The 56,344-nt window shown below is 74.2% G+C and carries 49 protein-coding genes, 1 tRNA gene and 1 pseudogene; 20 read left to right on the top strand and 31 right to left on the bottom strand.

The window, feature by feature from the left end; translation table 11 throughout:
- Positions 1-166: 166 nt before the first annotated feature.
- The 4 genes from OG946_RS34595 to OG946_RS34580 all read right to left on the bottom strand — a co-directional run bounded on the left by OG946_RS34595 (position 167) and on the right by OG946_RS34580 (position 2,975).
- Positions 167-240, bottom strand: a tRNA-Pro gene (locus OG946_RS34595).
- A 95-nt stretch (positions 241-335) separates the two neighbouring features.
- Positions 336-1,121 carry a CPBP family intramembrane glutamic endopeptidase gene (locus OG946_RS34590; RefSeq protein WP_326799879.1) on the bottom strand — a complete coding sequence of 262 codons (786 nt, stop codon included), beginning with the start codon at positions 1,119-1,121 and terminating at the stop codon, positions 336-338.
- A gap of 103 nt (positions 1,122-1,224) precedes the next feature.
- Entirely contained in the window at positions 1,225-2,334 is a 1,110-nt protein-coding gene (locus tag OG946_RS34585) for a WD40/YVTN/BNR-like repeat-containing protein (RefSeq protein WP_326799878.1), read from the bottom strand.
- A gap of 134 nt (positions 2,335-2,468) precedes the next feature.
- Positions 2,469-2,975 carry a MarR family winged helix-turn-helix transcriptional regulator gene (locus tag OG946_RS34580; RefSeq protein WP_326799877.1) on the bottom strand — a complete coding sequence of 169 codons (507 nt, stop codon included), beginning with the start codon at positions 2,973-2,975 and terminating at the stop codon, positions 2,469-2,471.
- Positions 2,976-3,072: 97 nt separating this feature from the next.
- Between OG946_RS34580 and OG946_RS34575 the strand changes: the two genes are divergently transcribed.
- The 3 genes from OG946_RS34575 to OG946_RS34565 all read left to right on the top strand — a co-directional run bounded on the left by OG946_RS34575 (position 3,073) and on the right by OG946_RS34565 (position 6,216).
- Positions 3,073-3,933, top strand: coding sequence for an LLM class flavin-dependent oxidoreductase (locus OG946_RS34575; RefSeq protein WP_326799876.1), 861 nt, complete (start codon positions 3,073-3,075; stop codon positions 3,931-3,933).
- A 103-nt stretch (positions 3,934-4,036) separates the two neighbouring features.
- Positions 4,037-4,579, top strand: coding sequence for a hemerythrin domain-containing protein (locus tag OG946_RS34570; protein ID WP_326799875.1), 543 nt, complete (start codon positions 4,037-4,039; stop codon positions 4,577-4,579).
- A 101-nt stretch (positions 4,580-4,680) separates the two neighbouring features.
- Positions 4,681-6,216, top strand: coding sequence for an ATP-dependent DNA ligase (locus OG946_RS34565; protein WP_326799874.1), 1,536 nt, complete (start codon positions 4,681-4,683; stop codon positions 6,214-6,216).
- A gap of 207 nt (positions 6,217-6,423) precedes the next feature.
- On the opposite strand, the gene OG946_RS34560 is transcribed toward OG946_RS34565, so the two are convergent.
- Entirely contained in the window at positions 6,424-7,515 is a 1,092-nt protein-coding gene (locus tag OG946_RS34560) for a hypothetical protein (RefSeq protein ID WP_326799873.1), read from the bottom strand.
- 41 nt (positions 7,516-7,556) lie between these two features.
- Here OG946_RS34560 and OG946_RS34555 point away from each other — a divergent pair.
- From OG946_RS34555 to OG946_RS34540, 4 genes and pseudogenes are all read left to right on the top strand, one after another.
- Positions 7,557-8,173: pseudogene (locus tag OG946_RS34555) on the top strand (glycosyltransferase); the annotation flags it as partial.
- Between the two features lie 37 nt (positions 8,174-8,210).
- Positions 8,211-9,044, top strand: a complete 834-nt coding sequence (locus OG946_RS34550) for a glycosyltransferase family 4 protein (RefSeq protein WP_326800464.1) — start codon at positions 8,211-8,213, stop codon at positions 9,042-9,044.
- A gap of 71 nt (positions 9,045-9,115) precedes the next feature.
- Positions 9,116-10,939 (top strand): serine/threonine-protein kinase, encoded by a 1,824-nt coding sequence (locus tag OG946_RS34545; protein ID WP_326799872.1) that lies wholly within the window; start codon positions 9,116-9,118, stop codon positions 10,937-10,939.
- Positions 10,940-10,951: 12 nt separating this feature from the next.
- Positions 10,952-12,013 (top strand): acyltransferase domain-containing protein, encoded by a 1,062-nt coding sequence (locus OG946_RS34540; protein ID WP_326799871.1) that lies wholly within the window; start codon positions 10,952-10,954, stop codon positions 12,011-12,013.
- A 15-nt stretch (positions 12,014-12,028) separates the two neighbouring features.
- Here OG946_RS34540 and OG946_RS34535 read toward each other — a convergent pair whose 3' ends face one another.
- From OG946_RS34535 to OG946_RS34515, 5 genes are all read right to left on the bottom strand, one after another.
- Entirely contained in the window at positions 12,029-12,790 is a 762-nt protein-coding gene (locus tag OG946_RS34535) for a crotonase/enoyl-CoA hydratase family protein (RefSeq protein WP_326799870.1), read from the bottom strand.
- Between the two features lie 91 nt (positions 12,791-12,881).
- Positions 12,882-13,946, bottom strand: coding sequence for an NUDIX hydrolase (locus OG946_RS34530; protein ID WP_326799869.1), 1,065 nt, complete (start codon positions 13,944-13,946; stop codon positions 12,882-12,884).
- 54 nt (positions 13,947-14,000) lie between these two features.
- Positions 14,001-15,203 (bottom strand): alginate lyase family protein, encoded by a 1,203-nt coding sequence (locus OG946_RS34525; protein WP_326799868.1) that lies wholly within the window; start codon positions 15,201-15,203, stop codon positions 14,001-14,003.
- 109 nt (positions 15,204-15,312) lie between these two features.
- Positions 15,313-15,936 (bottom strand): helix-turn-helix transcriptional regulator, encoded by a 624-nt coding sequence (locus OG946_RS34520; RefSeq protein WP_326799867.1) that lies wholly within the window; start codon positions 15,934-15,936, stop codon positions 15,313-15,315.
- Entirely contained in the window at positions 15,933-17,051 is a 1,119-nt protein-coding gene (locus OG946_RS34515; protein WP_326799866.1) for a threonine synthase, read from the bottom strand. The genes OG946_RS34520 and OG946_RS34515 overlap by 4 nt, the downstream gene beginning before the upstream one ends.
- A gap of 148 nt (positions 17,052-17,199) precedes the next feature.
- Here OG946_RS34515 and ggt point away from each other — a divergent pair, with 148 nt between their 5' ends.
- Together ggt and OG946_RS34505 are read left to right on the top strand one after the other, a co-directional pair.
- Positions 17,200-19,008, top strand: coding sequence for a gamma-glutamyltransferase (gene ggt, locus OG946_RS34510; protein WP_326799865.1), 1,809 nt, complete (start codon positions 17,200-17,202; stop codon positions 19,006-19,008).
- A 163-nt stretch (positions 19,009-19,171) separates the two neighbouring features.
- The gene (locus OG946_RS34505) at positions 19,172-20,410 is read left to right on the top strand and encodes an alginate lyase family protein (RefSeq protein WP_442814571.1); all 1,239 of its coding nucleotides are present in this window, start codon (positions 19,172-19,174) and stop codon (positions 20,408-20,410) included.
- 166 nt (positions 20,411-20,576) lie between these two features.
- Here OG946_RS34505 and OG946_RS34500 read toward each other — a convergent pair whose 3' ends face one another.
- Positions 20,577-21,041: a Dps family protein gene (locus OG946_RS34500; protein ID WP_326799864.1), complete on the bottom strand. Its 465-nt coding sequence runs from the start codon at positions 21,039-21,041 to the stop codon at positions 20,577-20,579.
- Between the two features lie 280 nt (positions 21,042-21,321).
- On the opposite strand from OG946_RS34500, the gene OG946_RS34495 reads away from it, so the two are divergent.
- The 9 genes from OG946_RS34495 (at position 21,322) to OG946_RS34455 (ending at position 30,688) form a co-directional block, all read left to right on the top strand.
- Entirely contained in the window at positions 21,322-22,413 is a 1,092-nt protein-coding gene (locus OG946_RS34495) for a peptidoglycan DD-metalloendopeptidase family protein (RefSeq protein ID WP_326800462.1), read from the top strand.
- Positions 22,414-22,515: 102 nt separating this feature from the next.
- On the top strand, positions 22,516-23,526 hold the full coding sequence (locus OG946_RS34490) for a LacI family DNA-binding transcriptional regulator (RefSeq protein ID WP_326799863.1): 1,011 nt from the start codon (positions 22,516-22,518) through the stop codon (positions 23,524-23,526).
- A 59-nt stretch (positions 23,527-23,585) separates the two neighbouring features.
- On the top strand, positions 23,586-24,887 hold the full coding sequence (locus tag OG946_RS34485) for an ABC transporter substrate-binding protein (protein ID WP_326799862.1): 1,302 nt from the start codon (positions 23,586-23,588) through the stop codon (positions 24,885-24,887).
- Between the two features lie 6 nt (positions 24,888-24,893).
- A complete protein-coding gene (locus OG946_RS34480) occupies positions 24,894-25,832 on the top strand; it encodes a carbohydrate ABC transporter permease (RefSeq protein ID WP_326799861.1) in 939 nt (312 codons plus the stop codon).
- Positions 25,832-26,650: a carbohydrate ABC transporter permease gene (locus tag OG946_RS34475; RefSeq protein WP_047019362.1), complete on the top strand. Its 819-nt coding sequence runs from the start codon at positions 25,832-25,834 to the stop codon at positions 26,648-26,650. Before OG946_RS34480 ends, OG946_RS34475 begins: the two co-directional genes overlap by 1 nt.
- A 31-nt stretch (positions 26,651-26,681) precedes the next feature.
- On the top strand, positions 26,682-28,079 hold the full coding sequence (locus OG946_RS34470) for a sulfatase-like hydrolase/transferase (RefSeq protein WP_326799860.1): 1,398 nt from the start codon (positions 26,682-26,684) through the stop codon (positions 28,077-28,079).
- A 206-nt stretch (positions 28,080-28,285) separates the two neighbouring features.
- Positions 28,286-28,906, top strand: coding sequence for a class I SAM-dependent methyltransferase (locus tag OG946_RS34465; protein WP_326799859.1), 621 nt, complete (start codon positions 28,286-28,288; stop codon positions 28,904-28,906).
- 80 nt (positions 28,907-28,986) lie between these two features.
- On the top strand, positions 28,987-29,715 hold the full coding sequence (locus OG946_RS34460) for a transketolase (RefSeq protein WP_326799858.1): 729 nt from the start codon (positions 28,987-28,989) through the stop codon (positions 29,713-29,715).
- A 49-nt stretch (positions 29,716-29,764) separates the two neighbouring features.
- Entirely contained in the window at positions 29,765-30,688 is a 924-nt protein-coding gene (locus tag OG946_RS34455) for a transketolase family protein (protein WP_326799857.1), read from the top strand.
- 19 nt (positions 30,689-30,707) lie between these two features.
- Here OG946_RS34455 and OG946_RS34450 read toward each other — a convergent pair whose 3' ends face one another.
- The 4 genes from OG946_RS34450 to OG946_RS34435 form a co-directional block, all read right to left on the bottom strand.
- Entirely contained in the window at positions 30,708-31,064 is a 357-nt protein-coding gene (locus OG946_RS34450) for an MmcQ/YjbR family DNA-binding protein (RefSeq protein WP_326799856.1), read from the bottom strand.
- Positions 31,065-31,081: 17 nt separating this feature from the next.
- Entirely contained in the window at positions 31,082-32,005 is a 924-nt protein-coding gene (locus OG946_RS34445; protein ID WP_326799855.1) for an alpha/beta hydrolase, read from the bottom strand.
- A gap of 84 nt (positions 32,006-32,089) precedes the next feature.
- On the bottom strand, positions 32,090-32,938 hold the full coding sequence (locus tag OG946_RS34440) for a GNAT family N-acetyltransferase (RefSeq protein WP_326799854.1): 849 nt from the start codon (positions 32,936-32,938) through the stop codon (positions 32,090-32,092).
- Positions 32,939-33,044: 106 nt separating this feature from the next.
- Positions 33,045-34,649, bottom strand: a complete 1,605-nt coding sequence (locus OG946_RS34435) for an alkaline phosphatase D family protein (protein WP_326799853.1) — start codon at positions 34,647-34,649, stop codon at positions 33,045-33,047.
- Positions 34,650-34,960: 311 nt separating this feature from the next.
- Here OG946_RS34435 and OG946_RS34430 point away from each other — a divergent pair, with 311 nt between their 5' ends.
- Entirely contained in the window at positions 34,961-35,968 is a 1,008-nt protein-coding gene (locus tag OG946_RS34430; RefSeq protein WP_326799852.1) for a terpene synthase family protein, read from the top strand.
- A gap of 10 nt (positions 35,969-35,978) precedes the next feature.
- Here OG946_RS34430 and OG946_RS34425 read toward each other — a convergent pair whose 3' ends face one another.
- From OG946_RS34425 to OG946_RS34395, 7 genes are all read right to left on the bottom strand, one after another.
- Positions 35,979-37,427: a cytochrome P450 gene (locus tag OG946_RS34425; protein WP_326800461.1), complete on the bottom strand. Its 1,449-nt coding sequence runs from the start codon at positions 37,425-37,427 to the stop codon at positions 35,979-35,981.
- Positions 37,428-37,543: 116 nt separating this feature from the next.
- A complete protein-coding gene (locus OG946_RS34420; protein ID WP_326799851.1) occupies positions 37,544-38,164 on the bottom strand; it encodes a GTP-binding protein in 621 nt (206 codons plus the stop codon).
- On the bottom strand, positions 38,145-38,498 hold the full coding sequence (locus tag OG946_RS34415; RefSeq protein ID WP_326799850.1) for a DUF742 domain-containing protein: 354 nt from the start codon (positions 38,496-38,498) through the stop codon (positions 38,145-38,147). The genes OG946_RS34420 and OG946_RS34415 overlap by 20 nt, the downstream gene beginning before the upstream one ends.
- Complete coding sequence (locus OG946_RS34410; protein WP_047020624.1) at positions 38,495-38,881, bottom strand: roadblock/LC7 domain-containing protein; 387 nt, start codon at positions 38,879-38,881, stop codon at positions 38,495-38,497. The genes OG946_RS34415 and OG946_RS34410 overlap by 4 nt, the downstream gene beginning before the upstream one ends.
- Positions 38,882-38,900: 19 nt before the next feature.
- Entirely contained in the window at positions 38,901-40,589 is a 1,689-nt protein-coding gene (locus OG946_RS34405) for an ATP-binding protein (protein ID WP_326799849.1), read from the bottom strand.
- Positions 40,590-40,755: 166 nt separating this feature from the next.
- Positions 40,756-41,418 carry a phosphoribosyltransferase gene (locus OG946_RS34400; RefSeq protein ID WP_326799848.1) on the bottom strand — a complete coding sequence of 221 codons (663 nt, stop codon included), beginning with the start codon at positions 41,416-41,418 and terminating at the stop codon, positions 40,756-40,758.
- A 103-nt stretch (positions 41,419-41,521) separates the two neighbouring features.
- Complete coding sequence (locus OG946_RS34395; RefSeq protein WP_326799847.1) at positions 41,522-43,639, bottom strand: alpha-galactosidase; 2,118 nt, start codon at positions 43,637-43,639, stop codon at positions 41,522-41,524.
- Positions 43,640-43,754: 115 nt separating this feature from the next.
- Between OG946_RS34395 and OG946_RS34390 the strand changes: the two genes are divergently transcribed.
- A complete protein-coding gene (locus OG946_RS34390; RefSeq protein WP_326799846.1) occupies positions 43,755-44,546 on the top strand; it encodes a tyrosine-protein phosphatase in 792 nt (263 codons plus the stop codon).
- A 5-nt stretch (positions 44,547-44,551) separates the two neighbouring features.
- On the opposite strand, the gene OG946_RS34385 is transcribed toward OG946_RS34390, so the two are convergent.
- The 9 genes from OG946_RS34385 to hpnC all read right to left on the bottom strand — a co-directional run bounded on the left by OG946_RS34385 (position 44,552) and on the right by hpnC (position 56,313).
- Positions 44,552-45,931, bottom strand: a complete 1,380-nt coding sequence (locus tag OG946_RS34385; RefSeq protein ID WP_326799845.1) for an aspartate aminotransferase family protein — start codon at positions 45,929-45,931, stop codon at positions 44,552-44,554.
- The gene (dxs, locus tag OG946_RS34380; protein WP_326799844.1) at positions 45,928-47,841 is read right to left on the bottom strand and encodes a 1-deoxy-D-xylulose-5-phosphate synthase; all 1,914 of its coding nucleotides are present in this window, start codon (positions 47,839-47,841) and stop codon (positions 45,928-45,930) included. The genes OG946_RS34385 and dxs overlap by 4 nt, the downstream gene beginning before the upstream one ends.
- Position 47,842: 1 nt before the next feature.
- Positions 47,843-48,895, bottom strand: a complete 1,053-nt coding sequence (gene hpnH, locus OG946_RS34375; protein WP_326799843.1) for an adenosyl-hopene transferase HpnH — start codon at positions 48,893-48,895, stop codon at positions 47,843-47,845.
- Positions 48,895-49,560: a phosphorylase family protein gene (locus OG946_RS34370; protein ID WP_326799842.1), complete on the bottom strand. Its 666-nt coding sequence runs from the start codon at positions 49,558-49,560 to the stop codon at positions 48,895-48,897. The genes hpnH and OG946_RS34370 overlap by 1 nt, the downstream gene beginning before the upstream one ends.
- On the bottom strand, positions 49,560-51,593 hold the full coding sequence (gene shc / locus OG946_RS34365; protein ID WP_326799841.1) for a squalene--hopene cyclase: 2,034 nt from the start codon (positions 51,591-51,593) through the stop codon (positions 49,560-49,562). Before shc ends, OG946_RS34370 begins: the two co-directional genes overlap by 1 nt.
- A 48-nt stretch (positions 51,594-51,641) precedes the next feature.
- Positions 51,642-52,736 (bottom strand): polyprenyl synthetase family protein, encoded by a 1,095-nt coding sequence (locus OG946_RS34360; protein ID WP_326799840.1) that lies wholly within the window; start codon positions 52,734-52,736, stop codon positions 51,642-51,644.
- A gap of 23 nt (positions 52,737-52,759) precedes the next feature.
- Positions 52,760-54,205 carry a hydroxysqualene dehydroxylase HpnE gene (hpnE, locus tag OG946_RS34355; RefSeq protein ID WP_326799839.1) on the bottom strand — a complete coding sequence of 482 codons (1,446 nt, stop codon included), beginning with the start codon at positions 54,203-54,205 and terminating at the stop codon, positions 52,760-52,762.
- 217 nt (positions 54,206-54,422) lie between these two features.
- Complete coding sequence (gene hpnD, locus OG946_RS34350; RefSeq protein ID WP_326799838.1) at positions 54,423-55,358, bottom strand: presqualene diphosphate synthase HpnD; 936 nt, start codon at positions 55,356-55,358, stop codon at positions 54,423-54,425.
- 7 nt (positions 55,359-55,365) lie between these two features.
- Entirely contained in the window at positions 55,366-56,313 is a 948-nt protein-coding gene (hpnC, locus tag OG946_RS34345; protein ID WP_442814569.1) for a squalene synthase HpnC, read from the bottom strand.
- Between the last annotated feature and the right edge of the window lie 31 nt (positions 56,314-56,344).

The following is a 56,344-nucleotide window of genomic DNA, read 5'->3' as shown; positions in this document are numbered from 1 at the left end:
GATCTTGATTCCCAAGAAAACGCTCTGCCCAGGGGTTTTTCCCGATTCGTGGTCCCCAAGCGGTCCCCGCGAGCCTGTCACGACGTCAGACTGACGGCGTGTCAGCGCATCGCAAAAGGCCCTCTGATCTGGGATTTCTCCCATCCAAAGGGCCTCTTCAGCACCGTCGGGACGGCGGGATTTGAACCCACGACCCCTTGACCCCCAGTCAAGTGCGCTACCAAACTGCGCCACGTCCCGGTGCCCGGACGACCTGGGGTTTCGCCCCGGCCGATCGCGCACGAGAACCATACCGCATCCACCCCGGGGTCCCGCAAAGCCGATTGTCCCGGGGGTCAGAAGAGCCAGAGGGCCGTGATCGCGGTGTTGTGGACGGTGTGGGCGACGATGCAGGGGACGAGTGAGCGGCGCCACAGGAGCAGGGCCGTGGTGACCGCTGCCAGGAAGGCGGCGAAGATCAGGTTGACGGGGCCGCCCAGTTCGTGGCCCGCGGTGAAGACGAGGGCGGAGAGGGCCGCGGCGGCGGTGAAGGTGGTGCGGCGGAGGAAGGGGGTCGGGATCGTCTCGCGGGCTCCCGGGGTGGCGAGGAAGGTCAGGAGGAGCAGGAGGGGCGCACGGAAGAGGAGCTCCTCGTGGACGGGGGCTGAGAGGGCGCCGTCGAGCAGGTGGACGGTGGTGGAGGTGCCGGCCACGGCGGCGTTGCGGGGGTCTTCCGACGCGGGGGTGGCGGACAGGGCGGGGATGCGGACGAGGAGTTCGGCGGCCGCCAGGCACAGGGCGCCCGCGCCGAGTCCTGCGGCCAGGCTGACCGTCGCCGTGCGGCGGGTGCCGGGGCGCAGGCCCAGGGACGTGACGAGGCGGGCAGCGGCTGCTTTCAGGGACGTACAGGAGCCGGCGAGGAGCGCCGCGGCGAGGGTGAAGCCGGCGGCGAGGCCGAGGGCCGGGGCGATGTCGCGGGTGGTGAACTTCCACGCCTCGTAGCCCGGGAGCAGCGTGAGGCTGATCGGGATCAGCAGCGCAGTGCACGTCAGCGCCACCCACAGGAACGTCACCGACAGCACCCGCAGCACCCCGGGGTCGAGGTCGAGGCGGCGTATCAGCGCTGCTGTGCGGGTGGTCACGCGGGCGGGCTCCAGCGGTTCTGCACCGTGCGGGGGACGGCTCAACCGTAGGGACGGGACCCGCGCGACGACCACGGTCTTAGGTCCCGAAGTGTCCCGCCAGCTACTCCAGGCGCGCCACCCTGCCCTGCTCTCCCGCCGCCCAGCAGCCCAGGTCCTCAGAGCAGTCCACGGTGTCGTACGAACCGGAGTCGAAGCCGTGCCACGTGCGCCCGGCGTCGAAGGTGACGTCCGAGCCCGTCGGGCCCACGGCCAGGGCGGCGCTGCGGCTGTGCGGCAACCAGGTCACGCCCGAGCGGTACTCGGGCGGCGGCTTGCGGGCGTCCGTCCAGCTCGCGCCGCCGTCGCCGGTACGGGCCGCCGCGTCCGGCGACGGGTTGCCGGGCTGGAAGTCGCCGCCGACCGCGAGGCCGTGGCGGGCGTCGCGGAAGGCGAGAGCGAAGACGCCGCGCGCCGGGTCGCCGGCCGGGATGCCGGACTCGGCCTCCGTCCACGTACGGCCGCGGTCGGCGGAGTGCAGGACGCGCGCCGTCGCGCCACCGCCGGTGGCGAACCAGGCGTCCGAGCGGCCCGCGCTCACCAGGCACTGCCCGCTGGCCGCGAACGCCGCGTCGCCCGGCTGTGCCGGCGGCATGCCGTCGTCGGGGAGCACCTTCCAGGACCTGCCGCCGTCGGACGTCGACAGGATGCGGAACCGGCCGTCTACCGGGTCGCTGAGCGCGAGCCCGTCGCGGCCGCCGGCGAAGAACGTGACGCAGTCGTAGAAGGCGCCGGGGTGGTCGTTGCGGAACGTCTCGGTCCAGGTCGCACCGGCATCGTCGGTGCGGTAGATGCGGGAGTCCTCGCCCGGCCCGATGGACAGGGCGATCGCACTGCGCCGGCCCAGCGCCTCGATGTCGCGGAACTCCAGCGCCTCGGTGCCCGGCGGCGACACGTCCTGCCAGCTCCGCCCGCCGTCCGCCGTACGCAGCACCGTGCCGCCGGAGCCGGACGCCCACGCGGTGTCGCGGCTGACCGCCGACAGCCCGCGCAGCCGCGCCTTGCTGCCGGTGTCCTTCAGCTCCCAGCCGGGCAGGTGCCGGGCGACCGGTTCGCGGTCGGTGCCGGTATCCGCGCCGGCAGCGGTATCGGCGGCGTAGACCGGTCCGGCGGCGAGTGCCGCCACGCCCAGGCAGGCGGCGGTCTTGTGCCTCAGAGTTCCCCGCAGCGTCATGGCGGAGGAACGTAGCAGCCGCCGCACCGCCTGACGAGGGTGCCGCCGCGGCCGCGCGGGCGGGTCGCCGGGGACCTCGCCGTTCCCCTACGGAGCGCGTACGGACCTCGTGCCGCGCTCGTACGGGGCCGGGCTCACGCCTGCTCCGGCCACGCCTCCGGTGACGGGGACTGGCACGGGGCGGCGTCGAGGAGACGGGTCACCGCGTCCGTCAGCGCGGCGCGCTCGCCTGCGGCCAGCCCCGCGGCCATCGCCGCGACCCGGGTCGTCACCTCGGCGTGGGCGCGGCCCGCCAGTTGCTCCCCCGCCGCGGTCAGCGCGATCCGGCAGGCGCGGCCGTCGTCGGCATCCGGGGTACGGGCCACCAGGCCCCGCCGCTCGACCCGGTCCACCAGGCCGGTCAGCCCCGACTTGCCCAGCCGCAGCCAGCGGCTCAGCTCGCTCATCCCCACCGGACCGCTGCTGAGCGCGCACAGCAACTGGACCTGCTGCGGGGTGAGGCCGTGGCCGCGCCCGGCCTCGGCGAGGACGTGCTGCAGCGTGTGCGTCAGCCGTACCAGCGCGCTCGCCAGCGCGGCCGCGCCGGCGTCGACGGACTGCGCCGCCGGCTCCGCCGTCCGTCCCATCTGTTCGGTCGTCATGTCACCTCCCGGGGACACGCCCAGTTTGACACTAGTTCGTGGTGCGAAATAATCTGGTTCGCAGCACGAACCAAATTCCCTCCGCTGAGGAAGCGCCATGCCCGACTACGGCCACGATCTCCGCTTCGGCATCAACCTCATCCCCTCCAGCCGGGACCCGGAGGCGACTGTCGCGCTCGCGCAGCTCTCCGAGCGCGCGGGTGCCGACCTGATCACCTTCCAGGACCACCCGTACCAGCCGGCGTTCCTCGACACCTGGACGCTGCTCTCCTACGTCGCCGCCCGCACGGACTCGGCCACCCTGTCCGGCAACGTGCACCCCCTCCCCCTGCGCCCGCCGGCCTTGCTGGCGCGCAGCGCCGCGAGCCTGGACCTGCTCAGCGGCGGCCGGTTCGAGCTGGCGCTCGGCGCCGGCGGGTTCTGGGACGCCATCGCGGCGCTCGGCGGGCCGCGGCGCTCACCGGGCGAGGCCGTCGAGGCGCTGGACGAGGGGATCCGGATCATCCGCGACACCTGGGACACCGACACCCGCGGCGGGATCCGCTTCGACGGGCAGCACTACCAGGTGCAGGGCGCCAAGCGCGGGCCCCGGCCGGCGCACGACATGCAGATCTGGCTCGGCGCGTACAAGCCGCGGATGCTGCGCCTCGTGGGCCGCGCGGCGGACGGCTGGCTGCCGTCGCTGCCGTACTTCGACTCGCCCGCCGCGCTCGCCGACGGCAACGCCGTGATCGACGAGGCGGCGGTGGCGGCGGGGCGGACGCCCCTGGACGTGCGGCGGCTGCTCAACCTCGGGGAGGAGCACCCGGCCGACCAGCTCGCGGAGTTCGCGCTGACGTACGGCACGGGCACGTTCCTGCTCATGACCGGCGAGCCGCGGGAGATCGAGCGCTTCCTCGGCGAGGTCGCGCCGGCGGTACGCGAACTCGTGGCCGAGTCGCGTGGCAGCGGGGCCTGAGCCCGTGTCCGACGAGCGGGCGGCGGCCCGGGTGCCGGCACAGCGGGGCGGCGGCGGTCCGTACCGTACGGAGGAACGAGAGCACCGGTCCACTTCGAGAGCAGTGCTCTGGAACGAGAGCACCCGTCCCACCGTGCCCGAGGCGCGCACGCCCCGCCCCGGCGAGGACGTCTCCGCCGGCCACCACCTCGTCGAGGTCCACGACCACCTGCGCGAGGAGCTGGCGCGGCTGCGCGAGCTGGTCGTCCAGGTGGCCGAAGGCGCCCTCACCGCCTCCGCCGCCCGCTCGCACATCGCGGCGATGACCCTGCGGCAGAACAACTGGTCCCTCGGCGCCCACTGCGCCGCATACTGCCGGTTCGTCACCCTCCACCACACCACCGAAGACCGGCAGTTGTTCCCGGAGCTGCGCCGGTTCGACCCGCGGCTCGCGCCCGTGCTCGACCGGCTGTCGGAGGAGCACCTCGTCATCCACGACGTCCTGGAGCGCGTCGACCGTGCGCTGGTCGCCTTCGTCGCGGGCCCGGAGGGGGCGGCGGAGCTGCGCGGCGCGGTCGACCTGCTCGCGGAGGCGCTGCTGTCGCACCTGTCGTACGAGGAGGACGAGCTGGTGGCGCCGCTGGGCCGGTTCATGGGCGGCGGCTGATCCGGGCCCGGCTTCCCCCACCGACGCACAGCCCGCGCCGCTGTCCGTCCCCCGGCGTCCGTCGCGGGGCGGATGTCAGCGGGGTGGGTGACGATGGGGACATGCTGTTCGCCGACCTCGCCCGTACCTCGCGGGAGATCGCCGCCACCCGGGCCCGCTCGGAGAAGACCGCGCTGCTCGCCGCGCTGTTCCGCGAGGCCGAGCCCGCCGACGTGCCCCTCGTGGTCACGTATCTGGCAGGGCGGCTGCCGCAGCGCAGGACCGGCGTGGGCTGGAGCGCGCTCAAGGACGCGCCCACCGCCGCCCGGCAGCCGCGGCTGACCGTGCGCGAGGTGCACGACGCGTTCGACGTCATCGCCGCCGTCTCCGGCAAGGGCGCCCAGGCCGAGCGGCGCCGGCTGGTGCACGAGCTGCTGGGCGCCGCCACGACGGAGGAGCAGCGCTTCCTCGCCGGGCTGATCGGCGGCGAGCTGCGGCAGGGCGCGCTGGACGCGCTCGCGGTCGAGGGCCTGGCGGCCACGGTGGACGCCGACCCGGCGCGGGTGCGGCGCGCGGTGATGCTCGCCGGTTCCGTGGGCACGGTCGCCGAGGCGGTGCTCGCCCGCGGCCCGGAGGCGCTGGCGGACTTCAAGCTGTCGGTCGGCAGTCCCGTGCAGCCGATGCTCGCACAGTCCGCAAAGGACGTGGACGAGGCGGTCGACCGGCTCGGGCCGTGCGCCGTCGAGGAGAAGCTCGACGGCATCCGGGTGCAGGTGCACCGGGACGGCGACGACGTACGGATCTACACCCGCACGCTCGACGAGATCACCGCCCGGCTCCCCGAGGTCGTCGCCGCCGCCCACGAGCTGACCGCGGCGGACGCCGTGCTCGACGGCGAGGTGATCGCCCTCGGGGCCGGCGGGGACCCGCGGCCGTTCCAGGAGGTCGCCGGCCGCGTCGGCTCCCGGGTGGACGTGGCGGGGGCGCAGCAGACGCTGCCGGTGTACCCGGTCTTCTTCGACCTCCTCGCCGTCGACGGCCGCGACCTGCTGACCACGCCGATGCGCGAGCGCCACGCCGAGCTGGCCCGGATCACGCCGGAGCCGCGCCGGGTGCGCCGGGTCGAGGTCGCCGACCCCGAGGACGCGGCGCAGCGGGCGGCGGCGCGGGAGTTCGCCGCGGCGACGCTGGCGCGGGGCCACGAGGGCGTCGTCGTCAAGGCGCTGGACTCGGAGTACAGCGCGGGCCGCCGCGGCGCGGCCTGGCTGAAGGTGAAGCCGGTGCACACGCTGGACCTGGTGGTGCTGGGGGCGGAGTGGGGCCACGGGCGGCGTACGGGCACGCTGTCGAACCTGCACCTCGGCGCGCGGCGCGAGGACGGCTCGTTCGCGATGCTCGGCAAGACCTTCAAGGGGATGACGGACGCGCTGCTGGCGTGGCAGACGGAGCGGCTGCAGGAGCTGGCGGTGGCGCAGAAGGACTGGGGGGTGGTGGTGCTGCCCGAGCTGGTGGTGGAGGTCGCGTTCGACGGGGTGCAGCGCTCGCCGCGCTATCCGGAGGGGGTGACGCTGCGGTTCGCGCGGGTGGTGCGGTACCGGGACGACAAGACGGCGGCGGAGGCGGACACGGTGGCGTCGGTCCTGGAGATGCTGCGCTGAGAGCGGCGCCCGCCCCGCGCCGGGCGGTGGCGCGGGGCCGGGCCTTTCGGAGCCGGCCGGTGGGCGGGACCAGGGGCAGCGGTCCGCGCGACCGCCGACCCCGGCCCCGTACCGGACCCGGGAGATCCCGGCTCCGGCGAGCCCCGGCCACCCGCGCCGGCCCGCAGCAGCGCCGGCGCGCGTCCCCCTGCCCGGGGCGGTTCGCGGTCAGTAGTGGATGTGTGCCCCTACTGCCCGGTGGTCGGAGTAGTCCATGTCCTGGTCGTCGCTGCCGGTCAGCTCCAGGTCGGCCGCGTCGCCCTCGTCGAAGGTCGGCACGACCGGGTGGCTCGTGCGCGGCGGGGCGCCGCTCGGGTTGCGGGCGAGGAGGAAGTCGATGCGGCGCGGCGTCGTCGTGTGCAGCGTCCACTTGTCGGCCAGGCAGTCGGGGATGGAGCCGCCCGCGTCGGCGCAGCCGGCGTAGACGGCGTCGCGGAAGCGGTGGGCGCCGCCGATGTCGCCGTTGGTGGCCTTGTACCAGGTGGTCCAGTTGTCCTGGCCGTTGGTGGTGCTGGCGGAGTGGTTGGCGTCGCCGCCGGCGACGAAGAGGTCGGCGACGCCGTAGCCGTCCTCGGTCAGCTCGTTGCTCAGCTCCGCGGCGTTGGAGACGTTGCAGTAGGTGCCGCCGTACGACTGCTGCGGCCAGTGGAAGGAGGCGGCGGTGACGGTCTTGCCGGAGCGCTTGTCGAGGAGCAGGGCCTTGACGCCCTTGGTCCGCGGCTGGTCGTTGTTCTCGCAGTTCGTCGAGCCGAGAGGGGTCTCGCGCTGCGCCTGCCACCGGTTGTCCGGGGAGGCGGACGTCTTCAGCGAGAGCCGGTCGGTGCGCCAGATGATGCCGTTGGTCTGCTGCTTCTTCCCGGCGCAGCCGTTGTCGAGCGACTTGGGGGCGTCCTCCGCGAGGACGCCGGCGTAGCTCTCGCCGAAGTGCTCCTTCATCCGCGTCAGCAGCAGGTCGAGCTGCTCGCGGTTGCTGATCTGCTGCACGAGGTAGATGTCCGGCCGGTACTCCTGGAGCCGCATGTAGTACATGAGGTCGTGCCAGTCGCCGGGGCAGGACTCCGTCGTGGTCGGCAGGTTCTCCACGTTGGCGTCGTAGACCTGGAGGAACGACGGGTCGTCGTTCGGCACCGCCTCGGCGGCCGCCACCGTGCCCGTCTCCGCGGCGTCCGCGGGCCCCGAGGCGGGCGCCGGCGACGCCAGGACGAAGGGCGCCGCCAGCGCGGCGGCGCCCAGAAGTGTGCGGTACTGCCACGAGTTCATCTGCTGTCCCCCTGTGTTCCGGTCGGTCACGGCAGGATCGCCCGGCTCGGCGGCCCCGGGCCGGGGGATTGCACCAGAACGCAAACAAGGGCGTCCGTCTCGCCGCCCCCTTCGTCCTCGGCGCCCGGGGCATGTCCGCCGCCCGGCTCGGCCTCCCCACCGTCGCCGTGTACCAGACCGACCTGGCCACGTACGCCCGCACCTATCTCGGCGCGGCACCGCGCTGACCTGGCGCCGGCTGCGCGCCGTGCACCGCCGGGCGGACCGTACCCTCGCCCCGTCCCTCACCGCGGCCGCGGACCTCGCCGCGCACGGCGTCCCGCGGGTACGCCTCTGGGCCCGCGGCGTCGACGCGCGGCGCTTCCAACCCGGGCACCGCGACGAGAGGCTGCGCCGCGAACTCGCCCCGGGCGGCGACCTGCTCGTCGGCTACGTGGGCCGGCTGGCGCCGGGGAAGCACGTCGCCCTGCTGCGCGAGGTGTGCGCGGAGCCCGGGATACGGGTCGTCGTCACCGGCGAAGGACCCAGCGAGGGCGCGCTGCGCGCCGCGCTGCCGGGCGCGCACGTCACCGGCCGGCTCACCGGTGCCGAGCTGGCGCGGCTGTTCGCCTCGCTCGACGTCTTCGTGCACACAGGACCGTACGAGACCTTCTGCCAGCTTCGTCACCCGCGTCTCCGGCGGCCTCCGCACCGCCCTGCGCGAACTCGGCACCGGCTACCGGGCCGCGGGCCAGGAGCCCGTCCTCGTCGTCCCGGGACCCCGGTACGCCGACATCCGCGAGGAGCAGGGCCGCGTCATCACCCTGCCCGGGCCGCGCGTGCCCGGCGCCGGCGGCTACCGGGTGCTCGCCGACCGGCGCCGCGTGGAGCGGCTGCGCGCGCGGTACGCGCCGGAGCCGGGCACCGTGCTGCTGGTGCTGTGCTCGCGGCTGCACCCGGAGAAGCGGCCGGGCCGCGCCCTGGACGCGCTCGCGGTGCTGCGCGGCCGGGGCGTGCCGGCGCGGCTGGTGGTCGCGGGCGACGGGCCGCTGCTGCGGGGGTTGCGGCGGCGGGCGCGCGCGGAGCGGCTGCCGGCGACGTTCCTGGGCCAGGTCTCGGACGCCTCGGAGCTGGCCCGGCCGCAGGCCACCGCCGACGTGGTGCTGGCCCCGGGTCCCGCGGAGACCTTCGGGCTGTCCGCGCTGGAGGCGCTGGCCGCGGGCACGCCGGTGGTGGTCAGCGCCCGCTCCGCGCTGCCGGCCCTGATCGGCACGGCGGGCGCGGCCGCGGAGGACACCGGCCGGTCGTACGCGGACGGGGTGCAGCGGCGGCTCGCCCGCCCGGAGGGCGAACGGCGCCGGGCGGCGCGGCTGCGCGCGGAGGGCTACACGTGGTCGGCGGCGACCGCCGCGTTCCTCGCCGCACACGACGCCCCGTCCCCGCTACGGACCGGCTCCCCCGCTCCGCTCGCGGCCGGCGAGGGGCCGGCAGCAACCGCAGGCGGGCCCCTCCGCCACCGCGATCACGTCGAAGTCTTCATGTACTACTGACCAGTCACCCGTCCCGCCCGCCCCACGCGACGTAAGCTGCCACTTCTTGGACACGTGATACGGGGCAGAACATGCAACTGGGGGACAACGGGGCGGAAGGGCCTGGGCGGATACTCGCCGGGCGCTACCGGGTGGTGACGCAGCTCGGACGCGGGGGCATGGGCACCGTGTGGCGGGCCGTCGACGAGCGGCTGGGGCGCGAGGTCGCGGTGAAGGAGCTGCGGGCGTTCAGCGATTCGGACGCGCGCGACCTCGCCGAGATGAGGCTGCGTACGGAGCGGGAGGCGCGCGCCGCCGCACGGGTGCGGCATCCGGGCGTCGTCGCCGTGCACGACGTGACGGAGCACGACGGCCGACCGGTCATCGTGATGGAGCTGGTCGACGGCCCGTCGCTGGACGACGTGCTGCGCGAGCGCGGCGGCGTCACGCCGGCCGAGGCGGCGCAGATCGGGCTGAAGGTGGTCGACGCGCTCGGCGCCGCGCACCGCGCGGGGGTGCTGCACCGGGACGTGAAGCCGGGCAACATCCTGCTGGAGCGCGGCGGCCGGGTCGTGCTCACCGACTTCGGCATCGCCGCCATGGAGGAGCCGGCCGACGGCAACAGCACGCATCTGACGCGCAGCGGCGAGCTGGTCGGCTCGCTCGACTACCTGGCGCCGGAACGGGCGCGCGGCGAGCAGCCGGGGCCGCCCTCCGACCTGTGGTCGCTGGGCGCCACGCTGTACGCGGCGGTGGAGGGCATCTCGCCGTTCCGCCGTACGTCGACGTGGTCGACGATCACCGCGATCATCGTGGACCCGCTGCCGGAGCCGCGCCGGGCGGGCCCGCTCGCGCCCGTGCTGCAGGCGCTGATGGCCAAGGACCCGGGCGAGCGCGCCGACGTCGACCGGGCGCGCGCCCTGCTGGAGCCGATCGCCGGGACGGCGGCGCCGCCGGCGCCGCCGGCGGCGCAGGGGCCGGACACGGTGCGGCTGGGCCGGGTGCCGGCCGCGCCGCCGCCCGGCGCGTACGGACCGCCGGCCGGGCTCGCGGCCACCGGACCCGCCGCCCCGCAGGGGCAGTTCGGCCCGCCGCAGCTCGGCCCGCCGGGGACGGAGTCCCGTACCGCCGAGCAGACGGCGCCGCAGCGGCGCCGCGGCGGACGCCGGTGGGTGCCGGTCGCCGCGGCGGCGGCCACGGTGCTGCTCACCGGCGGCGGCGTGACGTACGCGCTCGCCGGGGGCGACGACGGCGAGCCGACCGCGCGCGAGGAGACGGAGGAGCCGGCCGCCGAGGTCGTTTCGCCGTCGCCCGGGACGGGCGACGAGGGCAAGAAGCAGGACGGCAAGGGCGAGAAGGAAGAGAAGGGCGAGAAGGACGGCAAGGACGACCAGGGCGGGGACGAGGAGGACGGGCCGGCCGCGGACGGCGACGGCTCCCCCGCCGAGGAGGAGGGCGCCGCGGGCGGCGACCCCGACGGTACGGAAGGCGGTGGCGACGGCGGCGCGGGCGACGGCTCCGGCGGCGGTTCCGGCTCGGGCGGCGGCAGCACCGGGGACGGCAGCAGCGGCGGGAGTGACGCCGGCGGCGGGAGCACGTCGGGCGACGGCACCGGCGGCGGCTCGGCCCCCGACCCGTCGTGCACGCCCATCGGCGGCGGGAAGTACAACTGCGAGGTGTGGCGCACCGCCTCGTCGTACGACGCGGCGCACAGCCCGGTCGGCACGCTCTACGCCGGCACCAACTATTTCTTCTGCCAGGAGAAGAAGTCCTACCGCGAGACGTCCGGCGAGTGGACGAACGTGTGGTGGGGCAAGACGGACGACGACTCGGGCAACGCCGGGGTCTGGGTCAGCGTGGTCTACATCAAGGGCGGTGCCAACGACGCCCCCGTCCCGGGGCTGCCGGTGTGCTGAGATGATCCTGGTGTGACCGACCTGAACGCCGCCGCCGTACGGGACCAGCTCGGCCTCGACGGCACGTACGCCCCGTGGACCGACGCCCTGGCCGCCGCCCACCCCGCGCCACCGCCCGCCGGTGTGCCGCGGGGCGCGGAGCTGACCGCGCTGCTGCGCGCCGTCGGCGTCCCCGAGCGCGAGGACGCCGAGCTGACCGCCGCGCTGGCTGAGGTGACCGCCGCGGGGTCGCCGTACGCGTGGCTGCTGGACCGCGCCGTCGCCGCGCTGGCCGCCGCGATGGGGTCGGTCGGCGACGACCGGGGCGGTCCCGGCAGCGGTCCCGCGCTGCCTGCGGCGCTGGGCGCGGCGGGGCGCTGGTTCCACACCGCGGTGTTCCTCGCCGCCGTGCCGGAGGTGCGGGCGTACCATGCGCGCCGCGACGTGCCGGATGACGTGTCCCGGGCGACGCTCGCCGACCTGGGCAGCAAGGTGGGCGTCCACCGCCGGCTGCACGGCGAGGGCGGCATGGGCAACCAGCGGTGGATGACGCTCCCGTACGGCGGCATCCTCTACCGGCTCGGCCGGCTGCAGTTCAACCTCGACCACGATCCGGAGGCGGGCCGCGGCCTGGAGGTGCACATCCCGGAGGGCGGCCCGCTGGACCCGCGGGCGTGCGAGGAGTCGTACGCGCGGGCCGCGGAGTTCTTCCCGCGCCGCTTCGGTGCGTTCCTTTACGGCGCCACGGAGGGTGCGGCAGGCGGTGGTGAGCTGCGGCTGAACTGCGCCTCGTGGCTGCTCGATCCGCGACTCGGGCAGTATCTGCCGGCCGACAGCAACATCATCCGCTTCCAGCGCCGCTTCACCCTCGATCCCCACGAGCCGGCGCGCGTGCCCGAGCCGGACGAGCACGGGCTGGCGGTGCCCGACCGCGGGATCGTCGAGTTCGTGTTCCGGCGCGTCGTGCGTACGCCCGCGGACGTCGCGGCGCTCCCGGCGCGTACGACGCTGGAGCGCGCCGTGGTGGCGCACATCGCGGACGGGGGCCACTGGGGCTCGCCGCGCGGGTCGTTCATGCTCCCGGTCCCCGGCTGAGCGGCGGCCCGCGGCTCAGAACGCCCCGTGCCGCCCCTCCCCCGCGGCGAAGCGCCCGGCCCCGGCCGCCGCCTCGCCGAGCGCGGCGCTGCCGTGGCGCAGCTCCGCCGCCATGGCCTCCGCCTCCGGCAGGCCATGCTGCTCCAGCACGGAGGCGCGGTCGGCGCGCAGGCAGGTCTGCGGGAACCTGGCGATCTCCGCGGCCAGTTCCTCGGCCGCGGCGCGCGCCTGGCCGGGCGGCACGAGCCGGTTGGCGAGCCCCATCTCGTACGCCTCGGAGGCCGGGACGGGGCGTCCGGTGAGGATGAGGTCGAGGGCGCGGCCGGTGCCGATGAGCCGCGGCAGCCGTACGGTGCCGCCGTCGATCAGCGGCACGCCCCAGCGGCGGCAGAAGACGCCGAACACCGCGTCCTCCTCCGCCACCCGCAGGTCGCACCAGAGCGCCAGCTCCAGCCCGCCGGCGACCGCGTGCCCGCTGACGGCGGCGATGACGGGCTTGGTCAGGCGCATCCGGGTGGGGCCCATGGGCCCGTCGCCGTCGGGCGCGACGCGGTTGCCCGCGGGGGTGCCGATGGCCTTGAGGTCGGCGCCCGCGCAGAACGTGCCGCCCTCGCCCCACAGCACGGCGGCGCGGGCGCCGGGGTCGGCGTCGAAGTCCCGGAAGGCGGCGGCGAGTTCGGCGGCGGTGGGGCCGTCGACGGCGTTGCGGACCCCGGGGCGGGCGAGGACGACGGTGGTGACGGGGCCGGTGCGCTCGATGCGTACGTGTCCGCTCATGACCGGACGTTACCAGCGCGTAGGGCAGCGGGAGAACGGGCAGATGCGCCGCCGGTACGCCCGGTCCTTACGGTACGGACCGGCCCTCCGCTCAGGCCGGCCGGCCCGCGACGAGGTCGAGCGGCCCGCCGCCGTCCTCCAGCGCACCGAGGCCGGCCCGCGCGATGGCGGCGCCGCGCGGCGGCAGCAGGTCGTCGAACTCGTCGGGCGCCGCCAGCCGCCAGTCCACGATCTCGGTGCCGTCGACCCGCACGCCGGCCAGGTCGGCGGCGTCCAGCACCCCGCCGTCGTACACGTACACGACGAGCGCGGGCGCGGGCCTGCGCGAGGCGAAGTCGACGGCGAGCAGCCGGCCCAGCGGCCGGTCGAGTCCGGTCTCCTCGCGCAGCTCCCGCCGCGCCGCGGGGCGCGGGGTCTCGCCGAGGTCGCTGTCCACGCCGCCGCCCGGCAGTTGCCAGCGGCCGTCGTCGCGGTAGCCGGCGCGGACCAGCAGCAGCCGGCCCGCGCTGTCGCGCACCAGTGCGCCGGCGCCGACGAGCACGTGCGGGCGCACGGCGAGGTACGAGGACGGGTCCAGCGCGGCGGCGTGCTCCAGTTCTGCGCGGCGGCCGGCGGAGACGGCGGCGCACGAGCCGGGCTGCGGTTCGCCGCCGACGAGGTGGGCGACGGCCCCGGTGTCCCAGGCGTCCAGCGCGGCGCGCAGCCGGCGGGCGGCGAGTGCGGGCAGGGCGGCGAGGGCGGCGCCGCGGTCCAGCCAGCTCGTGGTGAACCCGGCGGGGTCCCCGTCACCGGCGGCGCCGGGCGCGGCGGTCAGGGCGGCGGGCGGCGGCGCGGCCGCGTAGAGGTGGACGAGCCCGGCGCGGCCGCCGGCCGGGGGGACGGAGTCCACCGCGAGGAGCCGCCCGGCCGGCAGGTCGGCGCCGAGGGCGTCACGCAGCGCGCGGGTCAGCGCCTCCTCCGGCGTCTGCCGGCCGGAGACGGCGACGCCGGGCAGCACGGGCTCGGCGTCGGCGGCCGGCTCGGCGGGCAGCAGCACGAGGACGCGCCCGGCGCGGTCCTGCACCACGGCGGTCGCGGTCACCGCGGGTCCGTGGGCGGCCTCCGCGTGCGGGGGCGGGCTGTCCGGCTGGGCGGCGGTGCCGGCGGTCGTGAGCATGTGACGGCTCCTCGGTTCGTGGTGGACGGCTGGTGGCCGGCGGGTGGCCGGGCGTCAGCCGGGGTTGGCCGCGTGCGTCAGGGTCTCCCAGGCGACGAAGAGGTCGTCCGTGCCCGCGGGCCGCTGCCGTGCGAGCAGCTTCGCGGTCTGCGGCAGGTCGACGCCGAGCCGGTCGTGGTAGTGGTGGTACGCCACCTCCAGGTCGGGGCCCATGGTGCGCTCCACCCGGCCGCCGCACAGCGACGCGGGCGGGCGCTCGCCGAGCTGGTAGCGGGCGTGCAGCTCCAGCGCGGCGGTGATCCGCGGCTGTACCTCGGCGTAGAGGTCCGTGCCCTGGTGCCAGGCGGTCTCGGCGATGTGTGCGGTGGCGGCGAGGGCATAGCCGACGTGCATCAGGTTGCGGCACGCCTCCTGGGCCAGGCCCTCGGGGTAGGTGCGCTGGCCGAACCAGTAGGCGGTGATCTCCTTGGCGGTGTCGATCTGGCCGCCGGGCGGCGGCTTGGGCCGGGGCCCGTCGGCGTGGACGTAGAAGTACGCGGGCACGCGGGCGCGGAAGCGGCGCAGCGCCGCGTCGTAGGCGGTGCGGTCGCCGAGGAAGACGGCGATGCCGGTGGCGGCGTCGGTCATCGCCAGGTCCCAGTTGCCGTTGTAGTCGGGGACGGCGCCGGTGACCTCGGGGAGGTAGACCTCGCGCAGCAGCCGCTCGAAGCGGCGTACGTCCGCACGCGGCCAGCCGTCGTAGGTGGCGCGGACCAGTTCGGCGGCCCGCGCCCAGGAGGAGCCGGCCCAGGCGGCCTGGAGCGGGGCGTTGCCCTCGGTGTGGTCGGTGAGCCTGCCGGACCAGGCGTCCATGATCTGCACGGCCTTCTCGGCGTGCGCGCGGTCGCGGGTGACGGCCCAGATCAGCGCGTGGGTGTACGCGGCGATGGCGTCCTCGCGCTCGTCCGTGCAGCCGACGCCGGGGTTGGTGTCGGGCGGGCACTCGACGACCGGCACCGGGTGCGGGACGTAGGAGAGCCGGCCGTAGCGGCTGCGGCGCATCGCGCGGAACGCGCGGAAGGGTCTGTCGCCGTCCTTCACCCGGGAGCGTACGGCGCGCAGTTGGGGGCCGCTGACCAGCACCCCGGGGTGGCGGAACGGGGCCGCCGCGCGGCGCTGCCCGCGGGGCAGCGTCTCGGCGGGTCCTGCGGCCGCGACCACGGTGAGCAGCGCGAGGAGCAGGACCGCGAGGCGGCGGGGGAATCGACTGGGTGCCATGGCACACCTCCACCGTCAGACTCGAACGCCCGCTGTCCGTACGCATCCAGAGTGGGGCCGAACGGGGGCGGCCGGGGCACCCCGTTCGGCGGCACGGTCCCGGCCGGCGTCAGCGCAGGTAGTTGTAGACCGTCGCCCGCGACACCCCCAGCAGCCCGGTGACCAGCCGGACCGCGCTCCTGACCTCCAGCAGCCCGCGGGCGCGCAGGTCGCGGACCAGCTCGCGGCGTTCTGCGGAGCCGAGCGAGCGCGGTGTCTGGCCGCGGGCGGCCGCGAACTCCTCCACCGCCGCGCGCAGTTCGTCCGCCGTACGGGCCCGCAGGGTCTCGGTCAGCGGCAGCCCGGGGTCCGCCACGGCGGTGAGCGCCTGGAGCGTACGGGCCGTGCGGTCGAGGACGGAGACGTCGAGGTTGAGGCAGAGGGCCGCGACGTACGCGCCGGAGGAGTTCCGGATGCCGATCGACGTGCTCTTCGCGGGCCGGCCGTCGGGGAAGCGGTTGGGGTAGTTCTGGATGACCTCGGGGTAGTCCGGGTCCTCGATGCGGGCGAGGCCCAGCTCGGTGGCGGGGTCGCCGGGGCTGCGGCCGGAGAGCGGGTTCTCGATGGTACGGACCGCGTGCCGCGGGTCGCGCAGGTCGTGCAGGACGACCTCGCAGACGCCGGGGAACATCCGGCCCAGAGCGGTGACGATCTTCTCGGCCTCGCGCAGCAGCAGTTCGTCCTCGGTGCTCACGCCCCGCCTCCGAACACGTCGGCCAGCACCGGCGCCGCCTTCAGCCCGGTGCCGGTGAGCAGCACGGCCGTCGTCTCGCCCGGCCGGATGGCGCCGCGGGCGCGGAAGACGTCGACGGCCGCGGCGGCGGTGGCGCTGGTCGGCTCGGCGTAGAGGCCGAGGGCGGCGAGGCGGACGAGGGCGGCGCGGATGCCGTCCTCGCCGATCGCCGCCATGTCCCCGCCGGAGCGGCGCACGGCGCGCAGCACCTCCGGCAGCCGGACGGGCTCGCGGATGGCGGTGCCCTCGGCGATCGTCGGGGCGAAGTCCGCGGGTACGGGCCCGTCGGCGCCGGCGGCGAAGCTCGCGTGGATCGGGGCGCAGTTGGCGGGCTGGGCGGCGAGGATGCGGGGGCGGCGGTCGATGTGGCCGGCGGCGAGGAGTTCGCCGAAGCCGGCGTCGAGGCCGAGGACGGTGCTGCCGGCGCCGGCGACGGTGACGACGCAGTCGGGGGCGGCGAAGCCGAGGTCCTCCCAGAGTTCGTAGGCGAGGGTCTTGGTGCCCTGGAGGAAGAGCGGGTGCCAGTTGTGCCCGGCGTACGGGACGGCAGCGGCCCTGCGTACGGCCTCGGCGGCGGTGGCGTCCCGGCCGCCGGGCACCAGCTCGACCTCGGCGCCGTACGCGCGGGCCTGCAGCACCTTCGCCGGGGAGGTGCCCTCGGGGGCGAGGATGCGGGCGCGGATGCCGGCGGCGGCGCAGTAGGCGGCGACGGAGGCGCCGCCGTTGCCGGAGCTGTCCTCGATGACCTCGGCGACGCCGAGCCCGGCGAGCGCGGAGATCATCACGGTGCTGCCGCGGTCCTTGAAGCTGCCGGTGGGGCCGAACCACTCCGGCTTGAAGAACACGTCGCTCCCGCCCCAGCGACGGGCGAGCAGCGGGGTGCGGCCCTCGCCGAGGGAGACGGGCGCCTCGATACCGAAGGGCAGGGCGGCGCGGTAGCGCCACAGGGAGCGCTCGGCGGTGTCGATGTCGTCCCTGCCGATCCCGGGCACGCCGCCGACCTGGAGGGGGGCGCCGTCGTCTGCGCGCCAGCGGAGGGCGTCGAAGGGGTACGTGCGGCCGGATCGCTCGTCCACCAGATGAGTCATAGTGTCCAACTCTAGACGATCCGTCCAAGTCATCGGAGCCGTCGTTCCCGAACGGTTCCCTGTGCCCCGGTGACGGCGGGCGCCGCGGTCACCACAATGGGCGGGTCCGTGACGCCCACCCGGCCGGGAGGCCCCCATGCGGTTGCGCCGCCCCACCGTTCCCCTCGCCCTCGCCGCGATCCTTGCCACCGCGGGGGCCGCCGCACCGCCGACGGCCGCCGTGGCGGACGCGCCCGCGCCGCCGAAGTCCGCGGTGGCGACGGGCTACGGCGGCGCCGTGGCCAGCGTCGACGCCGACGCCACCGCCGCCGGCATCGAGGTCCTGCGCGACGGCGGCAACGCGGTCGACGCCGCCGTCGCCACCGCCGCCGCGCTCGGGGTCACCGAGCCGTACTCGGGCGGCATCGGGGGCGGCGGCTACTTCGTCTACTACGACGCCAGGAGCGGCCGGGTCGCCACCCTCGACGGCCGTGAGAAGGCCCCGCGCACCGCCGACGAGAATCTCTTCACCGAGGACGGCGCGGCGATCCCGTTCGACCAGGCGGTGACCAGCGGCCTGTCCGTCGGCGTGCCCGGCACGCCCGCGACCTGGGAGCAGGCGCTGCGGCAGTGGGGTACGGCCTCGCTCGGCGAGGCGCTGGCGCCGGCGACGCGGCTGGCGGCGGAGGGCTTCACCGTCGACGAGACGTTCCGCGCGCAGACCGCGGCCAACGAGGCGCGCTTCCGCGACTTCCCCGCCACCCGGGAGCTGTTCCTGCCCGGCGGCGCCCTGCCCGCGGTGGGCAGCACCCTGCGCAACCCCGACCTGGCCGCCACCTACGGGCAGTTGGCCGACGAGGGCGCGCGGGCGATGTACCGCGGCGACCTGGCCGCGGACGTCTCGGACACGGTGCGCCGCCCGCCGGTCGACCCGGGCGCCGACCGGGTCGTACGCGCCGGCGACCTGCGCCCCGCCGACCTGCGCGCGTACCGGGTGGCGCGGCAGCAGCCGACGCACGTCACCTACCGCGGGCTCGACGTCTACGGGATGGCGCCGTCGTCGTCCGGCGGCACCACCGTCGGCGAGGCGCTGAACATCCTGGAGGGCACCGACCTCGGCGAGCTGTCCGAGGCCCAGTACCTGCACCGCTTCCTGGAGGCATCCCGCGTCTCCTTCGCCGACCGCGGCCGGTGGGTGGGCGACCCGCGCTTCTCCCGGGTGCCGACACGGGAGTTGCTCTCCCAGTCGTACGCGGACTCCCGCGCCTGCCTCATCTCCCCCGGCGCCGTGCTCACCAGCCCGCTCGCCCCGGGCGACCCGCGCCGCCCGGATGCCTCCTGCGCGGCGAAGGGCGCGCCGGAGGGCACGTCGCACGAGGGTCCGAGCACCACGCATCTGACGACCGCCGACAAGTGGGGCAACGTCGTCGCGTACACGATGACGATCGAGCAGACCGGCGGCAGCGGCATCACCGTGCCCGGCCGGGGCTTCCTGCTCAACAACGAGCTGACGGACTTCTCCTTCACGCCGTCCGTGCCGGGCGTGCCCGACCCGAACCTGCCGGGCCCGGGCAAGCGGCCCCGGTCCTCCATGGCGCCGACGATCGTCCTCGACGACGGCGAGCCGCTGCTCGCGACGGGCTCGCCGGGCGGTTCGACGATCATCACCACCGTGCTCCAGGTGCTGACCGGCCGGCTCGACCGCGGGCTGACGCTGCCGGAGGCCATCGCGGCGCCGCGCGCCAGCCAGCGCAACACCGCCTCGACGTCGGCGGAGCCGGGATTCCTCGGGCTGCCGGCGCGCGGTGAACTGGCGGAGCTGGGGCACCGGTTCACCGACGGCGGCGAGATCGGCGCGGCGACCGGCGTCGAGCGGCTGCCCGACGGGCGCTGGGTCGCGGCGGCGGAGCCGGAGCGCCGCGGCGGGGGCGCGGCGGCGGTGGTACGGCCGGCCGGCCGGGACTGACCCGCGGCAGCGGTTCACGACCGGGACGGGGCGCCGCGCGCCCCGTCCCGGTCGTCGTGTGTACGGGTCATGTCCCGGCCCTTGACGGGCAGTTGGTACGTACCTAAGGTCACGGGCTGTCACGGTGTTCATGTGAACACTCAACGTTCATATACGCGAACGGATGGACCCCACCATGCAGGGCACCCCCACACCCGCACGCCATCGCCGCAGACCGCGCGCCGCACTGTTCGCCACCCTCGTCGCCGCCGTCACCGCCCTGGTCGCCTCGCTCCTCGGCTGGCCGGGCACCGAGCGCGCCGACGCCGCGCCCGCGAACTTCACCCACCCGGGAGTCACCGTCTCCCGGGGCCAGTTGGACTTCACCCGGGAGAAGGTCGACGCCGGCGCCCAGCCCTGGAAGGGCGCCTACGACCAGATGATGGGCAGCAGGTACGCGAGCCTCAGCCGCACGCCCAAGCCCCGCGCGGTCGTCGAGTGCGGCTCGTACTCCAACCCCAACTACGGCTGCACGGACGAGCGCGAGGACGCGATCGCCGCATACACCACCGCGCTCGCCTGGTACTTCACCCGCGACGAGCGCTACGCGCGCAAGTCCATCGAGCTGATGGACGCCTGGTCCGCCACCCTCAGGGACCACACCAACAGCAACGCGCCGCTGCAGACCGGCTGGGCCGGCTCCTCCTGGCCGAAGGCCGCCGAGATCATCAAGTACACGTACGGCGGCGGCTGGCCGAACGAGGCGCGCTTCGCGACGATGCTGCGCAACGTCTATCTGCCGGAGATCATCGGCGGCTCCACCTCCAACGGCAACTGGGAGCTGACGATGATGGAGGCGGCCGTGGGCATCGCCGTCTTCCTGGAGGACAAGGGCGCGTACGACCGGGCGATGCAGACCTTCCGCACCCGCGTGCCCGCGTTCATCTACCTGGAGTCCGACGGCGCGCTGCCCAGGACCGTACCGAAGCAGAACCTCGACACCCGGCAGAAGATCATCGACTACTGGCAGGGGCAGTCCACCTTCGTCACCGGGCTGACGCAGGAGACCTGCCGGGACTTCACCCACACCGGATACGGCCTGGCCTCGATCTCGCACGTCGCCGAGACCTCCCGGATCCAGGGCGAGGACCTGTACCGGACCGACGTCGGCGAGCGGCTGCGGCACGCGCTCGGCTTCCAGTCGCGCTACGAGCTGGGCGAGGCGCCGCCGGGCTGGCTCTGCGGCGGCAGCGTCGACCGCGGCCTCGGCCCGGTCACCGAGATCGGCTACAACGCCCTGCACCACCGCATGGGCATCGCCATGACCAACACCGGCCGCTACACCGAGCAGAGCCGGCCCGCCGGATCGAACAACCTCTTCGTGGCCTGGCAGACCCTGACCCACGCCGAGAACCCGGCCTGACACACCACCGGCCCGCACGCGGGGGGCACGTGCGGGCCGGGGCGGGGGGGCGGCCGTGGCGGGCGGCGGCGGTGACGGTGCCGCCGCCGGCCGCGGCCGGGAGGACCGCGGACCCGACGGGGGACGGATCCGCGGCCGGCTCAGGAGCCGCGTCGGCCGATCCGCGTCAGCTGATGCGGTGCGAGCGGAAGAACCACGCCTGCTGCTCCAGGTCCTGCGTCGCGGTGATGAACAGGTCCTGCGTGATGAGGTCGGTGTCGTCGGTGTCCGCCACCCGCTGCCGCATGCGCGCGGCGGCCTTCTCCAGCATGTCGGTGACGTCGTCGATGACCTTCTGGTCGGAGATCTTCCCGGGGCCGATGTCGGGCAGCGGACTGCCGGCGGCGATGGTCTTCGCCCGGCCGTCCGGGCTCACGCCCAGGGCCGCGGCCCGCTCGGCGAGGGTGTCGGCGTGCCCGCGGGCCAGCTTCACCATCTTGTCCAGCTGGAGGTGCAGCTCGCGGAAGAGGGGTCCGGTCAGATTCCAGTGCGCCTGCTTGCCCTGGAGGGAGAGATCCAGCAGATCGACCAGCGCGCCCTGCAGCGCCTCGCCGGTGACGTCCAGGGCCTTCTTGTCGAGGATCGTGGTCATGTGTGGGCGCCTCCTTGCTCGTGCTTGTGGATCCCATCCTACATTAGACTTTGTCTAACTTCTTGTCAGGCTACGCCATTCGGGGACGGCGCCGCGGGCGGGGCCGGAGAGCGGCCGGGGCGGCTGCTGCGTACGAGGTCACGGAGGCGGCGGCGTACGCCCTCTTGTCCAACCGTACGGGCACTTCTATCGTTCGCTCAGGTCTCGGCGCACGGAAAGTGACTCAGTCATGTCAGAGCGCACAGGGCGCGGCAGGCACCGCCGCTACCGCCCCGGCCCGGTGTCGCGGGCCTCCCTCACCGTCACCGCGAGCGGCGCGGGGCTCGCGCTGCCGCTGGTCGCCGGCGCCGCCGCGCCGGCCGCGGGCGCACCCGCGGACGCGCTGCACAGCCCGGCTGAGGGCCGGGCGCAGGAGGGCCTGAAGCCGCCCTCCGACGGCGCGTTATCCGACCGCGCCGACACGGAGACGGCGGCGGACGGCAGCGCCGCCGCACCGCAGGGCGGGCGGGCCGGCACGGTCGGCAAGAAGCCCGGCCACCACGAGGTCGCCGCCGGGGAGACCCTGTCCGGCATCGCCGACCAGCACCGCATACGCGGCGGGTGGCCCGCGCTGTACGAGCGCAACCGCGGCGTCGTCGGCGCCGACCCCGACCTGATCCTCCCCGGCCAGCGCCTCACCCTCCGCGGCGGCGCCGCGGCCCCGCCGAAGCCCCGCGCGGACTCCCCTACCGCCGGGAAGAAGAAGTCCGGCGACGACGGGCCGGAGGCGGCCGGGACGCAGTCCCGGAAGTCCCCGGACAAGGCGAAGTCCGGCGGCAAGACGAAGCCCGAGAAGGCCAAGCCCAAGGCCAGGCCGGCGAAGTCCAAGCCGGACCGGACGAAGCCGGACGCGAAGAAGCGGGCCCCCGCGCCCCAGGCCGAGCCCAAGGCCAAGCCGAAGCCGAAACCCGAGGCCAAGCCCGCCGCCGACTACACCTCCCCGCTCGCCGGCGCCTCCATCGGCACCCCGTACGGCGCGAGCGGCAGCAGTTGGTCCAGCGGCTACCACACCGGGGTCGACTTCCCCGTCCCGGTCGGCACCGGGGTGCGCTCCGTCGCCGACGGCGAGGTCGTCAGCGCCGGCTGGGCGGGCGCGTACGGCTACGAGGTGGTCATCCGGCACCGCGACGGCCGCTACAGCCAGTACGCGCACCTCTCCGCGGTCACCGTGAGCGCCGACCGGCCGGTCAACGCCGGGCAGCGCATCGGCCGCTCCGGATCGACGGGGAACTCGACGGGACCGCATCTGCACTTCGAGGTCCGCACCGGCCCCGGCTACGGGTCCGACGTCGACCCGTTGCGCTATCTGCGCGGGCACGGGGTGCGCATCTAGCCCACACGCGCACCGCGCTGACCTGGGGCTTGACGATTCGTCACGAGACTTCACGTACGAAGGCTTGACCCTGCCGCGCTCCAGGTGCTTAAACGTATCATCATGCCGAAGAAGACGCGTCCCACGGTCCGCGACGTCGCCGCCCTCGCCGGGGTGTCCGTCGCGACGGTGAGCTACGTGGTCAACGGGCGGGACAACCGGATCGGCGCCGACACCCGCGAACGGGTGCTCGCGGCCGTACGGGATCTCGGCTACGTGCCGAACAGCTCCGCGCGCGGGCTGCGCAAGCGCCGCACCGAGCGGGTCTGCCTGGTGATCGGCTCGCTGGGCAGCCCCGTCCAGGAGCAACTGGTACGCGATCTGCACGCGGCCGCGGACGCCGACGGCTACGGCGTCCTCACCCTCATCGTCGACTCCCCCGCGCACGCCGCGCACGCCGCCCGGCTGCTCCGCCAGGGCCTGGCGGACGGCGCCGTCTTCTTCGACTCGGCGCGCCACTTCGGCGACTTCGGCGAGCTGGCCCGCGGCCGGCTGGCGATGGTCGTGGTCGACAACTCCGTGGCGCCGGACGGCTTCGACGTCGTGCGCACCCCGGAGTACGAGGCGTGCGGCGAGGCGCTGGACCACCTGCTCGCCGCCGGCCGGCGGCGGGTCGCCTTCCTCGGCCACCGGCACGACCTGGAGCTGGGCGACCGCTCCGCGCGGCTGACCGCGTACCGGGACGCGCTGCGGCGGCACGGCCTGCGGCCGGACGGCCGGCTCGTCGGCGCCGGCGCCGACAGCCGCGTCGAGGGCTACCGCGCCACCGCCGCGCTCATGGCCCTGCCCGAGCCGCCGGACGCGCTGTTCGTGGCCTCCGACCGGGCGGCGATCAGCGCGATATGGGCGGTCCGCGACACCGGCCGCACGGTGCCCGCGGACGTGGCGGTCCTCGGCGTCGGGAACCTGGAGGAGGGCTCGGTGATCCGCCCCGCGCTGAGCACCGTGGGGCAGTGGCAGCTCGACTTCAGCCGCGTCGCCGGATTGCTCTTCGAACGGCTGGCGGCGGCGGAGCCGCCGGCGGCCCGCGAGATCGTCCTGCCCTGGTCCTTCATACCCAGGGAGTCGACGTGAACGAGCGCGCGTCCGACGGGCGCATGACCAACCGAATGCACGGCGAGAGGAGCTCCCGCATGTCAGCAAGGCCAGCCATCAACGGTCAGTGGATGACCCGGCGCAGGATGCTGGGCGTCGCCGGCGGTGCCGCCGCGGCACTCCCCCTGGCCGCCTGCGGCTCGGGCGCGCCCGAGGCGGAGTCGGGCGGTGGCGGGGGCGGCGGCACGTTCCTCGCGTACTGGAACAACGCGCACGAGTACGAGGCGTACAAGGACGTCGTCGCGCAGTTCGAGAAGGACCACGGGGTCACCGTGGAACTGCAGAAGTTCCAGTGGGAGGACCTGCGCACCAAGCTCGTCTCGGACTTCCAGTCCGGCAACGTGCCGGACGTGGTGGAGGAGCCGGGCAGTTGGGTGCAGGAGTTCGCGCTCAGCAAGGACGCGCTGTCGCTCCAGAAGTACCTCGACAAGGACGGCGCGAAGATCGGGTTCCCGGACGACTGGCTGGAGGTCGCCGTCTCCGACAACACCCACGAGGGCCAGGTGTACGGCATCCAGATGCACTACACCTGCACGCTGCTGTTCTACAACCGCAAGATGCTCGACGACGCGGGCATCGAACCGCCCGCCACCTGGGACGACTTCCTCTCCGCCACGCGCGAGCTGACCTCCGGCGACGTCAACGGCACGGTGCTCAACGACGGGCTCAGTTACTCCTACCCGTGGATGCTCCAGAACGGCGTGCACGAGTACGACGCGGACAGCGGCGAGCTGCTGCAGCCGCGCGCCGCCGCGATGGAGGCGATGCAGTTCCAGCGGGACCTCGTCCACGAGCACAAGGTCTCCCCCAAGCCGACGACCTCCCTGGATGTGACGCGCGCCGCGAAGTTCTTCGCCGCCGAGCGCACCGCCATGATCCTCACCGGCCCCTGGGACATCCCGATCATCAAGCAGTCCAACCCGGACCTGGAGTACGGGATCGCGCCGGCGCTGACGGGCAAGCGGCAGTCGACGATCGCGGGCGGCACCACGCTGTTCATCCCCGCGCAGGCCAAACGCCCCGACCTGTCGTGGGACTTCATCAAGCGGATCACGGCGCTGAAGACCGAGACCGCGGCGACCGAGGAGTCCAGCATGCTGATGCCGCGCAAGTCGTGGGCGAAGGAGCCGGCGGTCCAGGAGAACCCGGACGTCAAGCCGTTCACCGAGGGCCTGCCGTACGCCGAGGAGTTCCGCACCGGCATCTACACCACCGGCAAGGCGGGCGAGCTGGAGGACATCTACAAGACGCTCTACGAGAGCATGCTGATCGAGGGGGTCGGCGCGGAAGAGGCGTTCGCCGCCTATGACGACGCGGCCAAGAACATCCTCAAGGGCTAAGTGCACATGGCAACGCCGGCCGAACTCCCCCAGCGCCCGGAGCCCGTGGAGCTCCCGAAGCGCACGAAGCGCACCAAGCGCTCCCCGATCGCCCGGCGCCAGGCGCGTACCGCGTACCTGTTCCTGGCGCCGGCGCTGGTCTTCTTCGCGGTCTTCTTCTACTACCCGATCGCCGACATCCTCAACACCAGCATGCTGACGGGCCAGCGGACCGACGAGTTCGCCGGGCTCGACAACTACACCAACGCCTTCGAGGACCCGCAGGCGCGCAACGCCTTCAAGGTCACGCTCCAGTTCGCCGTCGCCACCACCGTCGGCGCCATCGTGCTGGGCATGGGCCTCGCGGTGCTCATCAACCAGAAGCTGCGCGGCAGCCTGGCGTTCAAGCTCGCGCTGCTGGTGCCGTACCTGACGTCGATCGCGGTGGTCGGCCTGATGTGGCGCAACATCCTCGACCCCGAACTCGGCATCCTCAACCGGATACTGACCGACCTCGGCCTGCCCACCCAGGAGTGGCTGAACACCCACCCGGTGGCCACCATCGTCGCGGTGACGCTGTGGATGACCACCGGCTACACGATGATCCTCTTCCTGGCCGGACTCCAGGGCATCCCGGACGTGTACTACGAGGCCGCCAAAGTCGACGGCGCCAACGGCTGGCAGCGCTTCCGGCGGATCACGGTGCCGCTGCTCACCCCGACCACGCTGTTCGTCTCCGTGATGGCCGTGATCACCGGGCTGCAGGCGTTCGGGCAGGCGTACATCATCACCCGCGGCGGCCCGGGAGAAGCCTCCGACCTCTTCGTCTTCCACGTCTTCGAGCTGGCGTTCCGCGCCCGCAACTTCGGCTACGCGTCCGCGCTCTCGGTGCTCCTGCTGCTCGTCATCGTGGCCTTCACGCTGGTGCAGTTGCGCATCGGCCGGGACCGGGAGGTGCAGCACTGATGACCGCAAGGACGTACAAGACGATCGCCTACGTGTTGCTCACCGTCGCCAGCCTGATCACCGTCGTGCCGCTGCTCTACACCGTCTCGCTGTCGCTGCAGACCGAGAAGGAGATGCTGTCGGCGGAGTCGGTGCTCTGGCCGGAATCGCCGCAGTGGGGCAACTACTCCACGCTGTTCGAGGAGGCGCCGTTCGGCAGCTTCATCCTCAACAGCCTGGTCGTCGCGGGCGCGATCGCGCTCTCCCACCTGATCTTCGACCCGCTGGTGGGCTACGTGTTCGCGAAGTTCGACTTCCCGTTCAAGAACACGCTGTTCGTCGCGATCCTCGCCACGCTGATGATCCCGCTCTTCGTCCGCATGATCCCGCTGTACGTGATGATGTCGGACCTCGGCTGGCTGGACAGCTACCAGGGGCTCATCGTGCCGTTCCTGATGGACGGCTTCGGCATCTTCCTCATGCGGCAGTTCATCCAGCCCATCCCCGACGACCTCATCCACGCGGCCCGGGTGGACGGGGCGAACGAGTTCACCATCTACTGGCGGATCATCCTGCCGCAGTGCAAGCCGGCGCTGGCCGTGCTGGGCCTGTTCACGTTCGTCTTCCAGTGGAACGAGTTCCTCTGGCCGCTGGTCGTGACGACCTCGGAGCGGATGCGGACGATCCCGGTGGGGCTGACCCAGTTCAGTCAGGAGCAGTTCCAGCTCTGGCACCTCACCGCCGCGGGGTCGGTCATCATGTTCGTACCGACGGCGCTGCTGCTGATCTTCAGCCAGCGCTACTTCGTCCGCGGAATCGCCCTGACCGGCCTGAAGTGACCCCCCACCCGACCGTGCGGAAAGGACCCCGATGCCCGACCGGCGTCCCCATGTCATCGTCGTCTTCACCGACCAGCAGCGCTGGGACACGACGGGCGCGGGCGGCAACCCGCTCGACCTGACGCCCGCGTTCGACCGGATGGCCCGCTCGGGCACGTACGCGTCGGCGGCGATCACCCCGCAGCCCGTCTGCGCGCCCGCCCGGGCGGCGCTGCAGACGGGCCGGTGGCCCACCGACACCGGCTGCTACCGCAACGGGATCCCGCTGCCGCGCGACGCCCGAACGCTCGCGCACCACTTCGGCGACGCCGGCTACACCACCGGATACATCGGCAAGTGGCACCTGGCCGGCGAGGACCCGGTGCCGCCGGAGGACCGCGGCGGGTACCAGCACTGGCTGGCCTCCAACGTGCTGGAGTTCACCTCGGACGCGTACCGCACGGTGATGTACGACGAGGACGGCGACCCGGTGCGGCTGCCCGGCTACCGCTCGGACGCACTGTTCGACGCGGCGATCCGGTTCGCCGCCGACCACCACGAGGAGCCGTTCTTCCTCTTCCTCTCCCTCATCGAGCCGCACCACCAGAACGAGGTCGACGACTACCCGGCCCCCGACGGCTACGAGGAGCGCTACACCGGCCGCTGGCTGCCGCCGGACCTGGCCGCGCTGTCCGCGGAAGGCGGCACCGCGCACCGGCACATCGCCGGCTACTGCGGCCAGATCCGGCGCGTCGACGAGGGCCTGGGCCGGCTGCTGGACGCCCTGCGCAGCATGGACCTGCTCGACGACACGATCGTGGCGTTCACCTCCGATCACGGCAGCCACTTCCGTACCCGCAACTTCGAGTACAAGCGCTCCTGCCACGACGGTTCGATCCGGGTGCCGCTGGCCCTGCGCGGCCCCGGCTTCGCCGGCGGCCGGGTCCTCGACGCTCCGGTCAGCACCCTGGACCTGCCGCCGACCCTCCTGGACGCCGCGGGGCTCGACGTCCCGGAGGAGATGCACGGGCGCTCCTTCCTGCCGCTGGTCCGCGACCCGGATGCCGACTGGCCGGAGGACGTCTTCGTCCAGGTCAGCGAGTCCGAGTGCGGACGGGCGCTGCGCACCTCACGGTGGAAGTACTACGTCGTCGACCCGGCGGCCGACGGCTGGCGTACCCGCTCCGGCAGCAGGTACGTCGAGACGGCGCTGTACGACCTGGCCCACGACCCGTACGAGCTCGACAACCTTGTCGGGCTCGCCTCGCACCGCGCGCTCGCCGACGGGCTGCGCGCGCGGCTGCTGGCGCGGATCACCGCGGCGGGCGAGCCGGAGCCGGTGATCGAGGCGGCTCCGGAGCGGCGCGCGATGCAGCGCCGGGTCGATCCCACCGTGCACGGATTCAAGCTGGACGGCGTGCGCTTCGGACACCAGCGCAAGCACCCCTGAACCCCGGTGGGGCGAGCCCATGGCGGCCGCTCAGGCGGCCGCCATGGGCGGGCAGATGCAGCGGACGCGACCGCAGCGCGGGCACACCGGCACAAGCGCGGTGACGTGCGGTTGCTGGGGTTGGTGACTGGTCATCTCGGATCCTCCGCCCGGCTGTGAGAACGTGATCTCCTACTCGTTAGACGCAGCGGGGAGCGATCAGGTTTATGGACAGTGGCGCCTGGGACGAACGCTATGCCGCGAAAGACCTCGTTTGGGGCGGTGAACCGAACCGCTGGGTGGCGCGCGAGGTGGCGGAGATCACGCCCGCGCGAGCCCTTGACCTGGCCGCCGGCGAGGGGCGCAACGCGCTCTGGCTCGCGGCCCGGGGCTGGCGGGTGACGGCGGTCGACTTCTCGCGCGTCGCGCTGGAGCGGGGCCGCCGGCGCGCGGCGGAGCTGCCGCCGGAGGCCGCGGAGCGGATCCGGTGGGTACGGGCCGACCTGCTGGAGTACGCCCCGGAGGAGGGCTCGTACGAGCTGGTGGTGGTGGCGTATCTGCACCTGCCGGGCGCGGAGCGGCGCCGGGTGCTGCGGCGGGCTGCCGCCGCGCTCGCCGGCGGCGGCGAACTGCTGGTCGTCGGGCACGACTCGGCGAACCTCACGGAGGGCACCGGCGGGCCGCAGGAGCCGGCGGTGCTGTTCACGGCGCAGGACGTGCTGGCGGACCTCGCGGACGACCCGCTGGAGACCGTACGCGCCGAGCGGGTGCGCCGGCCGGTGGCGCAGGAGGCGGGGCCGCCGAAGGAGGCGATCGACGCCCTGGCCCGGCTGCACCGCCCGCTCTGAGACCGCCGCCGGACCCACCGGCCCGCTTGGGACCAGCCGTTGTTGACTTGAACCATTCTTCAAGTTGCACGGTGGGACACATGACGACTTCCACCGCCGTACGACAGCGAAGGCCCGCCGGCTACGACGATCTGCCCCGCCTCATGGGCCTGATGACCGGCGACGAGAAGCACGGCCCCGCGGCCACCTCCACCCTCGACGCCCTGTGGGTCCTCTACGACCGCGTTCTGCGGGTGACCCCCGAGACCGCCGGGGCGCCGGACCGCGACCGGTTCCTGCTCTCCAAGGGCCACGGGCCGATGGCGTACTACGCCGTGCTCGCCGCCAAGGGCTTCCTGCCCGCCGACTGGCTGCCCGGCTTCGGCTCGTACGACTCGCCCCTCGGCCACCACCCGGACCGCACCCTGCTGCCCGGCGTCGAGATCGGCAGCGGCTCGCTCGGCCACGGACTGCCGCTGGCCGTCGGCACCGCGCTCGGGCTGCGCGCCCGGGGGCTGTACGGCCGGCCGAGCCAAGACCCGCGTGTGTGGGTGCTCGTCGGCGACGCCGAGCTGGACGAGGGCAGCAACCACGAAGCCCTCGCCTACGCCGGCGCCACCGGCCTGGACTCCCTGCACACCCTCGTCATCGACAACTCCTCCGCCAGCCACGCCCTGCCCGGCGGCATCGCCGCCCGCTTCGCGGCCGCCGGCTGGTCCACCGCCACCGTCGACGGCCGCGACCACGAGGCGCTGTACGCCGCCTTCACCGCGCCGCACCCCGGGCGGGCGCGCGCCGTCATCGCCCGCGTCGAGCCCGCGTACGTCTGACCGCCCCGCACCACTCCCCGCGCCACCCACCTGGAAAGGACGCCCGACCATGGACACGATGCGCGAGCGCTTCGCCTCCGTCACCTCCCGGCTGCTGGACGAGGACCCCCGGCTGGCCGTCGTGCTCGCCGAGATCGGCACCGACGGCTTCGCGGAAGCGGCCCGGCGGCACCCGGACCGCGTGCTCAACGTCGGCATCCGCGAGCAACTGCTCGTCGGCGTCGGCGGCGGGCTCGCCCTGGCCGGGATGCGCCCGGTGCTGCACACCTTCGCCAGCTTCCTCGTGGAACGCCCCTTCGAGCAGGTCAAGCTGGACCTCGGCCACCAGGACGCGGGCGCGGTGCTGGTCAGCGCCTACGGTTCGTACGACTGGCCGGCCGGCGGCTACACCCACATGGCGCCCGGCGACATCGCGCTGCTGGACACCCTCGACGGCTGGACGGTGCATGTGCCGGGCCACCCGGACGAGGCCGCGACGCTGCTGCGGCACGCGGTCGCCGCAGGCGACGACAAGGTGTACGTGCGGCTGTCGCAGCAGGCGAACGCGGCGGGCCGGCCGGTCGACGGCGCGGGGTTCCTGACCGTGCGCGAGGGCCGCGCGGGCGTGGTCGTGGCGGTCGGGCCGCTGCTCGACGACGTGCTGGCCGCGACCGAGGGCCTGGACGTGACGGTGCTGTACGCCACGACCGTGCGCCCCTTCGACGCCGCCGCACTGCGCGCCGCGGTGGGCTCGGGCCCCGCGGACGTCGTCCTGGTCGAGCCGTACCTCGCCGGCACCTCCACCGCGTACGCGAACGACGCCCTGGCCGACGTGCCGCACCGGGTGCTGGGGCTGGGCACCGCGCGGGGCGAGCTGCGGCGGTACGGCACGGTCCCCGAACACCTGCGGGCCCACGGGCTGGACCCCGCGTCGCTGCGCGAGCGGATCGCGGCGTTCACGGGCGCCCCGGCCGGGACCCGGGCCGCGGCCTGACCGGCGCGGGCCGGGCGGGTCAGGACTCGCCGGCCAGCTCCGGGTGCTCCGCGAGGAGCCGGGGCGGGGCGGCCTGGCGCCAGGAGTCGGCGACGATGATCTGCAGCTCGTCGCGGTCTTCCAGGGCCGCGATCCGCACCCGTACCCAGGCGAACGGCGCCTCGTGGTCGGCGACCCAGAACTTCTCCGGCTCCGCGAGCGCGAGTTCGTCCCGCTCCGCCTTGGGGCAGCGCACCGCGAACGACGTCTCGTCCTCCGGCAGGGTGAGGAACATCTTGCCCTTCACCCGGAAGGTGGGCATGCCCCACGCCAGCTTCTCCGCGGTCTGCGGCAGCGCCAGGGCGGTCTTGCGTACGTCCTCGGCGGTGAGGGTCATCGGTGCTTCCCCGTCGGTCACACGTGCTTGTCGAGCCAGTCGAGCAGGTCCGCCTGGACCTCGGCGCGGTTCGTCTCGTTGAGGATCTCATGGCGGGCACCGGGGTACGCGCGCCAGGTCGGCTCCCGCAGCCCCGCGTAGCGGAAGTCCTCCAGCAGCTCGGCGACGTGCGTGAGGCCCTGGTTGCACGGATCACGGTCGCCGACGGCGATGTGCACGGGCAGGTCGACGGGGATCCGGGCCACGTTGTACGGGTCGTTGATCTTCCGGGTGCCGAGCACCCAGCCCAGCGACAACGCGACGTCGAAGGGGAAGCCGCAGCGCTCGTCGGCGACGTAGGCGTCGACCTCTGCGGTGTCCCGGGAGAGCCACTCGAAGCCGGTGCGGTGCTCGTACGGATCGTTGAACGAGGCGAAGATCTCCGGTACGAAGTCCGAGAGCGCGCCGCGCCCGCGCTCGGCCGCCTCCCCCGCCAGCCGGCGCACCGCGGTCTCCGTCTCCACGCCTGGCAGGCTGCGCAGGATGCCGGTGAGCACGAGTCCCGCCAGGCCCTCGCCGTGCTCCTGGGCGTAGTCGCGGGCGAGCATCGAGCCCATGCTGTGCCCGAGCAGGACGAACGGCAGCCCGGGGTGGTCCGCGCGCAGCCGGTCGCCGACGGCGGTGAGATCGCCGACGACGGCGCGCCAGGGGTCCGCGTCGCCGGTGCCGGTGACGCCGTAGCCGCCGGTGGCGGCGGCGGTGGCGCCGTGGCCGCGGTGGTCGGAGGCGGCGACGGCGTAGCCGTGGTCGGCGAGGAAGCGGGCGAACCGGTCGTAGCGCAGGCCGTGCTCCGCGGCGCCGTGCACGATCTGCACCAGCGCCCGCGGCCGGCCGCCCTCGGGCGGCCAGGTGTACGCGGCGACGGGGGTGCCGTCCGCGGCCTGAAGGTGGTCGGAGTGCATGCGGCTCGCCTTCCTCGCGATCGGTCGGGTCCGGTGCGGGACTTCCGGGGTCCACCCTCTCTCGCGGGGCCGTCGCACACCAGATCAGCCGTCGAAGGAGATCACGGCGTGGTCCTCGACCGGCTCGTAGCCGAGGCGCCGGTACAGCGCGTTGCTGGTGGGGTTGGCGAGGTCGGTGAAGAGGAGCACGTCGAGAGCGCCGGCGGCCGGCGCCGCACGGCTGACGGCGGCGGTGACGGCGGCCGCGTAGCCGCGGCGGCGCAGCGGGGGCGGGGTGTAGACGGGCGCGACGCGGACCATGCCGGCGACGGTCCGGGTGAGGCCGGCGTACGACACGGGCCGGCCGCCGTCCTCCCAGAGCGTCGCGCCGCCGTAGGCGAGCCGGTCGGCGACGGCGCGGGCCGGGTCGCCCGCGCCGCCGCCGGACTCGGCGGCGAACTCCCGGGTCCACTCGACCAGCAGGTCCCGGTCGGCCTCGGTGGCCGGCCTGGCCCGCCCGGGCGGCGCCGGGTCCGGGGGCACCAGCTCCCCCAGCCGGTACAGCCGGTGCCGCTCCTCCACCGTGCCGGCTACGCCGGTGCGCGCGGTCCAGGCGCCGGCGAACGCCTCGGCCGCCGCCTGCCCGGCGTGCACGCCGGACACGGGCAGCCCCCCGGCGGCCCGCAGCTCCGCCAGCTCCACGGCGGCGGCCGCCGGCATCCGGGACAGCACGAGCGGATACGGCGGGGTGGCCAGATACGCCCCGGCCACCCGTCCTTCCGGCGCCCGCCACCATCCGAACTCGGGCGTGCCGCCGCCGTACCGGTCGAGGCCGGCGGCGTCGAGCGAGGCGGTCACCGTCAGCAGGACGGTGTGCGGGGCGGGCTCCGCCCGCAGGTAGGGCCCCGCGGCGGCGGTGAAGGCATCGAGGTCCTGCGTCGTGATCCAGCTCATGGCCCACCCTGCACCGCCGCCGCGTACGAAAGCACCCGCATTTCCGTGCCCCGCCCCCGCGTTGGCGGCCCCGGCGCAACCGCCCCGCGCTTCCGCCGGGGCCGGCTCAGGGCTGCGGGGCGGCCGGCTGCTCCACCTCCTGGATGCCGGGGCGGCCCGCCGTCACGTGGACGCGGGCGCGGGTCGCGACCGGGGCGCCCGGGGTGGAGACGTACGGGACGACGCGGTAGTCGGTGCGCCAGCTCTCCCGGGTCACCTCGCAGACGCCGTAGCCGCGCTGGACGTTGTGGAACTTCATGTGCGGGTTCTCCTGCAGCCAGACGCGGCCCCACTCGTCCTGGTCGGAGCCGTTGCCGCCGGAGGAGATGGAGGTGCCGAGGAACTCGACGCCGACGGTGGCCGAGGCGGGGTCGTCGAAGTCGTGCTTGAGGTCGGCGGCGACGCTGCGGTGGGCGTCGCCGGTGACGACGACGAAGTTGCCGATGCCGCGCTTTTCGACGCCGTCGAAGAGGCGCTGCCGCGCGGCGGCGTAGCCGTCCCAGGTGTCCATGCCGAACGCCTGCTCGATGCCCTCGGCGGAGTCGCCCTGCATGGTCATGATCTGGTTGGCCATCACGTCCCAGGTGGTACGGGACCGGGTGAGCCCGTCGAGCAGCCACGCCTCCTGCTCGGCGCCGAGCATGGTGCGCGCCGGGTCCAGCCGGTCGTCGCAGTCGAACTGCCGCCCGTCGCCGCACGCCTGGTTGTCACGGAACTGGCGGGTGTCGACGACGTGGAACTGGGCGAGGGTGCCGTAGGACAGCCGGCGGTAGAGCTGCATGTGCGGGCCGGCGGGCAGGGAGGAGCGGCGCAGCGGCAGGTTCTCGTAGTACGCCTGGAAGGCGGCGGCGCGCCGGGCCGCGAACTCGGCGCCGCCGACGTCGTCGCCGTCGAGGCCGTCGGCCCAGTTGTTGTCGACCTCGTGGTCGTCGAGGACCACGATCCAGGGGTGGGCGGCGTGCTCCGCCTGGAGGTCGGGGTCCAGCTTGTACTGGCCGTAGCGCACCCGGTAGTCGGCGAGCGAGTGGAGCTCGCGGGCGGGCAGGTGGCCCCGGCCGACGGTGCCCTGGCCGCCGCCCTCGTAGATGTAGTCGCCGAGGTGGACGACGACGTCGACGTCCTCCCCGGCGAGGTGGCGGAAGGCGGTGAAGTGGCCGTCGGGGTAGTTCTGGCAACTGACGAAGGCGAAGGCCATCGAGGCGATGCCGGCGTCCGCGGCCGGGGCGGTCCTGGTGCGCCCGGTGGCGCTGACGTGCGTGCCGGCGCGGAAGCGGTACCAGTACTCCCGGTCCGGTGCCAGCCCCCGGACCTCGGCGTGCACGGAGTGACCCAGCTCGGGTACGGCCCACTCCACCCCGGCGCGCCGGACCCGCCGGAACCCCGGGTCCTCGGCGATCTGCCAGGTCACGGGCACCTTGTAGCCGGGCATCCCGCCCCTGCCGTCCGCGGCCAGCGGCTCGGGCGCGAGCCGCGTCCAGAGCACGGCGCCGTCGGGCGCCGGGTCGCCGGAGGCAACGCCGAGGGCGAACGGGTCGCCGCTGAAGCGGGGTTCGGCCCGGGCGGGCGCGGCGGACAGGCCGGCGAGGGGCAGCGCGGCGGCCAGGGAGAACCCTGACCCGAGCGCGAGGAAACGGCGGCGGCTGAAACCCGGGGTGCTGGTGAAACGAGACAAGGGGCCTCCCAGTGAGCGGTACCTGAGTCCTGAGCGACGCGTGGGGGGCCGCCCCAACATAGGGGCGCGCGGGCGCGCTCGGGCACCTGTTGCGGCTATCTCGGTGGATTGGCGGGCGGGCGCGGGTACGCCCTGTCCGATATTGCTCGGCGCATTCCGTCGTACGTATAGCCAAAGAAGATGCGAACAGGTTGCCGGAGGCAGGCACCCGGGCAGGTTGGGCAGGTCACTGTCGAATCCCGGTCCCGAGGAGACAGAACATGACGCTCAAGAAGAACAGGAGTGGCGTAACTTCTCACAAAACGACTCCAGTGGAGGTCACTTTTCCGCCGATCTGGTGTCCGTTTCCGGCTCAGCTGCACCCCGAGGCGGCCGGTCTGGACGACCACATCATCGCCTGGGCGCGCCACGCCGACCTGATCCGCGACGGGTCCGCCGTCACCCACTTCCACCGCGCCGGCTTCGGCCGGTTCGCCGCCACCGTCTACCCCCGCGCCGACCGTCTCGAACTGGTCGCCGAGTGGCAGGTCTACAACTGGATCGTCGACGACCACCTCGACGAGGGCCACGTGGCCCTCACCCCCGCCCAGCGGCTGCGCACGGCCGCCGAGCTGGGCGCCCAGCTAGACCCCGACCTCGACGCGCCGGCGCCCGCCGGGCCCCTCGCCGCCGCGCTCGCCGAGCTGTGGGAGCGTACGGCCAAGCCCTTCTCCCGCGCCTGGCGCGAGCGGTTCGCCGCGCACTACCGCGACTTCCTGTGGTACACGATCCTGCCGCACGCGGAACCCGCCCGGATCGCCGGCCAGACGCTCGCGGACTTCGCGCGGCGCCGGCGGCTCAACTCCGGCTGCGAGATGAGCTTCGACCTGATCGAGCCCGCGAACTCCACCGAGATCCCGGCCGCCGTCGCCGCCAGCGACGCCTACCGGGCGGTCCGGGACGCCGCCAACGACGTCGTCTCCTGGACCAACGACATCTACTCGGTGCACAAGGAGACCGCCCGCGGCGACCACGACCACCTCGCCGCCGTGCTGTGGCACGTCGAAGGCGGCACCTGGCAGGCGGCGCTCGACCGGGCGGCCGCCATGGTCGGGCAGCGCTCCGAGGACTTCAGGTCCGCCTGCCGGGACGTACGCGGCATGAAGCCGCTCTTCGGCCTCGACCCCCACGGGTGGGCGGTGATCGAGGACTCGCTCACCGACCTCGGCTCCTGGATTGCGGGCAGCCTCGAATGGCACGGCTGGTCGCCGCGCTACCGGGAAGTGGCCACCACGAGGGTCGGCAGCGCACCCGCGTACATAGAGCCGCACCTCGGCTAGCGGCGGCGGCTCAGCTCCCGCGCCACCACGCGACCAGCGTCCGCCACAGCGACGGCCGCCGCCGCCGGCCCGGCTCCGTACCCGCACCCGGCGGGGGGCCGTCGGGGTGCGCCCCGGGCCCGGGGGCGGCGGCCTGGGGCACGGGCCCCGGCGCGGTCGCGCTGGCCACCGCCGCCGGTACGGGCTCCTGCGCGGCCGGCGCCGGCGCCCCGCCGGCGGGGGCGGAAGGACCCGGTACGGCAGCGGCGGGCACCTGCTCCCGCCGGACCGCGCCCGTGGCGGGGCCCGGCGGGGTGAAGGTCACCGGCAGCTCGACCAGTTCGCGGGAGAGCAGCGACGTACGGTGCTTCAGCTCCTTCTCCTCGACCGCCAGGCTCAGGTCCGGCAGCCGCGACAGCAGCGTGTCGATCCCGGTGTCGGCGATGGCCCGGCCGATGTCCTGGCCCGGGCACTCGTGCGGCCCGCCGCTGAACGCCAGGTGCGAGCGGTTTCCGTGCACCGGCACGTCGAGGTCGGGGCGGATCTCCGGGTCGAGGTTGCCCGCGGCCAGGCTCAGGATCAGCAGGTCCCCTGCCTTGATCTGCTGCCCGGCCAGCTCCGTGTCGCCGGTGGCGTACCGCCCGTAGACGGCGGTGAACGGCGGCTCGTCCCACAGCACCTGCTCCAGCGCGTCCGGCAGCGTCATGTGGCCGCCGGCCAGGTTGCCGCGGAAGCGGCTGTCGGTGAGCACCATGCGCAGGGTGTTCGCGATCAGGTTCGCGGTGGTGGAGTACGCGGCGATCAGCACCAGCCGCAGGTGCTCGACCAGCTCGTCGTCGCGGAGGCCCGACTCGTGCGCCACCAGCCAGGAGGCGAAGTCGTGCCCGGGCGCCGCCTGCTTGCGCGCCACCAGGTCGCGCAGCGTCTGCACGATGTAGTCGTTGCTCGCGATCGCCGTCTCGGAGCCCTTGACCATGTCCCGGGCGGCCTCGACCAGTTGCGGGCCGTACGACTCGGCCATGCCGAGCGCCTTCGTCATCACCAGCATCGGCAGGTGCTCCGCGAACTGGCCCACCAGGTCCGCCCGGCCGGTGGCCGCGAACTCGTCGACGAGCTGCCCGGAGAACCGGGTGACGTGGCGCCGGATACCGTGCCGGTCGAAGCGCTTCATGCTGTCGGTGACCGCGGAGCGCAGCCGCCGGTGCTCGGAGCCGTCGACGAAGGAGCACATCGGCACCCAGGTGACCAGCGGCAGCAGCGGGTTGTCCGGGCCGACCTGGCCGTCCCGCAGGAAGCGCCAGTTGCGCGAGTCGCGGGAGAAGCGGGTCGGGTTGCGGGTGACGTCCAGCAGCTCGCGGTAGCCGAGGACCAGCCAGGCGGGCAGGTCGCCGTGGACGAGGACGGGCGCGACGGCGCCGTGCTCGGCACGCAGCTTCTCGTACAGCCCGTACGGGTTCGACGCCGCCTCGGGGCCGTCCATCCGGGCCGGGCCGCCGGCGCCGCCGGCGTGCGCGGGGCAGCCGGGCGGTGGCGCCGCGGCCTGGCCGGCGCTCTGCTCCGATGGGTCTGCTGCCGGTACGGGGTCGGATTCCGTCGTCACGACGCCTCCGTGGTCAGGGCTATGGAGTGCAGGAAGCGCACCAGGGACTTCAGGACGCTGCGGGAGGACTCCTGATCGCGGGCGTCGCAGGTGATGAGCGGTACGTGCGCGGGCAGGTCGAGCGCGGCCCGTATCTCGTCGAGGGAGTGGGACGGGGCGTCCGGGAAGCGGTTGACCGCGACGAGGAACGGCACGCCGCCCTCCTCCAGCCGGCCCAGCACGTCGAAGCAGGCTTCGAGCCGGCGGGTGTCGACCAGGACCACGGCCCCGAGCGCGCCCTCGAAGAGGCCCTGCCACAGGAACCAGAAGCGCTGCTGGCCGGGCGCGCCGAACAGGTAGAGCACCAGCCGCTCGTTGAGGCTGATCCGGCCGAAGTCCATGGCGACGGTCGTCTCGCTCTTGTCCGGCACGCCGGCGAGGTGGTCCACGCCCTCGCCGGCCCGGGTCATCGTCTCCTCGGTCGTCATCGGATCGATCTCGCTGACCGCGCCGACCATGGTCGTCTTCCCGACGCCGAACCCGCCCACCACCACGACCTTGACCGACGTCGTCGCCGAGGCGGGCAGGAGGTCCTCGCTGCGCGGACCCACGACGGCGTCAAAGCTGTTCGAGTCCATCCATTACTTCCTCGAGGAGTCGCAGGTCTGCCACGGGCGGGACGGTGGAGCGGGTCTCGACCGCGCCCTCCGCCATCAGGTCCGCGACGAGCACCGCCACCGCGCTGAAGGGCAGGCGCAGATAGGCGGTCAGCTCGGCGACGGACAGGGGCGCGCGGCACAGCCGGACGATGGCCGCGCGCTCAGGCTGCATCCCGGGCGCCGGCTGCGTCCGGGAGATGACGAGCGTGACCAGGTCGGGTGCACCCTGGGCGGCGGTGCCGCTGCGCCCGCCGGTGATGACGTAAAGCCGTTCGGGACCGTCGTCGTGCCACTCGTGGTCCGCTTTCTTCATATGGCCTGTCCGTCGCTCCGCGGTGGGCTTGTCAGATGTGCCCCGATGCGTGCGACGAGATCGCGCATGCGCTGGCCCATGAGGCCCGCGTCGACTCCTTCGTCGGCCGCGACCGCCAGATAGGCTCCGGCGCCCGCGGCCATGAGATAGAAGAATCCGCCGCTGACCTCGATGACCAGCATCCGCATCTTCCCGTTGCTGTTCGGGAACACGCCGGCGATCGACTTCGCCAGGCTCTGCAGCCCGGCGCAGGCGGCCGCGAGCCGGTCGGCCGTGTCCGGCTCGGTGCCGTGCTGGGCCATCCGCAGCCCGTCGGAGGACAGGACCACGACGTGCCGGGTCTCGGGGACGCTCTCGGCCAGATCCCGGAGCATCCAGTCCATGTCCGCTCGCTGCGCCACGTCAGTCCTCCTCGCCCGATGATGGATTCGACGATTCCGGTGCTCCGTCGCCGTGCCGGAGGCGGGCAGAGCGTTCCGGGCGTATCGACCCGGCCGCCTCGTCCTCGCCGCGGGCGGTACCGCCCGGCTCCTGCGGCTCCGCGGCCGCGCCCGCGTCGCCGGCCTGCGGCTCGCCCTCCAGGCCGCGGGTGAAGTCGCCGAGCCACAGGCCCGGTTCGACGCCGCTGCTCGCCGCCGCGCCGTTCTCGGTCCCGGCCGGGGCCGCGGTGGCCGTACGCCGTCCGGACGCCTGCCCGCCGGCCGCCGGGGCGGCGGGCGGCGCGACCGGGGTACGGCGGCGGCGCTGCGGCAGGCTGCCGGGGACCGGCTCGGGGTGCGCGGGCGGCGAGGGCTGCGGGCCCGCCTGCCGCGCCGGCGGCACCCGGTCCCGGCTGCGCTTGAGGCCCGCGCGCGCGTCGGTGCTGCCCTCGATCCCGGCCGGCGCCGGGGTGGGGTTGCGCAGCGGCCGCGGTCCCGAGGTGGCGCCGATGCCGTGGGCGGTGCCGGTGGCGGGCGTGGTGGTGAGCAGGACCTGCGGCACGACGAGCACCGCGCGCACGCCGCCGTACGCGGACGGGCGCAGCGAGACGCGGAAGTCGTACGTCTGCGCCAGCCGCCCGACGACCGCGAGCCCGAGCCGCGGGGTCTCGCCGAGGTCGTTGAGGTCGATGCCGGCCTGGGCCTCGGCGAGCATGCGCTCGGCGCGCTCGCGCGCCTCTTCGCTGAGGCCCACGCCGCCGTCCTCGATCTCGATGGCGACGCCCGACTGCACCTCGGTGGCCGAGAGATGGACCTTGGCGTGCGGCGGCGAGTAGCGGGTGGCGTTGTCGAGGAGTTCGGCGACGGCGTGGATCAGCGGCTCGACGGCGGAGCCGACGACGGCGACCTCGGCCACGGGGTGGAGTTCGACGCGCTGGTAGTCGATGATCCGGGACATGCCGCCGCGCAGCACGCTGTAGAGCGCGATGGCCTTGCCCCACTGGCGGCCGGGGCGGTCGCCGCCGAGCACGGCGATGCTGTCGGCGAGCCGGCCGACCAGCGCGGTGCCGTGGTCGAGCTTGAGCAGGTCGGCGAAGAACTCGTGCCGCCGGCCGTGCCGGTCCTCCATCTCCCGCAGGCTGCGCGCCTGCTGGTGGATGATGGCCTGCACCCGGCGGGCGATGTTGACGAAGCCGCGCTCGGCGGAGACGCGCAGGTCCTCGGCGTTCTGCACCGCCTCGACGACGGAGCGCAGCGCGGCCGCGTGGGCGGCGCGCACCTGCGGGGTCAGGGACTTCTCCGCCTCTATGTCGGTGAGCACGTCCTCGGCGTACTCGCCCCGCTGCAGCCGCGCGACGGCCTGCGGCAGCAGGCCCGCGAGCCGGATCATCTCGGCTTCCTGGGCGGCGAGCCGCCGCTCCCACGCGGCCTCGTGGTCCGCGTGTTCCGCGGACGGCGCGCCGGCGGCCCGCCCGCGGCGCTCGGCCTCGGCGGCGGCGAACGCGACCACGAGGGTGGCGACCGCGCCGCACACGGCGACGGGCGTACGCGCGTCGGCGGAGACGAGCGGCAGGGCGATGGCCGTGCTCACGACCACGACGGCGGTGGGTATCAGCCACCAGCGGACGAATCCCGTCCGCCGGCCGCCGGTGGCGGGTCCCGCTGGATCCATGAGCATCCTCAGGGTCGAACGACTGTGTGACGCCAAGCGGTCACGCTGAGCATCGCAAGCAGCTTAGTGGGCTCCGCTTGCCGCTGGCATAGGTTCTCAGCATGTCCAACCTACGCCTACCTCACGTTAGTTGACGATCACTCAGCGACCGGGTCGCGACCGTTTTTCAGCCAGTACCGAGCAGTTCGAGCACATCGGCATCCGTTAGCTGCTCGAACTCGTCGTACCAGAGTCCGACCGCACCGAAGTCCGCCGGCGCGTAGAGGCACGTCACGTCGTCCGCCTCGCCGCGTACGGCCCTGAGCCCGCCGGGCGACGCCACCGGCACCGCCAGGGTGAGCCGTGCGGGCCCCGCCGCCCGCGCCGCGCGCAGCGCCGCGCGGGCGGTCGCGCCGGTGGCGAGCCCGTCGTCCACGACGACGGCCCAGCGGCCGGCGAGCGCGGGTGCGGGCCGGCCGCCGCGGTAGAGCGACTCGCGGCGGCGCAGCTCGGCGCTCTCCCTGCGGGCGGTCGCCGCGAGGTCACGCTCGGTGAGCCCGGACCCGGCGAGCGCGTCGGGGTCGTAGAGCGGCGGGGCGTCGCCCGCCACCGCGCCGAGCCCGTACTCGGGGTGGTGCGGGTGGCCGATCTTGCGGACGAGGAGCACGTCGAGCGGGGCGCCGAGGGCGCGGGCGACCTCGTACGCGACGGGCACGCCGCCGCGCGGCAACGCGAGCACCACGGCGCCGCGCGGGGCGCCGGCGGCGGGCGCGGCGCCGGCCTCGGGCCGGCTGTCCCGCAGCCGCCGGGCGAGCGCGCGGCCCGCCTCGCTACGGTCGTGGAAGCGCATGGTCCCGCTCCGTCGGGGTCCCCCCGGTCACGTCACATTGTGCGACGGTCCGGGGCGTCACGCACCTCGCGCGCACGGTCCTGCGGTACGGGCCCCGCGGCCGTCAGCGGCGGCGCAGGTGCACCACCGTGGCGTCGAGGTCCCCGTGCAGCCCGGTGTGCAGCCCCCGGTGCGCGAGCACCCCGCCCCGCAGCACCTCCCCCGGCTCGCCGCCGGCCAGCACCTCGTACTCCGCGGCCGGGTCGACCGCGGGGAGGCGCAGCGGCGGCAGCGACTCGTTGTAGCGCTGCGCCTGCAGCCAGGCCAGGACGACGACCTCGTCGGCGCGCTCCGGGTCGTCGCCGAGGACGTACTGCACGGCGCTCAGGCCCTCCTGCGGCTCCCGCAGCCGGTAGAGCCGGCCGAGCTGGACGGCGGGGCGGATCCGCTTGTACAGCTCCACCCAGCGCCCGGCCTCGGCCAGCTCCTCGCCGCTCCACCGGGCGAGGTCGCCGCCGACGCCGAGCACGCCTGCCATGGCGCTGACGAAGCGGTAGCGCAGGCTGCTGACGCGGTCCTGCATCTGCTCGTTGGGGCTGTCGGTGACCCAGGCGGCGGTGACCCGGGCGGGGTGGATCTGGCCGATGCCGTGCTGGATGGGCAGCCGGTCGAGCGGGTCGGTGTTGTCGGAGGTCCACACCTGGTCCGTACGGGACAGGATGCCGAGGTCGATCCGGCCGCCACCGCCCGAGCAGGACTCGAAGGCGACGTGCGGGTGCGCGGCGCGCAGCCGGTCGAGCAGGTCGTACAGCCCCTGCACGTGCGGCACCGAGGGGTCGGTGTGCGCGCCCGGCTCGGTGAGGGAGCGGTTGAAGTCCCACTTGACGTAGTCGATGGGCGCGGAGCGCAGCAGTTCGTCGAGCTGCTCCCACAGATACGCCCTGACCTCGGGGCGGCCGAGGTCCAGCACGAGCTGGTGGCGGAACTCGGTACGCCGGCGGTCCGGCCGGTGGTGCACCCAGTCGGGGTGGGCGCGGTAGAGGTCGCTGTCGGGGTTGACCATCTCCGGCTCGACCCAGATGCCGAAGTGCATGCCGAGGGCGTGGACTTCGTCGGCGAGCGGCTTCAGCCCGTCGGGGAAGCGGTCGGGGTTGGGCGTCCAGTCGCCGAGGCCGGCCTTCGCGTGCGTACGGGCGCCGAACCAGCCGTCGTCGACGACGAACAGCTCCACGCCCATCGCCGCGGCCCGGCGCGCCAGCTCGCGCTGGTGCTCCAGCTCGACATCGAACTTGGTGGCCTCCCACGAGTTGTAGAGGACGGGCCGGGGGATGTGCGCGTCCGGTACGACGTGCGCGAGCTGCCAGGCGTGCCAGGCGCGGGAGGCGGCGCCGAAGCCGCCGTCGGTGTAGAGGCCGGCGAAGACGGGCGCGGTGTAGGACTCGCCGGGCGCGAGCCGGACCAGTCCTGAGTCGTCGTGCCCGGCGCCGCCGACGGCCTGCACGACGCCGTCGTCGAGCTGCTGCACGGCGATGCGCCAGGATCCCGACCAGGCCAGCGCGCAGCCGTAGACCTCGCCGTGCTCCTCGCCCGCGGTGCCGTCGTCCAGGGCGATCCAGGGCAGGTGGCGGTGCGAGGTGTGGCCGCGGCGGCTGCCGATGACGGTCTCGCCCGGGGTCAGCTCGGCGCGGGCGAGCAGGCTCTCGGCGGCCCAGCGGCCGTGCAGGTGGGAGAGGCGGCGGCGGTCGGCGCGCGGCAGGGTCCAGGCCGCGGAGTCGAGCCGCAGCAGCTCCAGCGCGGGGTCGCCCGCGCCGCCCTCGTGGACGGCGGTGGCCCAGCGCTCCAGCACGTCGGCGCCTGCGCGCATGCGGTAGTGCAGGGTGACGGCGAGGCGGTGCACGGGGTCGTGGAAGGTGAGCCGCAGCACGCCGCCCTCGGTCCCGGCGCCGCGGAACTCCCATTCGCTGCCGCGCCCGCCGGCGCCGTCCGCGGCGCGTACGGCGAGCGCGGGCCGCACGAAGCGGGGGCCGCCCTCGACGGGGTACTCCTCGCGGCCGTCGAGGCGCGATTCGAAGGAGCGGAAGCGCGGCGCCGGTTCCGCGGCCAGCGCCTCGGCGTCGGCGAGGCTGAGCCGCGGTCCCCAGTGGAGGTGCAGCAGCTCGTCGCGCCGGTTCAGCCGCAGGGCGTAGCTGCTGTGCGGGCCCGACAGCAGCCAGATCCGACCGTTCCCACCGACCTCGACCATCACGTCTCCCATAACTCAACAGAGATACACAACATCGCAGCCGGGGGGATCCTTGTCCAGCGTGCCTTTGTCGTACTGTCAAAGTGCCGCGCCCTCCCGACGTTACGGAGCCCCGATGACGCAGACGACCGAGCCTGAGCTGACCGGTGTCCGCAACTTCCGCGACGTCGGCGGGCTGCCCACCACCGGCGGCGGCAGGACCCGGCCCGGCCGGCTCTACCGCAGCGGGCACCTGGCCCACGCCACCGCCGAGGACGCCGCCTTCCTCGGCTCGCTCGGCCTGCGTACGGTCTACGACTTCCGCAACGCCGCCGACATCCGCCTCGACGGCCCCGACGTCGACCTGCCGGGCGTACGGAACATCAACGTGCCGCTCAACGACCCCGCGGAGGGCAAGGAGTTCTGGAAGCTCGTCCGCGACGGCGACATACCGACGCTGCGCTCGCTGCTCGGCGACGGCCAGGCGGCGGCGCGCATGGAGGACTCGTACCGGGACATGGTCCTCAACCGCAACGCGGAGCACTCCCGGATCCTCCACTCGCTGGCCGACGACGGCACCCCCGCGCTGCTGCACTGCGCGGCGGGCAAGGACCGCGCCGGGCTGACCATCGCGCTCGCGCTGCTGGCGGTGGGCGTCGAGCGGGAAGCGATCGAGGCGGACTACCTGGAATCCAACGCGCAGCACCGCCGCTACCGGGTCCAGCGCGGCGAGGGCGCGCAGGGCGGCACGTCGCCGGAGGTGATGGAGCTGCTGAGCCCGCTGTTCGACGCCCGGGCGAGCTACCTGGGTGCGGCCTTCGCCACGATCGCCGAGCGCTGGGGCACCGTCGACCGCTACCTCCACGAGGCCCTGCACCTCAGCGACACCACCCGCGACCGCCTGCGCGCCAACCTGCTGACCGCCTGACCCGGTCAGCGCCCGGAGACCGCCTGCTTGGCCAGGGTGCGGCCGAACTCCCAGATCAGCCCGCCGCCCGCGTGCGCCTCGTCCATCACCGACGTGAACGCGTCCAGGAACCGCTGCACCTCCGCCTCCCCGATCACCAGCGGCGGCAGCAGCTTGATGACCTCCTGCCGGTCGCCGGAGACCTGGGTGAGGATGCGGTGGCGCTGCAGCAGCGGCACGACGATCAACTGCGCGAACAGCCCCTTGCGGGCGGCCTGGAGCAGCGTCCAGCGCCCGCGCAGCTTCAGCGACGCCGGCTTGCCGAACTCGATGCCGACCATCAGCCCGCGCCCGCGCACGTCGTGCAGCAGCTCGTACCGGTCGATCAGCCCGGCGAGCTTGGTGCGCAGCAGGTCGCCGGTGTGCCGGGCGTTCTCGACGAGCCGCTCGTCCTCCAGCACGTGCAGGGTGGCGAGCCCCGCGGCCATCGCGGGCGCGTTGGTGCCGAAGCTCGCCGAGTGCACCAGCACGCGGTCCATGGACGAGTAGACCTTCTTGAAGATCCACTCCCGGCCCAGGGTGGCACCCACGGGCACGTACCCGCCGGAGAGCGCCTTCGCCAGGCAGACGAGGTCCGGCTCGACGCCCTCCTCGTGGTCGTACGCGAAGAACTCCCCGGTGCGCCCCATGCCCGTCTGCACCTCGTCCGCGACGAGCAGCCCGCCGTGCTTGTGCAGCAACTCCCGTGCCGCGCGCAGATACCCGGGCGGCGGCGCGTGCACGCCCTTGCCCTGGATCGGCTCGACCACGAGCGCCGCGACGTCCCCGGCGCGCAGCTCCCGCGCCAGCGCGTCCAGGTCGCCCAGCGGGACCGAGGTGTCCGGCAGCAGCGGCGCGAAGCCGTCGCGGAACGCCTCGACGCCGTTGACGGAGAGCGAGCCGGTGGTCAGCCCGTGGAACGCCTGGTCGCAGTAGAGGACGCGCGGCTTGCCGGTCGCGTAGCGGGCGAACTTCAGCGCGGTCTCGACGGCTTCCGTGCCGCTGTTGGAGAAGAACACCCGGCCCAGGTGCGGCGCGTGGCCCAGCAGCTTCTCCGCCAGCAGCCCGGGCAGCGGCTGGCAGTCGAAGCGGGTGAGGTCGGCGAGGTCCAGGTCGAGCACGTCGTGCAGGGCCTTGCGGACCACCGGGTGGTTGCGGCCGAGGCCCATGACCCCGAAGCCGGCGAGGAGGTCGAGGTAGTCCCGGCCCTCCTCGTCGTAGAAGTACGCGCCCTGACCGCGCACGTACGTCTTGTCGAAGCCCAGCGTGTGCAGCATCCGCGGCAGTTGGTGGTTGAGGTACCGGGCGTGCAGGTCGTAGCGCTCTCCCCCGCGCTCGGCCAGCAGCGCCCCGATGTCGAAGCTCATCGGGTGCTTTCTTCCCTCTCCCTGGTACGGGCCGGCTCCCCGGCCCTGGCGGCGGGCACCCCGCCGACGGCGGCGGCGATCCGGGCCGGGGTCAGCCCGGCCTCGGCCAGGACCTCGGCCCGCGTGCCGTGCGGCAGGAACTCCGCCGGCAGGCCGAACGTGCGCAAGGGTACGTCGACTTCGGCGTCCCGCAGCGCCCGCCCGACGGCGGCGCCCACGCCCGAGGCGGCGCAGTTGTCCTCCACCACGGCGACGGTGCGGAACCGGTCGGCCAGCGGCGGCAGGTGCCCGTCGACGGGCTTGACCCAGCGCGGGTCCACGACCGTGCAGCCCAGCCCCCGCGCGGCGAGCAGGTCCGCGGCCTCCAGGCAGACGGACGCCATGGCGCCGACGCCGACGAGGAGCACGTCCTCGCGCTCGTCGCGGCGCAGCACGTCCATGCCGCCGACACGCGCGAGGGCGGGTATGGGCTCGGACACCGTGCCCCGCGGGAAGCGCACGACGGTGGGCGCGTCGTCGACGGCGACGGCCTCGCCCAACTGGGCGCGCAGTTGGTCCGCGTCGCGAGGGGCGGCGATCCGCAGCCCGGGGACGACCTGGAGGATCGACATGTCCCACATGCCGTGGTGCGAGGCGCCGTCGGGACCGGTCACACCGGCCCGGTCGAGCACGAACGTCGCCCCGCAGCGGTGCAGCGCGACGTCCATCAGCACCTGGTCGAACGCCCGGTTCAGGAACGTGGCGTAGACGGCGACGACGGGGTGCAGCCCGCCGGTCGCCAGGCCCGCGGCGGACACCGCGGCGTGCTGCTCGGCGATGCCGACGTCCCACACCCGCTCCGGGTACGCCGCGGCGAACGCGGCCAGCCCGGTCGGGTGGAGCATGGCGGCGGTGATCGCCACCACGTCCTTGCGCTCGGCGCCGATCCGTACCAACTCGTCGGAGAAGACCGAGGTCCACGACGGCGCACTGGGCGGGGCGACCGGCTCGCAGGTGAACGGGTCCATGACGCCGACCGTGTGGAAGTGGTCGGCCTCGTCGTCCAGCGCGGGCTGGTAGCCGCGGCCCTTCTCGGTCAGGCAGTGCACGAGGACCGGCCCGTGGAACCGCTGGGCGCGGCGCAGCGCGGACTCGACGGCGGCGATGTCGTGCCCGTCGACCGGGCCGACGTACTTCAGGCCCAGGTCCTCGAACATGCCCTGCGGCGCGAAGGCGTCCTTGAAGCCCTTCTTCGCGCCGTGCAGCGAGTCGTACAGCGGCTTGCCCACCACCGGGGTGCGGTCGAGCAGTTCCTTGCCCCAGGACAGGAAGCGCTCGTAGCCGTCGGTGGTGCGCAGGGTCGCCAGGTGGTCGGCGAGGCCGCCGATGGTCGGCGAATAGGAGCGCTCGTTGTCGTTGACGACGATGACCAGCGGCCGGTCCCGGGCGGCGGCGATGTTGTTCAGCGCCTCCCAGGCCATGCCGCCGGTCAGCGCGCCGTCGCCGATGACCGCGACGACGTGGTCGTCGGCGCCCCGCACCTCGTTGGCCTTGGCCAGGCCGTCGGCCCAGCCGAGGACCGTGGAGGCGTGGCTGTTCTCGATCACGTCGTGGTCGGACTCGGCCCGCGACGGATAGCCGGACAGGCCGCCCTTGCCGCGCAACCGGGCGAAGTCCCGGCGGCCGGTGAGCAGTTTGTGTACGTACGACTGGTGGCCGGTGTCCCACAGGATGCGGTCGGCCGGCGAGTCGAAGACCCGGTGCAGCGCGAGGGTCAGCTCGACGACGCCGAGGTTCGGCCCGAGGTGGCCGCCGGTGCGGGCGACGGCGTGGACGAGGAACTCGCGGATCTCCCCCGCCAGTTCGTCCAGCCGCTCCGGCGGCAGCGCCTTCAGGTCGCGGGGGCCGCCGATGCTCTCCAGGAGCGGCATCTCATTCCCCTCCCGTTCGCGCTCCCCCTCGGGTGCGGTTGCCGCCGACGGTCTCCCGCGCGGCGCGCAGCGACTCCTTCAGCGACGCGGTGGTGGCGAGGATCGAGGTGGGCTCGTAGCCGCAGTGGGCCATGCAGTTGGCGCACCGGTCGTCCCGGCCGCGGCCGTACTTGTCCCAGTCAGTATCCTCGACCAGCTCCCGGTACGTCGGCACGTACCCGTCGCTCATCAGATAGCAGGGGCGCTGCCAGCCGAAGAGCGAGTAGTTGGGGATGGCCCAGGCCGTGCACGGGAAGTCGACCTTGCCCTCCAGGAAGTCGAGGAACAGCGGGCTGTGGTTGAGCCGCCAGCGCTTGCGGTTGCCGCCGGCGAAGGCCTTCTTGAACAGCTCGCGGGTCTGCTCGACGCCGAGGAAGTGCTCCTGGTCGGGCGCCTTCTCGTAGGCGTACGCGGGCGAGATCATCATCTCGTCCACCTGGAGGTCGTCGTTGAGGAAGTCGAGGACTTCGACGACGGTCTGCGGGGTGTCGGTGTTGAAGAACGTGGAGTTCGTCGTGACCCGGAACCCGCGCCGCTTCGCCTCCTTCATCGCCGCCACGGCCTCGTCGAAGACGCCTTCCTTGGCGACCGACTCGTCGTGCCGCTCGCGCAGCCCGTCGATGTGCACGGCGAAGGCGAAGTAGGGCGAGGGCTCGAACTTGTCGAGCTTCTTGCGCAGCAGCATGGCGTTGGTGCAGAGGAAGACGAACTTCTTGCGGGCCACGAGCTGCCGTACGATCTCGTCGATCTGCGGGTGCATCAGCGGCTCGCCGCCCGCGATCGAGACCATCGGCGCGCCCGACTCCAGCACGGCGCCGACCGCCTGGGCCACCGGCATGCGCTGCTTGAGCACGCCCGCGGGATGCTGGATCTTCCCGCAGCCCTCGCACTTGAGGTTGCAGGCGAAGAGTGGTTCCAGCTCCACGATCAGCGGGAACTTCTCCCGTCGCTTGATCGTCCGCTGCGAGAAGAGATAACCGGCAACCTTGAGCGATTGACGCAGTGGCATGGCCATCAGGTTCGCCTCCTGGGGATCATCACATGACGGTGCCATTCGAAAAATGCAGGAAGAACTGAGCTGAGCACGCGGTACGCGGCGATGCCACCGCGCAGCGTTCCGAAACGGACGAGTTCATGCTCGGGCGCGTCCACGACCACCCGGACGGCGGCCACCGGCCGGGTCCCGGAGGTCGCCGCGGCCGTGCGCAGCGTGGCGGCCGACTCCATGTCGGCGGCGACCGCGCCGCGCTCGCGCAGTGCGGCTCGGCCGGCCGCGCCGCGTACGACGTGGTCGGTGCCGATCAGCAGCCCGGTGTGCACCCGGGCGTCGAGGAGGGCGAGGGCGTCGTGCAGCGACCCGTTGTCCGGGCAGCCGGTGGTCTCGGTGCCCTCGCCGTCGGCCCGTACGGCGTCGGCGACGACGACGTCGCCGGGGCGCATGTCGGGCAGCAGCCCGGCGCAGAAGCCGGCGGCGATCACCGGCGCCTCCCGGTACGGCTCCTCCGCGAGCCGGCGGGCCACGGCCCGCGTGGCCCGCTCGGGACCCATGCCGGTGCGCAGTACATCGACCGGACCCGCGCCGCCCGCCGCGCCCTCGGCGCGGCCGGTGCCCGAGGCCAGCGCCCGGCGCTCGATGCCGAGGGCGCAGACGACGAGCAGTGGCGCGGGTGCGTCGGGCATCAGACCTCCCGGCTGTCACCGGCGGCCGGCGTCAGGCCGGCGGTCGCGGACAGATAGCGGCCGAGCGCGGTGAGCGGGAAGACCATCCGGTACAGGTGGTAGTTGATGGAGAAGTCCCACGGGAAGCCGGTGCCGGTGAACTGCGGCTCGTCCCAGGACCCGTCGGGCAGTTGGGTACGGGCCAGCCAGGCGACGCCGCGCTCGACGGCCGCGCTGTCGTGCTCGCCCGCGGCCAGCAGCGCCAGCAGCGCCCACCCGGTCTGCGAGGCGGTGGAGTCGCCGCGGGCGATCCACTTCGGGTCCGGATACGAGCGCAGGTCCTCGCCCCAGCCGCCGTCCTCGTTCTGCACGCTCTCCAGCCACGAGACGGCCCGCCGGATCGCCGGGTGCGACGTGGGCAGCCCGGCGGCGACCAGCGCGGGCACCGCGGAGCCCGTACCGTACACGTAGTTGACGCCCCAGCGGCCGAACCAGCCGCCGGCCGCCTCCTGCTCGGCGAGCAGCCAGGCGACGCCGCGGCGGGCGTGCGGGTCGTCGCCGAGCTTCTCGCCGGCGAGCATCTCCACGACGTGCGCGGTGACGTCCGCCGACGGCGGGTCGATGACCTCGCCGAAGTCGCAGAACGGCAGCTTGTTGGGGAGCGCCGAGGTGTTGTCCGCGTCGAACGCGCCCCAGGCGCCGTTCTTCGACTGCATGCCCGCCAGCCAGCGCACGGCGCGCTCCACGGCGGCGTCGACGCGCGCCTGGTCGGGGTGGGCGACGCGGCGCAGGGCCAGGACGACCTCCGCGGTGTCGTCGGTGTCGGGGTAGTTGTCGTTGTGGAACTCGAACGCCCAGCCGCCGGGGGTGAGCCCGGGGCGCCGCACCGACCAGTCGCCGGTGGCCAGCACCTGTTCCGCCAGCATCCAGTCGGCGGCCTTGACGAGCTGGGGGTGGTCGGCGGGCACGCCGGCGTCGACGAGCGCGATGGTCGCCAGACAGGTGTCCCAGACCGGGGACTGGCACGCCTCGATCATCCGGACCGGTCCTTCGTCGCGCGTGTCTCCCGTGTCACTCGCGGCGCCGGTGTCCGCCGCGGGCTTCTCCACGGCGTCGGTCCAGACCGCGAAGCGGTCCAGGGACTCGAGCCCGGCCTTCAGCACCGGGTGTTCGAGGTCGTAGCCGAGCAGGTGCAGCGCCATCACCGAGTAGACGGCGGGCGGCTGGATGCCGCCCCAGCAGCCGTCGCTCTCCTGGCGCTCGATGATCCAGCGGGCGCAACTGCGCAGCGCCGCCTTGCGCAGCGGGCGCACGGCGACCTTGCGGTACACGTGCAGCGCCCGGTCCAGCCGCTGGAAGAGGCCGTCCCAGCTCGCCGCCGGCGCCTGCGGCCGGGGCGGGTTGGGCACGGCGGGGTCGGTGTGCAGCTCGTCGAGGGCGAACGGCGCCGGGTGCACCGGGCGCTTGGCGGAGACGACGGTCAGCGGCACGACCGTCTGCCGGGCCCAGCAGCCGAAGTCGTAGATGTTCAGCGGGAACCAGGACGGCAGGTAGATCAGCTCGGGCGGCAGCTCGGGTAGGTCCTCCCAGCGCCACCAGCCGAACAGCGCCAGCCAGATGCGGGTGAAGACGCGGGTGGCGGCGATGCCGCCGTGCGCGCGCACCCAGGCAGCGGCCTGCGCCATGTGCTCCTCGTCGGGCGCGTCGCCGGCGAGCCGCAGCGCGACGTACGCCTCGACGGTCGCGGAGACGTCGCCGGGGCCGCCGTAGAACGTCGCCCAGGCGCCCTCCGCGCCCTGCCGGCCGCGGATGAAGCGGGCGGCGGCACGGGTGGTGTGCTCGTCCCGTACGCCCAGGAACTCGCGGAGCAGCAGATCCTCGGCGTCCATGGTGACGTTGGTCTCCAGGTCGCCCTTCCACCAGCCTTCGACGTCCTGCCGGCCGAGCAGGTTGGCGCTTGCCCGCTCGACGGCCTGCCTCGCGGCCAGTAAGGCAGCCGCCGCCCCTGCGGGGGCAGTGTCGGTTGCGTTGCCGCCATCGGCAGTGGCTTTCATGCACACCCCTTTCGAAGGGACGTCCGGGCCCGGGCCCGGGCGTCGGTGTCAGTGCCGGCGTACGACGACGAAGTCGGCGAGTGCGACGAACCGTTCGCGGATGTCGTCGGGCATCTTCACCCCGTCGAGCGAGGCGAGAGCGCTCTCGTGCTGCCTCTGTGCCTCCTCCTGAGTCCACCGGCGTCCCCCGGCTTCTTCGATCAACGCGGCCCGGGCAGCGAATTCTTCCTCGTCGAAGTCGCTTTTTGCATCGGTATTTCGGCCGTCGGCGCGTTTGGCGTCGGCGGCGAGGGTCTTCGCCAGTTCGGCGGAGGCGGGGCCTCCCGCGGCGAGCGCCGCGCACACCGGCAGGGACTTCTTGCGCTGGCGCAGATCGCTCCAGGTCTGCTTGCCGGTGACGGCGGGCTCGCCCCAGATGCCGAGCACGTCGTCGACGGCCTGGAAGGCCAGGCCCAGATGGAGGCCGAAGCGCTCCAGACCGTTGGCCGCCTCGTCGCCCGCGCCGGCGAGCACGGCGCCGATGGAGCAGGCGCAGGCGAGCAGCGCGCCGGTCTTGTTGCCCTCCATCTCCAGGCACTCGGCGACGCTGACGCTCTCGCGGTGCTCGTACGAGATGTCCTGCGCCTGGCCGTCGATGAGCCTGCGGGTGGCGGTGTTCAGCCGGCGGGCGGCGCGCGCCGCCTCGGGCGTGTCGAGTTCCAGCAGCAGTTCGCAGGCGAGCGCGAAGAGGGCGTCCCCGACGAGGATGGCCTGCGCGGGGCCGTGCACCTTCCACACCGTGTCGCGGTGGCGCCGCTGCTCGTCGCCGTCCATCAGGTCGTCGTGCAGGAGGGAGAAGTTGTGCACCAGCTCCACGGCGACGGCGCCGGGGACGCCGGTCTCCGGGGAGGCGCCGGCGGCCTCGGCGGCGAGCAGCGAGAGGAGGGGGCGTACGGCCTTGCCGCTGTCTCCTTCAGCGGGGTTGCCCTGCGCGTCGATCCAGCCGAAGTGGTAGGCGGCGACGGTGTCCATGGGGGGTACGAGCCGGTCGACGACGGTACGCAGCACGGGGTTGGTCAGCTCCCGGGCATGGTCCAGCAGGGCCAGGACTTCGGCGGCGCCGGGGGTGGCCGCGGTGTCGGTGTCCGGTTCTGGACGGGGCACGTTCTCTCCTCCGATGACGGATCTCAAACTGCTTCCAGCAGGTTCCGCGGCACTTCTCGACCCAGGCCGCCGAGGGTCTCGCGGACCGCGGCGAGGCCGCTGAGAACGGCGCTCTCCATGGTCGCGGGCCAGCCGGTGGCGGTCCACGCGCCCGCGAGTGCGAGGCCGGGCGCGTGGGTCCGGGGACCCGGGCGCAGCCGGCCGACGCCCGGTGCCGGGGCGAAGGTCGCGGTGCGCTCGCGGGTGACGAAGAAGTCGCGTACCTCGGCGCCGCGGGCGTCGGGCAGCAGCTTCGCCAGCTCGGGGAGGTAACGCTCGCGCAGCTCGCCGACGGGCCGCTCGATGTCGTCCTGCGCGGCGGACTGGGAGACCGCCACGTACTGGCAGCCCCGGCCCCCGGGGGTGTCGGCGAGGCCGGAGGTGTCCGTGCGGTCGAAGATCCACTGCACGGGGGTGTTGATCGCGGCGACGAACGGGGAGTGCAGCACCCGCCGGTCGTACACGACATGGAGGTTGAGGATGGGCGCGGTGCCGATCTGCAGCAGCCGGTCCTTGTGGTCGAGCGCGCCGGCCGGCAGCAGCCCGTGCGCCTCGCGCTGCGGTACGGCGAGGACCACGGCGTCGGCGTCGAGCGTCGCGGGGGTGCCCCCCGCGCGTTCGGGTCCGGTGGCGACGTCGACCTGCCAGCCGCCGGCGGGGCCGCGGCGCAGCTCGGTGGCGCGGGTGCGCATCATGATGCGGGTGCCGGAGCGCTCCAGGCGGCGGCGGGCGAGCGTGTCGTGCAGTTCGCCGAGCGGTACCCGGGCCCAGCCGATGTCGGCGGCGCCGCGCTCGGTGAGCAGCCCGGTCTTGAAGACCATCGCCGCCAGCCCGAGGGAGACCTGCGGGGCGAAGGCGTTGAGGGTGGCGACGCCGACCATGTCCCACAGCGCCGTGACGGCGCGCGGCGACTGGCCGTGCTTGTGCAGCCAACTGGCGAAGTCCACGCCGTCCAGGGCGGGGTCCGCGGGGTCGAGCCGGCGCATCGCCAGCGCGGCGCGGCCCACGCTCGCGCGCTCCGCGAGCGACAGGTGCGGGTAGCGCGAGAGGCCGGCGGCGAGGTGCAGCGGCACCGGCAGGTCGGTGCGGCCGAGCGTGCCGGTGCGCGGGCCCACGCCCTTGCGGGCCGGGGTGGCGGCGTCCAGCACGCGCACGTCCAGGCGCTCCTGCAGCGGTGCGAGCCCCGTGCCGCCGACCTGGTCGAGGAACCAGCGGTACGCGGTGCAGCAACGCAGGTAGACGTGCTGGCCGTTGTCGACGGACAACTCGCCGCGGCGGAAGGAGAAGGCGAGTCCGCCCAGGCGCGGCCGGCCTTCGAGGAGCGTGACGTCGACGCCGGAGTCGGCGAGTCCCATCGCGGCGGTCATCCCGGCGAGCCCGCCGCCGACGACCACGGCCCGCGGCCGTCTGTCCGGGCCGGGATCAGCCATCACCGGCCACCTCCCCACCCGTATCGCCACCCACTATGTCTGGCCCGCCGTCCCGCGCCGCACACCTTGGCGGGCCGCGGCGCACAACCCTGCGCCCCATGCGCCGCGGCCCACGCCGAGGGCGCCTCCGGGCGCTCCCGATCCGTCTCGCGCGCCGTGTTTACGGGGCCTTCCCCGCGTACGTCCGGCTGGGCCGCGGGGGCGCCGGACGCGGGGCTCACCGGGACCTCCGGCTCGCCTGCCGGGCGTCGACCCCGGCCAGGCCGCGGACCGCGACGTACGCCTTCTCCCGGCCCGGCAGCGACACCCGCCCGCGCAGCACGGCCTCGGGGTCGGCGGCGATCCGCTCCAGCAGCCGGTGGTAGATCCCGGCCATCGCCGCGACGCAGGCGCCGCTGCGCCGGTCGAGCATGGGCAGCAGCCGGTAGCCGTCGGCGAAGAGCGCGCGGGCGCGGCGCACCTCGAACTGCACCAGCCCGGGGAAGTCCGAGCCGGCCGGCGCGGTGTCGCCGTGGAAGCCCGCGGAGCAGCCGAACTTGGCGAGGTCGACCGCCGGCAGATAGCTGCGGCCCTCGGCGGCGTCCTCGCGCAGGTCCCGCAGGATGTTCGTCAGTTGCAGCGCGAGCCCGAGCGTGTCGGCGTAGCCCGGGGCGCGCTCCGAGTGCCGGGTGCCGGGGACGGTGCCGAACACGCCGAGGGAGAGCCGCCCGATGGCGCCGGCCACGCAGCGGCAGTAGTCCTTCAGGTCCTCCCAGGTCTCGTACTCCTGGCCGCGTACGTCCGCGAGGACGCCGTCGATCAGCTCGTCGAGCCCGCCGAGGGGGATCGGGAACCGGCGTGCGGCGTGGGCGAGGGCCACGGCGACGGGGTCGGTGTCGTCCTCGGCGACCTGGCCGGCCCGGATGCGGTCGAGCTGGCCGCGGGTGTCCTCCAGCCGGGCGCGCTTGGCCTCGGGTGGCAGCTCGCCGTCGCCGATGTCGTCCACGCGGCGCGAGAACGCGTACAGCGCGGACATCGCCAGCCGCTTGTCGTACGGCAGCAGTCTGATGCCGTACGCGAAGTTCCGGGCCTGCTGGCCGGTGACGGCCTCGCAGTACCGGTACGCGGTGAGCACCTGTGCGGATGCGTAGGCCGCGCGCGACGGTGTCGTCACGGTGCGGTCACCCCTCTCGTCGCAGGGTCGACCCCACCTCGCGCAGCAGCCTGCGCCGGGTGGGCTTCGGGGGTCCGGGGAGCACGTCGTGACCGGCGGCGGCGACGGCGGCGAGGGCCGCGCGCCCGCCGGCCACGAAGCCGGCGAGCAGCAGCCGCAGCCGGCCGCGCACGCTGGCGACGAGGGGCGCGCCCTCATCGAGGAGCCGCGCGGCGCGGTCGGCTTCGTACCCGAGCAGGGCGCGCACCGGCTCGCCGGCGCGGGGTCTGGCGAGGTCCGCCTCGGTGACGCCGAAGCGGCGCATGTCCTCCGCCGGGAGGTAGATGCGGTCCCGGCCGAGGTCCTCGGCCACGTCCTGGATGTGCTCGACGATCTGCAGAGCGGTGCAGATCGCGTCCGAGCGCCGGATGCGCTCGGGACTCTCGGTACCGGTCACGGCGAGGACGAGCCGGCCGACCGGGTTGGCGGACAGCTCGCAGTAGCCCTCCAGCTCGGCGTACGTCTCGTAGCGCCGCACCTTCTGGTCCTGCCGGTTGGCCTGGAGCAGGCCGTGGAACGGCTGCGGGGACAGCCGGTGGCGGCGGACCGTGGGCCGCAGCCTGCGCAGCAGGGGGTGGCCGGGCGTGGCCCCGGGGGTGAAGACCCGCTCCAGGTCGGCCTCCAGCGCGTCGAGGAGCGCGAGCGTGTCGTCGGCCTCGTCGGGGCCGAGGCCGAGGGCGGCGGCGTCGGCGCCGCCGGGGGCGAGGTCGCCGTCCCCGATGTCGTCGACCAGCCGGGCGTAGCCGTAGAGCGCCATGAGGTCCGCGCGCCAGGCACGGGGCAGGAAGAACGGGGCCACGGGGAAGTTCTCGTCGGCGGCCTGGCCGAGTACGGCGCGCGACGGAGCGTCGTCCGCCGGGGTCACCGGCGACTGCCCTGGGCTGCCGCCCCCGGGGAGCAGACGGCGGGCGCGCATTCGAGCTGGGGTTTCGTCTTCGCCATAGCCG

Source organism: Streptomyces sp. NBC_01808, from assembly GCF_035917395.1.
Lineage (GTDB): Bacteria > Actinomycetota > Actinomycetes > Streptomycetales > Streptomycetaceae > Streptomyces.
Note: the sequence above shows the minus strand (reverse complement) of the source record. Positions and strands in the feature narration are given on the sequence as shown.

Excerpts from the sequence above, each read along its gene's own strand:
- OG946_RS34585 (WP_326799878.1), bottom strand. The coding sequence starts at position 2,334 with ATGACGCTGCGGGGAACTCTGAGGCACAAGACCGCCGCCTGCCTGGGC.
- OG946_RS34580 (WP_326799877.1), bottom strand. The coding sequence starts at position 2,975 with ATGACGACCGAACAGATGGGACGGACGGCGGAGCCGGCGGCGCAGTCC.
- OG946_RS34575 (WP_326799876.1), top strand. The coding sequence starts at position 3,073 with ATGCCCGACTACGGCCACGATCTCCGCTTCGGCATCAACCTCATCCCC.
- OG946_RS34565 (WP_326799874.1), top strand. The coding sequence starts at position 4,681 with ATGCTGTTCGCCGACCTCGCCCGTACCTCGCGGGAGATCGCCGCCACC.
- OG946_RS34560 (WP_326799873.1), bottom strand. The coding sequence starts at position 7,515 with ATGAACTCGTGGCAGTACCGCACACTTCTGGGCGCCGCCGCGCTGGCG.
- OG946_RS34545 (WP_326799872.1), top strand. The coding sequence starts at position 9,116 with ATGCAACTGGGGGACAACGGGGCGGAAGGGCCTGGGCGGATACTCGCC.
- OG946_RS34535 (WP_326799870.1), bottom strand. The coding sequence starts at position 12,790 with ATGAGCGGACACGTACGCATCGAGCGCACCGGCCCCGTCACCACCGTC.
- OG946_RS34530 (WP_326799869.1), bottom strand. The coding sequence starts at position 13,946 with ATGCTCACGACCGCCGGCACCGCCGCCCAGCCGGACAGCCCGCCCCCG.
- OG946_RS34525 (WP_326799868.1), bottom strand. The coding sequence starts at position 15,203 with ATGGCACCCAGTCGATTCCCCCGCCGCCTCGCGGTCCTGCTCCTCGCG.
- ggt (WP_326799865.1), top strand. The coding sequence starts at position 17,200 with ATGCGGTTGCGCCGCCCCACCGTTCCCCTCGCCCTCGCCGCGATCCTT.
- OG946_RS34505 (WP_442814571.1), top strand. The coding sequence starts at position 19,172 with ATGGACCCCACCATGCAGGGCACCCCCACACCCGCACGCCATCGCCGC.
- OG946_RS34500 (WP_326799864.1), bottom strand. The coding sequence starts at position 21,041 with ATGACCACGATCCTCGACAAGAAGGCCCTGGACGTCACCGGCGAGGCG.
- OG946_RS34490 (WP_326799863.1), top strand. The coding sequence starts at position 22,516 with ATGCCGAAGAAGACGCGTCCCACGGTCCGCGACGTCGCCGCCCTCGCC.
- OG946_RS34485 (WP_326799862.1), top strand. The coding sequence starts at position 23,586 with ATGTCAGCAAGGCCAGCCATCAACGGTCAGTGGATGACCCGGCGCAGG.
- OG946_RS34480 (WP_326799861.1), top strand. The coding sequence starts at position 24,894 with ATGGCAACGCCGGCCGAACTCCCCCAGCGCCCGGAGCCCGTGGAGCTC.
- OG946_RS34475 (WP_047019362.1), top strand. The coding sequence starts at position 25,832 with ATGACCGCAAGGACGTACAAGACGATCGCCTACGTGTTGCTCACCGTC.
- OG946_RS34470 (WP_326799860.1), top strand. The coding sequence starts at position 26,682 with ATGCCCGACCGGCGTCCCCATGTCATCGTCGTCTTCACCGACCAGCAG.
- OG946_RS34465 (WP_326799859.1), top strand. The coding sequence starts at position 28,286 with ATGGACAGTGGCGCCTGGGACGAACGCTATGCCGCGAAAGACCTCGTT.
- OG946_RS34460 (WP_326799858.1), top strand. The coding sequence starts at position 28,987 with ATGACGACTTCCACCGCCGTACGACAGCGAAGGCCCGCCGGCTACGAC.
- OG946_RS34455 (WP_326799857.1), top strand. The coding sequence starts at position 29,765 with ATGGACACGATGCGCGAGCGCTTCGCCTCCGTCACCTCCCGGCTGCTG.
- OG946_RS34450 (WP_326799856.1), bottom strand. The coding sequence starts at position 31,064 with ATGACCCTCACCGCCGAGGACGTACGCAAGACCGCCCTGGCGCTGCCG.
- OG946_RS34445 (WP_326799855.1), bottom strand. The coding sequence starts at position 32,005 with ATGCACTCCGACCACCTTCAGGCCGCGGACGGCACCCCCGTCGCCGCG.
- OG946_RS34440 (WP_326799854.1), bottom strand. The coding sequence starts at position 32,938 with ATGAGCTGGATCACGACGCAGGACCTCGATGCCTTCACCGCCGCCGCG.
- OG946_RS34425 (WP_326800461.1), bottom strand. The coding sequence starts at position 37,427 with ATGGACGGCCCCGAGGCGGCGTCGAACCCGTACGGGCTGTACGAGAAG.
- OG946_RS34420 (WP_326799851.1), bottom strand. The coding sequence starts at position 38,164 with ATGGACTCGAACAGCTTTGACGCCGTCGTGGGTCCGCGCAGCGAGGAC.
- OG946_RS34415 (WP_326799850.1), bottom strand. The coding sequence starts at position 38,498 with ATGAAGAAAGCGGACCACGAGTGGCACGACGACGGTCCCGAACGGCTT.
- OG946_RS34410 (WP_047020624.1), bottom strand. The coding sequence starts at position 38,881 with ATGGACTGGATGCTCCGGGATCTGGCCGAGAGCGTCCCCGAGACCCGG.
- OG946_RS34405 (WP_326799849.1), bottom strand. The coding sequence starts at position 40,589 with ATGGATCCAGCGGGACCCGCCACCGGCGGCCGGCGGACGGGATTCGTC.
- OG946_RS34400 (WP_326799848.1), bottom strand. The coding sequence starts at position 41,418 with ATGCGCTTCCACGACCGTAGCGAGGCGGGCCGCGCGCTCGCCCGGCGG.
- OG946_RS34395 (WP_326799847.1), bottom strand. The coding sequence starts at position 43,639 with ATGGTCGAGGTCGGTGGGAACGGTCGGATCTGGCTGCTGTCGGGCCCG.
- OG946_RS34390 (WP_326799846.1), top strand. The coding sequence starts at position 43,755 with ATGACGCAGACGACCGAGCCTGAGCTGACCGGTGTCCGCAACTTCCGC.
- OG946_RS34385 (WP_326799845.1), bottom strand. The coding sequence starts at position 45,931 with ATGAGCTTCGACATCGGGGCGCTGCTGGCCGAGCGCGGGGGAGAGCGC.
- dxs (WP_326799844.1), bottom strand. The coding sequence starts at position 47,841 with ATGCCGCTCCTGGAGAGCATCGGCGGCCCCCGCGACCTGAAGGCGCTG.
- hpnH (WP_326799843.1), bottom strand. The coding sequence starts at position 48,895 with ATGGCCATGCCACTGCGTCAATCGCTCAAGGTTGCCGGTTATCTCTTC.
- OG946_RS34370 (WP_326799842.1), bottom strand. The coding sequence starts at position 49,560 with ATGCCCGACGCACCCGCGCCACTGCTCGTCGTCTGCGCCCTCGGCATC.
- shc (WP_326799841.1), bottom strand. The coding sequence starts at position 51,593 with ATGAAAGCCACTGCCGATGGCGGCAACGCAACCGACACTGCCCCCGCA.
- hpnE (WP_326799839.1), bottom strand. The coding sequence starts at position 54,205 with ATGGCTGATCCCGGCCCGGACAGACGGCCGCGGGCCGTGGTCGTCGGC.
- hpnC (WP_442814569.1), bottom strand. The coding sequence starts at position 56,313 with ATGCGCGCCCGCCGTCTGCTCCCCGGGGGCGGCAGCCCAGGGCAGTCG.